Genomic DNA, 54,475 nt, shown 5'->3' with positions numbered 1-54,475 from the left:
AAGAGGTTTCCGCAATCGGGAGCGCTTCCGCAATGCGATTTATTTCCATCTCGGCGGCCTTGACCTATACCCCGCTCAGGTGGGAAAGCGGTGATTCAACCCACTCGAATGAGTGATGACCCATTTTAGTTTTATGCGTCACGCCCACGCCGTGTGGTGCGCTGGAGCAACGCGCACGGGCAGCAGCGAGTCGCGGCGCCCCCGTCGAAGGAAGTCTACGTTACGGTACACCACGACGCAATGAAATGGCGCCGTGACCGCAAGCACACGGGAGATATCTTGATCTATGCAGGATTTTTGCAGGACTAATCAGCCGAAATAGTCCGGCTCGTTGCCCGGCCGCCATTTGATGTTGCAGCCCATGCTGGGACGCTGGTCATCCGGCACCGACAACCCTGCCAGCACCGCCTTGACTGCATCGCGCAAATCGCTGCCCGTTACCGGCAGCTTGTTGCCGGGGCGGCTGTCATCGAATTGGCCGCGATAAACCAGGCGATGATCGGCGTCAAAAAGAAAGAAGTCCGGTGTGCAGGCCGCACGGTAGGCCTTGGCAACGGCCTGTGTTTCGTCATACAGATAAGGAAATGGATTACCTCGGGCCCGAGCCTCTTCCGCCATGAACTCCGGCCCGTCTTCGGCACGATGCGCCGGGTCGTTGGCGCTGATGGCCACCACCGCCAGTCCGTGCTCTTGATACTCGCGCGCAAAGTCGCTAAACGCATCGGCGATGTGCTTTACATAAGGACAATGATTGCAGGTAAACACCACCAGCAACGGCTTACCGGTGAAGTCGTCACGCCTGACGACGGCACCGGTGGCTGGCTCGGGCAGCGCAAAATCGGGGGCCGGAGTACCCAGTTCAAGCATGGTGGAAGGGGTCAGTGCCATGGTAAGTCTCCTGCTGCCGCAGTAACGCGGTATGTGTCGAACTGATTAAGGAAGGTCTGAATAAGTCCGTCCTGGACTTCTCAGGTCGCCCCGCCCATCCATGGGCTCCGCGACATAAGTCCATCCATGGACAAAACCACGCGAATCGAACCGTGTGATTTTCGATTCGCTTCATTTCCCAACGACTTATCGTCGTTGGGAAATGGCGGCACATCCCTGTGCCGCGGAAGCTCTAAACTTATTCAGAGCTTCCTTAAAGTGTGATGCCGCTGAAATCTGCTTCCTGCCGGTGACGCGCAGTACTACTGATGCCACCGCCGCGTACCAGCTGTCGGGTTTGCATGCCTATAGTATGTGCAGCATCCAGTTCTTCGACAATGTCAGACAGAAACAATATGTCCGTTGCCGGCAATCCGATGGCGGCGGCAATCGTACGGTAGGCCGCAGGATCGCGCTTGTTGCCGCTGCTGGTGTCGAAATAACCGCTAAACAGTGGCGTCAGGTCGCCCTGATCGCTGTGGGAAAACAGCAATTTCTGGGCCTGCACCGAACCGGACGAAAACACATACAGGCGCACCCTGGCCGCATACCAGGCCCGCAGACGCTGCGCCGCATCGGCATAGACATGACCGGTATAATCACCGTTGCGGTAGCCCTGTTCCCAGATCATACCCTGTAGCGCCTTCAGTGGCGTGATCTTGCGGTCCTCGTCGATCCACTGCTGCAGCTGCGCCACGGCCTCGGTCAAACTGAGTTCACGCCCGACAACGGCATTGACGGCCGCCAACTGCTCCACCACCGCCGGCGCTGCGACATGCTGATGCAGAAACGCCGCCATGTTCTGCCGCGCATAGGGAAACAGCACATCCTTGACGAAGGATAGCGATGAGGTGGTGCCTTCGATATCGGTAAGAATGGCGCGGATCATGCCGTAGCCACAAATTGATCAAAACTGGGGAAGCGCTCGGCGATGCTGCTGCCCGTGAATTGCGCCACCCAGCCATCGGCCACGGTGAACAGGCGGATGCATTTGAAATCGGGCCGCTCACCCATATCGAACCAGTGCGGCGTATTGGCGGGCACGCTGATCAAGTCGCCCTGCTCGCACAGCACCAGATAAATATGATCGCCGACGTGCAGGTAGAACAGGCCGCTGCCGTCGACGAAGAAACGCACCTCGAAATCGCTGTGCACATGCTCGGCGAGGAACTTGCTGCGCAACTCGGCGCGTTGCGGGTGGTCCGGCCGCAGGCTGACCACGTCTACCGACTGGAAGCCGTACTCGCCGGTCAGGCGCCGCACCTGCTCACCATAGGCGGCCAATACATCATCCTGAGTGGCATCGGCGGAAAGCGGCTGCGTAGCCTCCCAACGCTCAAAACGCACACCGAGAGTGGACAGTTGGGCGGCAATGGCCGCGTGATCGGTATACACGGTGATAACCGCACCGTCGCCCGCGCAACGAATCTCCAGCCGGCTCATGCAATCATCCTCGCAGTTGGTGCAGTGCGCATTGAAACAGAAACTCGAACGCCTCCAGATGGCGCAGGGCCTCCGCCACATCCCGCCCCCAGGTATACAGTCCGTGGCCACGAATCAGATACCCATATACATCGGGATGAGCATCCAGATACTGCTCTACCTGTGCCGCCAGGCGGGGAATGTCCTGGTCGTTGTCGAATACCGGCACGGCGATACGGGTATTGTGGGTCGTCACACCATGGAACGCCTTGAGCAGTTCATAACCCTCCAGCAGCACTTCCTTGCTGCTGTAACGCGACAACAGCGTGGCATTGACCGAATGGGTATGCAACACGGAACCGGCAGCGGAAAAGCGACGGTACAAGGTGGTGTGCAGCAGGGTCTCCGCTGAAGGGCACCGCGCGTCGTTGTAAGGCCGTCCGTCCAGATCGACCACCATGATGTCCTGTTCACCCAGTAGCCCCTTGTGACGGCCGGACGCGGTGATGGCCGCGTAATCACCCGCCAAGCGGGCAGAAAAATTGCCGCTGGTGGCAGGTACCCAGCCGCGACTGTGCAGAAAGCGGCCGGCCTCCGCCAACTCGAGGGCCCGCAACTGCAAGGTTGCCGGTTCGAATGCGGTGGAATGAATGACTGCGCCCACGGCAGCGTCTCCCTACTCAGCGGAAAACTGATTTTAGTCAAATCGTTTCCGTTGAAACAAGCAAACACCTCAAAGCATCAACCGTAGGCTTCGTCTTGCCGTGTCGCCTCCAGCAGCAGACTGCCGCCTTCCAGGTCGCCGACGCGATACAGGTTATGGGCCAAAAGCTGCGGCGCGCCCTGTAACACCAGACGCCGGCCGCGTGCCAAGCGGCGCATGGCGTCGACCGCCGCCACCGCGGCCAAACCGTCGCTGACATCGAAGCCGCTCAGATCCAGCCGCAACGGATCAGGCAAGGGCGGCAAGGCGGCTATCTCCGCCTCGAACCGCATGATGCCGGACACATCCAGGTCGCCACTGATGATCAGTGCGGCATCAATAAGTCGGCACCACGGCTCAGGCTGGGCCATCCAACCGCCTCCGCAACGCCGTGATGATGTGAGCCACCTCACCATGGTGTCCCAACGCATTGGCCAGACGCACGTGTTCTGCCGCTGCCCTGTGATCACCGGTCTGCAGGGCCAACTCCGCCAACAGGCATTGCACCAGGCTGCGATCATTCTCGGTACGCAGCGCGCCGGTTGCCGCCACCAACAGATGCACGCGCGCCGCCTGCAAGCGGCCATCGGCGGAATCCAGCACCCCGCGCAACCAGTGGTAATAGGCCAGGCTGCGGTGCGACAACAACCGGGGCCAGCGTACGCTGGCCAGGGTACGACGCGTGCGCGGCAGATTCCCCTGACGGAAGGCGCGAAACGCAATCCACACCCCGCTATTGCGCAGATAGTCCCACAGCAACAACAGGCCGCACAGCAAGGGCAAGACGGTCCATGGCGAGGCGTGGGAGGCAAACATGAGCGCCAAGGCGGCGCACAGCAGCGCCAGGATCAGACGCAGGTGGGGAGTGAAGAAATCGCTGATTTTATACAGTCGATCCATGAAAGTGCGAATACGTGCCGTAAATGAGTGAGTGTCCAGCACCAAACAAAAGGGGCCTTGCGGCCCCTTCTGCACAACAGCTGCGGCGATGTGAGTTATTCCGCCAGCGCCTTCATGGACAAACGGATACGGCCTTGCTTGTCCACTTCCAGCACCTTCACCTTGATCAGGTCACCCTCGGCCAGTTTGTCGCTCACCTTCTCGACACGCTCGTCGGATATCTGGGAGATGTGCACCAGACCATCTTTGCCCGGCAGAATGGTGACGAAGGCGCCGAAGTCCATCAGCTTGGCCACACGGCCTTCGTAGACCATGCCCACTTCCACGTCGGCGGTAAGCTGCTCGATGCGGCGGCGCGCCTCCTTGGCGGCGGCACCGTCCACCGAGGCGATCTTGACAGTGCCGTCATCGCTGATGTCGATACTGGTGCCGGTCTCTTCGGTGAGAGCACGGATGGTAGCGCCACCCTTGCCGATAACATCACGGATCTTGTCCGGGTTGATCTTGAAGGTCTCATAGCGCGGGGCGAAATCGGACATCTGCTCACGCGGCTTGGCGAGGGCCTTGTTCATCTCACCGAGGATATGCAGACGGCCTTCACGGGCCTGCTTCAGGGCGGCATCCATGATCTCGCGGGTGATGCCGTCGATCTTGATGTCCATCTGCAGCGCGGTGACACCGCTTTCAGTCCCGGCCACCTTGAAGTCCATATCGCCGAGGTGATCTTCGTCACCCATGATGTCGGTGAGAATGGCGAACTTGCTGCCTTCCTTGATCAGGCCCATGGCCACGCCGGCCACCGGTGCCTTGACCGGCACACCGGCATCCATCAGGGCCAGGCTGGAGCCGCACACGGAGGCCATGGAACTGGAACCATTAGACTCGGTGATCTCCGACACCACGCGCACGCTGTAAGGGAAGGTGTCCATGGTTGGCATCACGGCCTGTACGCCGCGCTTGGCCAGACGCCCGTGACCGATCTCGCGGCGCTTCGGGCTACCCACCATACCGGTCTCGCCGACGCAGTACGGCGGGAAGTTGTAGTGCAGCATGAAAGATTCTTTGCGCTCGCCTTCGATGGCATCGATGACCTGCGCATCACGGGCGGTGCCGAGAGTGGCGACCACCAGGGCCTGGGTCTCGCCGCGGGTGAACAGGGCGGAACCATGGGTACGCGGCAGCACACCCGTACGGATGGTGATCGGACGCACAGTGCGGGTGTCGCGGCCGTCGATACGCGGCTTGCCAGCGAGGATGCTGCCGCGCACGGTGTTGTATTCCAGCGTCTCGATGGCGACGCGCACCTTCTCTGCCGGGAAGCAGGGATCAGCGCCTTCGCCGGCGAGCTTGCTCATGATATTGCTGCGAATCTCGTTCAGGCGCGCATAACGGGCCTGCTTTTCCTTGATGGTATATGCCTCGCTGAACGCAGCCTCACCCAGTTCAGCAACGCGGGATTTCAAAGAGGTATCCGCTGCCGGCGCCTGCCAGTTCCAGGGCACGACCTTGGCCTCTACCACCAGTTCATTGATCGCCTTGATCACCGTCTGCATCTGGTCGTGGCCGAAGATCACCGCCCCTAGCATCACTTCTTCCGGCAGCTCACGCGCCTCCGATTCCACCATCAGCACGGCATTGGCAGTACCGGCGACCACCAGGTCCAACTCGGAGGTCTGCAGGGCAGTCATGCTCGGGTTGAGCAGGTATTGGCCATCCTTGTAACCGACGCGGGCGCCACCAATGGGCCCCTTGAACGGCACGCCGGCCAGACACAGGGCGGCGGAGGCACCAATCATCGACGGGATGTCCGGATCGATTTCGGGGTCGAGGGAAACGACCGTGGCGATGACCTGGACTTCGTTGGTGAAACCTTCCGGGAACAGGGGACGCAACGGGCGATCAATCAGGCGGGAGGTCAGCGTTTCCTTCTCGGTGGGACGGCCCTCGCGGCGGAAGAAGCCGCCGGGGATCTTACCCGCCGCGTAGGTACGCTCCTGGTAGTTGACCGTGAGCGGGAAGAAGTCACGGCCTTCCACGGCCTCCGCAATGGCCACCGCAGTCACCAGCACCACCGTATCGCCCATGCTCACCATAACGGCGCCAGAGGCCTGACGTGCTATCTCACCGGTTTCCAGACGAACGGTTTGATCGCCGTATTTGAATTCTTTTACAACTGGAGTCACGTCGTATTCCCTTCTGGTGGCGGGGCCGGTACGGCCGTGGATTACTTGCGCAGACCGAGGCGGGCAACAATGGCGCGGTAGCGCTCGATGTCCTTACCCTTCAGGTAGTCGAGCAGCTTGCGGCGCTTGCTCACCATGCGCAGCAGGCCCTGGCGCGAGTGGTGATCGTGGGTGTGTTCCTTGAAGTGGCCGGACAGGTCGTCGATGCGGGCGGACAGCAGGGCAATCTGTACTTCGGCGGAACCGGTGTCGGTCGCGGCCTTGCCGTGATCCTTGACGATTTCAGCTTTCTGGGTGGCGTTCAGAGACATCTAACTACAACTCCTAAACTGGGGTGAGGTTTAAGCGCGGTATTTTAACCGGGCGTCGGACAAGTAAACAAGCAGAATTACGGACTTAAGCGGCGTGGAACAGCCGTTTCGGGGCCACCCGGCCGTCGTCCAGGATATGGCCGACGCCGATGAAATCACCCTCCGGGCCGAACAGGCGCACCCAACCCTGGGTGGGCGCCTGGGACACCTGTACCGCTTGCCCCTGGCGCACGTAATAAGCCAGATTGGCTGTGAGATTGATGGCCGGCCAGCCGGCCAAGGCGTCCTCGATGGGCAGCAGCAGCGCGTCGACGGCGGCCTGCCCCCCCTCCAGCAGTAGCTGCTTGAGCTGCTCCATGGTCACCATGCCCGCCTCGTTGAAGGGGCCAGCCATGGTACGGCGCAAGCGGTTGAGGTGGGCGCCACAACCCAGGGCGGCGCCGATATCCTCAGCCAAAGTACGGATATAGGTGCCCTTGGAGCAATGGACATCGATTTCCAGTTCATCACCTTCGAGGCGGACCAGACTCAACTCATAAATGGTGACGCGGCGCGGCTGGCGCTCTACTTCGAGTCCCTGGTGTGCCAGCTTGTACAGCGGCTGCCCCTGGTGCTTGATGGCCGAGTGCATGGGCGGGATCTGCTCGATCTCGCCGGTAAAGCGCTTCAACACTTCACGTACCTGCGCTTCGCTGAACGCGCCCACCGGCCGGGTCTCGATGGCATCGCCGTCGGCATCGCCGGTATTGGTGCGCACCCCCAGCTTGCAGGTGCCGCGGTAACGCTTGTCGGCGTCGAGCAGAAAGGCCGATACCTTGGTGGCCTCACCCAGGCACAGCGGCAACAGGCCGGTCGCCATGGGATCGAGATTCCCGGTATGACCGGCCTTGCGCGCATCAAACAGACGTTTGACCTGCTGCAGGGCATCGTTGGAGGTAATGCCCAAGGGTTTATCGAGGAGCAGGATACCGTTGACCTCACGGCCCCGCTGGCGCTGGCGACGTGTCATTGTGCCTCAGTCGTCTTTTTTGTGGCCGTCGGCGGCGACAGCCTGGTCGATCAGGGCCGACAGGCGCGTGCCCCGCTCGACGGAGGTGTCATGGGAAAAATGGAGCTCTGGGATGGTACGCAACTGCATACGGCGTCCCAGTTCACGACGCAGGAAGCCAGCGGCATGGCGCAGGCCCTCCAGGGATTGCGCCACCTGCGCCGGATCGTCGGTGAGCACCGTGACGAACACCTTGGCGTGAGCGAAATCGCGCGCCACTTCCACGCCGGACACGGTGATCATACCCAGTCGAGGATCCTTGAGTTCCTGCTGGATGAGCAGCGCCAGCTCACGCTGCATCTGCTCACCCACGCGGCGGCTGCGTGTGGACTGTGCCATCGGTTCAGAGCGTACGCTGCACCTGGACGCGCTCGTAGACCTCGATCTGGTCGCCTGGGCGTACGTCATTGTAGTTCTTCACGCCGATACCGCACTCGAAGCCCTGCTTGACCTCGGCGACATCGTCCTTGAAGCGGCGCAGCGATTCCAGCGCACCTTCGTAGATCACTACATTCTCGCGCAACACGCGGATCGGGTTGCTGCGCTTGATGACGCCGTCCACCACCATGCAGCCGGCGATGGCACCGAACTTGGGTGAACGGAACACATCACGCACCTCGGCCAGGCCGATGATCTGTTCCTTGAATTCCGGCGCCAACATGCCAGTCATGGCGTTCTTCACTTCGTCCAGCAGTTCGTAAATGATGCTGTAGTAGTGCAGATCGACGCCCTGCTCTTCGATCATGCGCTTGGCACTGCCGTCGGCGCGCACATTGAAGCCAATGATGATGGCATTGGAAGCCACCGCCAGATTGACATCGGATTCGCTGATACCGCCCACGCCACTGGCCACGATCTTCACCTTCACTTCGCTGGTGGACAGCTTGACCAAGGCGTCGGAGATCGCCTCCAGCGAACCCTGCACGTCGGCCTTGAGCAGGATGTTGAGGGTGTTCACCTCGCCCTCCTGCATCTGGGTGAACATGTCCTCGAGTTTGGCCTGCTGCTGCTTGGCGAACTTGACGTCGCGGAACTTGCCCTGACGGAACAACGCCACTTCACGCGCCTTGCGTTCGTCGGCCACCACCACAGCTGCTTCACCGGCGGAAGGCGTACCGGATAGACCGAGCACTTCCACCGGAATGGACGGACCGGCCTCCTCGATGGGGTGACCGTTCTCATCCAGCATGGCGCGCACGCGGCCAAATTCGTGACCGGCGAGCAGCACATCACCCTTGCGCAGGGTACCGCTCTGCACCAACACCGTGGCCACCGCGCCGCGTCCCTTATCCAGCCGTGATTCGATCACCACACCGCTGGCGCGGCCGTCCTTCACGGCGGTCAATTCCAGTACTTCCGCCTGCAGCAGAATCGACTCCAGCAACTTGTCGATGCCTTCACCGGTCTTGGCAGAGACATGCACGAACATGGTATCGCCGCCCCATTCCTCCGGGATCACATCCTGCTGGCCCAGTTCGTTCTTCACCCGATCCGGATCGGCTTCGGGTTTGTCGATCTTGTTCACCGCCACCACCAGCGGCACACCGGCCGCCTTGGCATGCTGAATCGCTTCCTTGGTCTGCGGCATCACACCGTCGTCAGCCGCCACCACCAGCACCACGATGTCGGTGGCCTGCGCGCCGCGGGCACGCATGGCGGTAAACGCCGCATGGCCCGGGGTGTCGAGGAAGGTGACGACACCGCGCGGGGTTTCCACGTGATAGGCGCCGATGTGCTGGGTAATGCCGCCCGCCTCGCCGGCGGCGACGCGGGTACGGCGGATGTAGTCGAGCAGGGAGGTCTTGCCGTGATCGACATGGCCCATGATGGTGACCACCGGTGGGCGCGGCACGGCGGCGCCGGCCTCCTCCACCACGGCGATCTCATCTTCCAGGGCGTCAGTCTTCAGTACCTTGGCGGTGTGCCCCATCTCTTCCACCACCAGCACGGCCGTGTCCTGATCCAGCACCTGATTGATGGTCACCATGCTGCCCATCTTCATCATGAACTTGATGACCTCGGCCGCCTTCACTGACATCTTCTGGGCCAGTTCGCCCACGGTGATGGTCTCTGGGATAGCCACCTCACGCACTACCGGTGCAGTAGGCATGGCGAAACCGTGCTGACCGCCACCGGCAGCCGGAGCCGCAACACGGGTCGGGCGCTTCTTGCTGCCGCGGCGTCCACCCTTGCCCGGCGCCACATGCAATTCCTCACGGGCGGAGCCTTCGTCCTCGCCACCGCGACGGCGGCCGGCGCCTCCCTTCTTGCCACCCTTGGGTACCTCGCGCTCCATTTTGGGGGCCGCGGCAGGGCGGGCCGGCTTGGCCGGCTTTTCCACCGCCTTGGCCGGAGCCGGGACGGGCTCCGCCGGACGCTCCACCACCAGGGCCGCGCTGCGGCGTGCCTCTTCCTCCGCCTGACGGCGGGCCTCGGACTCGGCCTGTAGACGAGCCGCTTCTTCAGCCTGACGCCGGGCGTCTTCTTCGGCCTGACGACGTGCGTCATCCGCCGCACGCTCGACGTCGGCACGAACGTGCTGCTCCAGCCGTTCGACCACCTCGCTATCGACGCGCTTGGTCTCATCCTCCGGCGTCTCCGGAGCCTCAGCCGCATCAACCACCAGACTGCGCTTGACGTAGGTGCGCTTCTTGCGCACCTGCACCGTAACGGTCTTGGCCTTGCCACCGGTGCTGGGCACCCGCAGTTCGGAGGTAGTGCGACGACTCAGGGTGATCTTGGTGGGGCCGCTGTCCGCAGCTTCCTCTTCTTCCGGCGCGGCTGCACCATGCTTGTCGCGCAGATACCCCAGCAGCTTTGCCTTATCCTGATCGGTAAGGGCCCCCTCGGCGTCGTGCACAGGCACACCGGCCTCCTGCAACTGGACCAACAACCGATCGACAGCGATGCCGATGGTTTCTGCGAAATGCTTGACGGTCACTTCTGACATGCAACGATACTCCTGCCTCAACCCTGGGAGTCGTCCTCGAACCAGGGCTTGCGTGCGGTCATAATCAGGTGGGCGGCGCGCTCCTCATCCATGCCTTCGATCTGCATGAGGTCATCCACCGCCTGTTCGGCCAGGTCTTCCATGGTCTGCACGCCGATGTCGGCCAGCGCAAAGGCCAGTTGCTGGTCCATGCCTTCCATGCCCAGCAGATCGGCGGCCGGCTCCTTACCACCGTGCTCTTCGCTGCTGATCTCACGCGTCACCAGGATGTCCTTGGCGCGAGCGCGCAGCTCCTCGACGATGGCCTCGTCGAATTCTTCGATCTCCAGCATTTCATGCACCGGAACATAGGCCACTTCCTCGATGCTGGAAAAACCTTCCTGCACCAGGATGACTGCCACTTCCTCGTCCACGTCGAGCTGTTCCATGAACAGCTTGACCAGTGCCTGCGCCTCTTCCTCGCTCTTCTCTTCGGCCTGGGTCTCGCTCATTACGTTGAGGTTCCAGCCAGTGAGTTCGGTGGCGAGGCGCACGTTCTGACCGTTGCGGCCGATGGCCTGGGCCAGCTGTGCCTCTTCCACGGCGATATCCATGCTGTGGCTCTCTTCGTCCATGACGATGGATACCACTTCCGCCGGCGACATGGCGTTGATGACAAACTGCGCCGGATTGTCGTTCCACAGAATGATGTCGATACGCTCGCCGTTCAGCTCGTTGGTCACGGTCTGCACACGCGAACCGCGCATGCCGACGCAAGCACCGACCGGATCGATGCGCTGGTCGTTGGACTTGACGGCGATCTTGGCGCGGGAACCGGGGTCGCGGGCCGCTGCCTTGATCTCGATGAGACCCTCGCCCACTTCCGGCACCTCCAGCTTGAACAGTTCCACCAGGAACTGCGGCATGGTGCGGCTGACGAACAGCTGCGGGCCGCGCGGCTCGGAGTGCACATCATACAGATAGCCGCGCACGCGATCCCCCGGGCGAATGGCCTCGCGCGGGATCAGATGCTCGCGGCTGATCAGGGCCTCGATGTTGTTGCCCATATCGAGGATCACGCTGCCGCGCTCCAGGCGCTTGACCACACCATTGAGCAGCTCACCGACACGGCCCTTGTACTGTTCCACCACCTGGGCACGCTCCGCCTCCCGCACCTTCTGCACGATGACCTGCTTGGCGGTCTGTGCGGCGATGCGGCCGAAGGAGACCGACTCGACCTGCTCCTCGATGTAGTCGCCGGGCTGAATGTTGGCATCCTCTTCGCGCGCGGCGCTGAGGGTGTATTCGCGGGTGGGATGCTCCAGCGGCAGACCTTCGCTGTCGTCGACCACCAGCCAGCGGCGGAAGGTTTCGTAGTCGCCGGTCTGGCGGTCGATGCTCACGCGCACCTCGACCTCGCCACCGTAACGCTTCTTGGTGGCGGTGGCCAACGCGGCCTCCAGGGCCTCGAAGATGATTTCCTTGGCCACGCCCTTTTCGTTCGACACCGCGTCGACAACCATCAGGATTTCTTTGTTCATATCCAGCCTCTATAGAGCCCGCATTTTCCAATACAAAAACTCGGCCGACGGCCGGTTTACCACTGCGGCACCAGATGCGCCTTGTCGATATCTTCCAGCGGTATCACCACTTCAACACCGTCCTGCTCAACCACCACCGCGTCCTCACGCAGCGCCAGCAGTCGCCCCTTGAACTTGCGCCGTTCACCCAGCGGGCGCACCAAGCGCAGCGACACGACCTCGCCTATGAAGCGCGCGTAGTGCTCCAGTTTGAACAGCGGGCGATCCAGGCCCGGCGACGACACCTCCAGGGTGTACTGCCCCTTGATGGGGTCCTCCACCTCCAGCACACCGCTGACCTGGTGGCTGACCCGCTCGCAATCTTCCACGGTGATGCCGTCGGGGCTGTCGATGTACAGGCGCAACAGCGAATGGCGCCCCTGCGCCAGGTGTTCGATACCCAGCAGCTCGTAGCCCAGGGCAGCCACCCCCGGCTCCAACAACTGCTGTAACTGCTTCGCTGCCTGCGTCACCCAGCTAACCCCGGAAATAAAAAATGGGCCCAAGGCCCACTCTGTTACCCAAACTATGGCCCGGCATTCTAGCGTTTTTCCATGAAAAACGCCAGGTTATGACCGGTACGGCCGGCACCCTGCCGACCATAACAAAAAGCCCCGAAACCGGGGCCTTTGCGACAAATCGAGTGGTAGCGGGGGCAGGATTTGAACCTACGACCTTCGGGTTATGAGCCCGACGAGCTACCGGACTGCTCCACCCCGCATTCGATGGAGGCGCATTTTACATAGCGTGCCCCCGCATGGCAAGGGAAGCCTTGGAAAAACGTCAAAAAATCAACGCCTCTCCAGCAAGTGCTTGAATTCGTAGCGATAGATGAACCCGGGCAGGGCGAACACCAGGAACAGGCAAAGGGTGACAGCGTAGAACTCCCAACCCTGCGGATAGATGCCACCGTTGAGCTTGTTCTCCAGGCCCAGGGCCAGGCCGCCCACCACGAAGTACAGCAGCAACCACTCCAGCCAGCGCCACCAGGCGCCCTTGCCGCCCTCCCCCGCCCGGCGTACCAGCAGGATGCGCTCGCTCACCCAGGGCAGGTTGGCGGCAATGACGGCGATGAGGATCAGGGACAGGGCTGGAAGCATGGGGGCAATATCGAATTCGAGGTTGCGGAGGTGGCAGTTTCGGCCATCCCCTCGGCGCGGTCAAGCGGACCGCTCACAACAGAAAGTCCGAACCCGAAACTGCGCGCAACCCGCTTAGGCCAGCGCCGCGACGCACAACGCCAGCAGGCCACCGGGGAACAGGCCCAGGCCGAGCACGGCCAGGCTGTTGGCGCTCAACACCACGCGCAGGTCGAGACCGGCGCTCACCGCGGGCGCGGCCGCGTCGGCCTTGTCGAAGTACATCACCTTGACCACGCGCAGGTAGTAGAAGGCGCCGATGACCGAGAACACCACCGCCACGGCGGCCAGCCACACCAGGTCGGCGCCGAGGGCGGCCTGGATCACCGCCAGCTTGGACCAGAAGCCGAGGAACGGCGGCACGCCGGCCATGGAGAACATCAGGATCAGCATCATCAGCGCAAACCACGGGCTGCGCTCGTTGAGGCCCTTGAAGTCTTCGATGCTGTCCGCCTCGAAACCGGCGCGGCTCATCAGCACGATCATGCCGAAACCGCCCAGGCCCATGATCACGTAGACGATGGCGTAGAACATGGCAGCGGCATAGCCGGCCTGGGTGCCGGCCAGCACACCAAGCAACAGGAAGCCGACATGGGAGATGGCGGAATAGGCCAGCATGCGCTTCAGATTGGTCTGGGCGATGGCGATGATGTTACCGGCGGCCAGCGACAGCACGGCGAGCAGGATCAGCATGCCCTCCCACTGGTCCTGCAGCCCACCCAGGCCGTCCACCAGCAGGCGCATCAGCATGGCAAAGGCGGCCAGTTTGGGGGCGGAACTCAGATACAGCGTTACTGCGGTGGGCGCGCCGTGGTAGACGTCAGGCAGCCACATATGGAACGGCACCGCACCCAGCTTGAAGGCCACACCGATGACGATGAACACCAGGGCGAAGGCCAGCAGCATGGAATCGTTGTCCATGGCCGCCGTGTTGTTGTTGATCTGGCCGAGGTCCAGGCTGCCGGTAATGCCGTACAACATGGACATGCCGTACAGTAGCATGGCCGAGGCCATGGCACCGAGCACGAAGTACTTCATCGCCGCCTCGGAGGCCTGCACAGAATCGCGCTGCAAGGCCACCATGGCATACATGGACAGCGACAGCAGTTCCAGGCCCAGGTAGATGGTGAGCAGGCTGTGCGCCGACACCAGCACGTTCATGCCCAACACACCGAACAGGCCGAGGACATAGAACTCACCCTTGAACATGTTGCGCGCGCGCAAATAGTCCTTGGCGTAGAGGAACACGAAGAAGGTCGCCAGATAAATGAATGCCTTCAGCACGGAGCCCATGGGATCGTGGACGAAGGTATCGCTGAAGGTCAGCGCCCTGCCCTCTTCATACAGGCTCACCGTCAGCAGCAGTGCGCCGAGCAGAGTGGACTGTGCCAGCAGGTAGGTGACCACGCGGTTGCGCTCGCTGAGAAACAGGTCCAGCAGCAGGATGAAGCAGATCATCCCGAGCAGGAACATCTCGGGCAGGGCGGGCATGAAATCGGGCATCGTGAAACTCATCAAGCGTCTCTCCGCTTACAGCTTGGATACGGCCATGTGCTGCACCAGGTGCTCCACCGTCGGACGCATCACGTCCAGCAGCGGCGCCGGCCACAGGCCCAGCAGCAGCACCATCAGCGCCAGCACGCCGAGGATCAGGAATTCACGGCCATTGATGTCCTTGAGTGCCGCCACCTTGTCGCTGGCCACCTCGCCATACACCACGCGCCGCACCATCCACAGGGTGTAGGCGGCGCCCAGGATCAGGGTGGTGGCGGCCAGGAAGGCGAACCAGAAGTTGGCCTTGAAGCTGGCCAGGATCACCATGAACTCGCCGACAAAACCGGAGGTGCCGGGCAGGCCGGCATTGGCCATGGCGAACAACACCATGAAACCGGCGAAACGCGGCATGGTGTGGGCCACACCGCCGTAGTCGGCGATCTCGCGGCTGTGCAGGCGGTCGTACAGCACACCGACGCAGAGGAACATGGCGCCGGAGACAAAACCGTGGGAGATCATCTGCACCATGGCGCCTTCGATGCCCATGCCGGCGCCCTGCATGCTGCCGGTGTTGTCGGCGATGCGCCAGGCGATGAACATGCCGAGGGTGACGAAGCCCATGTGCGAAATGGACGAATAGGCGATCAGCTTCTTCATGTCCTGCTGCACCAGGGCGACGAAACCGATGTACACCACGGCAATGAGCGACAGGGTGATCATCAGCCAGTCCAGCTGCTGGCTGGCATCGGGGGTGATGGGCAGGGAGAAGCGCAGGAAACCGTAGGCGCCCAGCTTCAGCATGATTGCCGCCAGGATCACCGAGCCGCCGGTGGGCGCCTCGACGTGGGCATCCGGCAACCAGGTATGTACCGGCCACATGGGCACCTTCACCGCGAAGGCAAGCAGGAAGGCCAGGAAGATCAGCACCTGCGCCTGCAGGCTGAGCGGCATGGCATGTAGGTCGAGAATGGCGAAGCTGCCTGATTGCAGATACATCCAGATCAGCGCCACCAGCATGAACACCGAGCCGAGGAAGGTGTAGAGGAAGAACTTCAGCGTGGCATAGATACGGCGCGGCCCGCCCCAGACGCCGATGACGATGAACATCGGGATCAGCATCGCCTCCCAGAACACGTAGAACAGCATCGCGTCCAGGGCGGCGAACACACCGTTCATCAGACCGGCCATGATCAGGAAGGAGGCCATGTACTGCGCCGGCTTGTTCTGAATCACCTCCCAGCCGGCGATCACCACCAGCACCGTGGTGAAGGTGGTAAGCAGGATCAGCGGCATGGAGATACCGTCGACGCCGAGGTGATAGTTGATGGACCAGGTGGCAATCCACGGGCGGAACTCGGTGAACTGCATCGCCGCCGTGGCCGTATCGAAACCACTGTACAGCGGCAGCGACAGCAGGAAGGTCGCCAACGCTACCAGCAGCGCCAACACCTTGGCCTCCAGGGCGTTGCGGCTACCCGCGGCCAGAACCAACAGACCGCCGATGATGGGGGTCCAGATAACCAGACTGAGCAGTGGCAAATCAGCAAACATGCAGCCGTACCTTTCTTGTTATCCGGCGACGACGAACAGGGCGAACATCAACAACAGCCCCAGGATCATGGCGAAGGCATAGTGGAACAGATAGCCGGACTGGATGTGGCGCACCACCGCCGCCAGCCAGCCCACGGTGCGCGCGCTGCCGTTGACCAGCAGGCCGTCGATGAGACGCACATCGCCCCACTGCCACAGCAGGCGGCCGATGCCGCGGCTGCCGCCGGCAAAGAACCAGTCGTTGAAACGATCGGCATAGTATTTCTGGTCCAGCAGCGTGTGCAGGAACTGCAGCCGCGCCTGGATCAGGGCCGGCACATGGGTGTACTTCATGTACAACAGCCAGGCGGTGGCGACACCAGCCAGCGCCAGCCAGAACGGCGCGGTGAGGAAGCCGTGCAGCACCATACCCCAGGCGCCGTGATAGTCCTGCGCCAGTTGGCCCAGCACGTCATGCTGCGGCAGCACCTGGATGGCCGAGCCGAAGAAATTGCCGAAGCCCATATCCGTGATGTACATGCCGCCCGCCAGCACCGAAGGGATGGCCAGCGCAATGAGCGGCAAGGTCACCACCCACGGCGTTTCATGCGGCTCGTGCACAGCGTGATGACCATGGCCGTGGCCATGATGGGCGTCGCGGAAGCGCTCCTTGCCGTGGAACACCAGGAAGTACATGCGGAAGGAGTAGAAGGCGGTGACGAACACGCCGGCCAGCACACAGAAATAGGCGAAACCGGCGCCGGGCAGCTGCGAGGCATGCACCGCCTCGATGATCAGATCCTTGGAGAAGAAGCCGGCGAAGCCCGGCGTGCCGATCAGGGCCAGTGAGCCAATGAGCGAGGTGATCCAGGTGATGGGCATGTATTTGCGCAGGCCACCCATGCGGCGCATATCCTGCTCGTGGTGCATGGCGATGATCACCGAACCGGCGGCGAGGAACAGCAAGGCCTTGAAGAAGGCGTGGGTCATCAGGTGGAACACGCCGGCGGCATAGGCCGAAGCACCCAGGGCCACGGTCATGTAGCCGAGCTGCGACAGGGTCGAATAGGCCACCACGCGCTTGATGTCGTTCTGGATGATGCCGAGGAAGCCCATGAACAGCGCGGTGATGGCGCCGATGATCAGGATGAAGGACAGCGCCGTCTCCGACAGTTCGAATAGCGGCGACATGCGCGCCACCATGAAGATACCGGCGGTGACCATGGTGGCGGCGTGGATCAGGGCGGAGATCGGGGTCGGGCCTTCCATGGAGTCCGGCAGCCACACATGCAGCGGCACCTGCGCCGATTTGCCCATGGCGCCGATGAACAACAGGATGCAGATCACGGTCATCACGCTCCACTCGGCACCGGGCCACAGCGACATGGTGAGGTCCTTGTGCAGTTCGGCGGCGTTGAATACCGCGGCATAATCCAGCGTGTTGAAGTACATCAGCACGGCGGCGATACCGAGCAGGAAGCCAAAGTCGCCGACGCGGTTGACCAGGAAGGCCTTGAGATTGGCATAGGTGGCGCTGGAACGCTTGAGCCAGAAGCCGATCAGCAGGTAGGACACCAGGCCCACCGCCTCCCAGCCGAAGAACAGCTGCATGAAGTTGTTGGCCATCACCAGCATCAGCATGGAGAAGGTAAACAGCGAGATGTAGCTGAAGAAGCGCTGGTAGCTGTTCTTGCCGGCGCCACTGCCCTCCGGCCAGTTCTCCTCGTCATGAGCCATGTAACCGATGGTGTAGACGTGCACCATCAATGAAACGAAGGTGACCACCACCATCATCATCACCGACAGCTTATCCACCAGGAAACCCACCTCGAAGGTGATGCCGTCGGATACCAGCCAGGTGTAGACGCTGTGCGTGACGATGCCGGCATCCTGGATCACCACGTGGTTGAACATCACCAGCGACAGCAGAAAGGCGATGGCCACGCCGATGATGGTCACGGTGTGCGCGCCGGCACGGCCGACGGCGCCGCCAAACAGCCCGGCAATGATGGCACCGAGCAGCGGCGCGGCGACGATGGCGATGTTTACATTGTGCAGATTGTCGAGCACGGGCCTACCCCTTCAGGCTATCCAGATCGGCGACGTTGATGCTGCGCCGGTTGCGGAACAGGACCACCAGTATGGCGAGGCCGATGGCGGCCTCCGCCGCGGCCACCGTGAGAATGAAGAACACGAAGATCTGGCCGGCGGTATCGCCCAGGTAATGGGAGAAGGCTATGAAGTTCATATTCACCGCCAGCAACATCAGTTCCACGCACATCAGCAGGATGATCAGGTTCTTGCGGTTGATGAACACGCCGGCCATGCTGATGCAGAACAGGATGGCGCCCAGAATCAGATAATTGGAAAGTGGGATCATTCTTCTCGGGCCTCGCTTACTTGCGCTGTTCCGCGTCCATCTGCACCAGACGCACACGGTCATCGCGGCGCACCGCCACCTGCTCGGCAATGTTCTGGGTCTTGGTGCCACCGCGCTGGCGCAGTGTCAGGGCGATGGCGGCGACAATGGCCACCAGTAGGATCACCGCGGCAATCTCGAACGGGTAGACGTAGGTGGTGTAGAGCAACAGGCCCAGTTCACGGGTATTGGAGTAATCGGCGCCGTGCGGCACCGGCACCGGCATCTGCTCCAGGCCGAAGTGGCGCTGGCCCACCGCCATGGCCATCACTGCGATGACCAGCAGCGCCACCACGATACCCACCGGTAGATAGCGCGCAAAGCCCTCGCGCATGGGCGCGGTATTGAGGTCCAGCATCATCACCACGAACAGGAACAGCACCATCACCGCGCCGACGTAGACCAGCACCAGGGTGATGGCGAGGAACTCCGCCTCCAGCAGCAGCCACAGCGCGGCGCTGGTGAAGAAGGCCAGCACCATGAACAGCGCCGCATGCACCGCATTGCGTACCGTGATCACCATGCCGGCGGCAAACACCAGGATGGCGGCGAAGGCGTAAAACAGAATCTGCTCGAAGGTCATGCCAGGGATCTCTTTACGGTGTAGGTGGCCTGCATGATTAACGGTAGGGGGCGTCCGCCGCCCGGTCCGCCGCGATTTGCTGCTCGTACTTGTCGCCCACCGCCAGCAGCTTGTCCTTGGTCATCAGGAGGTCGCCGCGCTGCTCGCCGTGATACTCGTAGATATTGGTCTCGACGATGGCGTCCACCGGGCAGGCTTCCTCGCAGTAGCCACAGAAGATGCACTTGGTCAGGTCGATGTCGTAGCGCGTGGTGCGGCGGCTGCCGTCCTCACGCTGGGCCGATTCGATGGTGATGGCCAGGGCCGGGCACACCACTTCGCACAGCTTGCAGGCAATGCAGCGCTCTTCGCCATTGGGATAGCGGCGCTGGGCGTGCAGCCCGCGGAAGCGCGGTGACAGCGGCGCCTTCTCCTCCGGATACTGCACGGTGATCTTGCGCTCGAACATGTAGCGCCCGGTGAGGCGCATGCCCTGAAGCAGTTCCAGCAGGAACAGACTCTTGAAGAAACGTGTCAGTGCTTTCATGGCCGTCCCCTCACGCCTTGCCGAACCAGGGTTCCAGCCCGACCATGATGGCCGCGCCGACCAGCACCAGCCAGACGATGGTGAGCGGGATGAACACCTTCCAGCCCAGGCGCATCAGCTGGTCATAGCGATAGCGCGGGAAGGTGGCGCGGAACCACAGGAACAGGAACAGGAAGATGGATGCCTTGGCCAACAGCCAGAACAGGCTGGGCTGGCCCAGCCAGGAATCGGTCCAGCCCTGGAACGGCGACAGCCAGCCGCCCATGAACAGCAGGGCCGACAGCATACCAACGATGATCATGTTGGCGTACTCGGCCAGGAAAAACACCGCGAAGGTGGTGCCGGAATAATCGACGTGGAAGCCGGCCACGATCTCCGACTCGCCTTCCGCCAGGTCGAAGGGCGCGCGGTTGGTCTCTGCCACACCGGAGATGAAGTACACCACCATCATCGGCAGCAGCGGCAGCCAGTACCAGCTGAACAGGCCATAGTCGCCCTGCTGAGCGCGTACGATATCGCCCAGATTGAGGCTGCCGGCCGCCATCAGCACCACCACCAGAGCAAAGCCCATGGCGATCTCGTAGGACACCATCTGCGCCGCCGAACGCATGGCGCCGAGGAAGGCATACTTGGAGTTGGAGGCCCAGCCGGCCAGGATGATGCCGTACACACCCATGGAACCGATGGCCAGCACGTACAGCAGACTGGCGTTGATGTCGGCCAGCACCATCGTGTCATTGAACGGAATCACCGCCCACATGGCCAGGGCCGGGGCCATGGCCAGCACCGGTGCGATGAGGAACACCTTCTTGTCTGCACCGCTCGGAATGACGATTTCCTTGAACATCAGCTTGACCGCATCGGCGATGGGTTGCAGCCAGCCGCGCGGGCCGACGCGGTTGGGGCCGATGCGCACGTGCATGTAGCCGATGACCTTGCGCTCGAAGTAGGTGTAGTAGGCCACCGCCACCATCAACGGGCCGAGGATCGCCACGATCTTCAGCATGATCACGACCAGCGTCTGCAAGCCGGCCGGCCAAGCGTCCCACATTATCAATGTCTGCAGCATCTCGATCATGCGTCTATTCCGCTCGCCTTGGCTTTCACTCGGCCGCCTTCAGTTCCACTGCCGCATCCACCGCGCCCAGCGCAGCGGTTGCCGTCAGTCCCGCCGGCACGTACACGCAGCCGTCGGGCACCCGTTCATCCAGCGCCAGCGGCAACACGCAATTGCCGCCGCCCTGCGCTATCTGCACCCGTGCCGCCGCCGCCACGCCGTACTGCGTTGCGGTAGCCGCATTGCAGCGGGCCACACCGCTGGTGGCGTCCGGGGTCTGTTGCAGGGCCGTGCTGCGCCGCACCATGCCATCCACCGCGTAGATCGGATAGTCGGCGATACGGCACAGGCCGTTGCCAGCGGGCGCCGGCACTGGCGCCTGCCATTCCAGCTTGCTACTGGGCAGCACGGCGCTGCACGCCGCCTCCAGTTCGCGGCGCACCTCGTCGGAGGACTCGTACTCGAAACCTTCCAGATTGCACAGATTGCCCAGAACACGCAGCACCTTCCAGCCCGGCCGCGTCTCCCCCGGCGCCGTGGTGCAACCGGTGAAGCTCTGCCAGCGGCCTTCGGCATTCACCAACGTACCCGACGTCTCCGCGAACAGCGCCAGCGGCAGCAGCACATCGGCATAGGCGCGCATGGTGTCGGTGACATAGGGTGTCAGCGCCACCACACACTCGGCCTGCTCCAGTGCGGCACGCGCGGCGGCACCGTCGATGCAGTCCAGCTCCGGTTCGGCATGGAGCACCACATAGGCTTTCAATTTGGCGGCCAGCATGGCGCGGGCATCCAAACCGGCCGCACCGACCGCACCACCGGCACGGCGATGGGGCACGGCACCGGCCAGCCAGGCGCCGGCGCTGTTGCCGCCTTCGCTGAGGAAACCGAAACGGGAACCGGACAGGCGCGCCACCAAAGCGGCCAATTGCTGCAACGCACCCTGCTGGGCGTGGTGGGCGACTGCGTTGCCCACCAGCACCGTAGACTGCGCAGCGTCCTTCAACTGGCGCGCCATGGCACGGTGCTCGTCCTGCACCTTGACGCCCGCGGCCAGCGCGGCAAAACCGGCCGGCGCCGCGCCGCCCAGTTCGATCAGGGCCTGGGCGATGGCGATGAGTTCCTGCGCCATCTGCGCCGGCGCCACGGTGCGGCGCGCGGCCAAGGGGAAGTTGAGATCGTAAGCAACGGGATTCACCGCCATCAGGCACGCACCGCCGCGGGCCGCCTTGCGCAGGCGCAGTGCCACCAGCGGCTGCTCCTTGCGCACGTTGGAGCCGACCAGCAGCGCTGCATCCAGATTGTCCAGGTCGGCCAGGGCCTGACCCAGCCAGGGGAAGGCCGGCAGGGCGCCCTGCGCGGAAAAATCGATCTGGTGCAGACGGTGATCGATGTTGTCGCTGCCGAGGCCGCGCAGCAGCTTCTGCAACAGATAGAACTCTTCGGTGGTGGCACCGTAACCGGCCAGCGCGCCGAGCTGCGCCGCCCCGTGTTTTTCCACCACACTGCGCAGGCCGCGCGCCGCGGCGGTGAGCGCGGTATTCCAGTCCACCGTCTGCCACACCCCATCCTGCTTCACCTGCGGCGCGGTAAGACGATCGGCATGGTTCAAAGCGAGATAGCTGAAGCGATCACGATCGGCCAGCCACACCTCGTTGACCTCGTCGTTCTCGCGCGGACGCACGCGCATCACCTGGCGGCCGCGTACGTCGACGCGCAGGTTGGCGCCGACGCAGTCGTGCGGCGACACCGAATCGCGGCTGGTCAGTTCCCACGGCCGCGCGCTGTAGCGGTACGGCTTGGAGGTGAGCGCCCCCACCGGACACAAGTCGATGACGTTGCCGACGACCTCCGACGACAAAGACTTCTCCACGTAGGTGCCAATGTGCATGTGCTCGCCGCGTCCCGGTGCACCCAGTTCCATCACGCCGGCGATCTCATCACCGAAGCGCACACAGCGGGTGCAGTGGATGCAGCGGGTCATGTCGGTGGCAACCAGCGGGCCGATATCGGGCGAGGCCACCACCCGCTTGCCCTCGCTGAAATGCGACACATCCCTGCCGTAGCCCATGGCCATTTCCTGCAGGTCGCACTCGCCGCCCTGATCGCAGATGGGGCAGTCGAGCGGATGGTTGATGAGCAGGAACTCCATAACGTTGCGCTGGGCGGAGATGGCCTTGGGCGAACGGGTCCAAACCTTCATGCCTTCGGTCACCGGCGTGGCGCAGGCGGGCAGCGGCTTGGCCACCTTCTCCACCTCCACCAGACACATGCGGCAACTGGCCGCCACCGACAGCTTCTTGTGGTAGCAGAAACGCGGAATGACGATGCCGGCTTCGTCGGCGGCCTCGATCAGCATCGCGCCGGGGCGGGCCTGTACCGGCTTGCCGTTGATCTCAATCGTTACCATAGGGCTTCCGCTCATGCTGGTGTCACACCATGCACTTCTTGTGATCGATGTGGTACTGGAACTCGTCGCGGTAATGCTTGAGGAAACTCTTCACCGGCATCGCCGCCGCATCACCCAGGGCGCAAATGGTGTGGCCTTCGATCTGGCTGGCGGCACGCACCAGTTGGTCCAGGTCTTCCTGGCGGCCCGCGCCGTGCTCGATACGGTGCACCATGCGCGCCAGCCAGCCGGTGCCCTCACGGCACGGCGTGCACTGGCCACAGGACTCTTCGTAATAGAAGTGCGACAGACGCGCCAGCACCTTCACCATGCAGGTGGTCTCGTCCATCACGATCACCGAGCCGGCACCGAGCATCGAACCTGCCTTGGAGATGGAGTCGTAGTCCATGGTCATGCCCATGGCGATCTCCGCCGGCAGCACCGGGGTAGAACTGCCGCCCGGGATCACCGCCTTCAGCTTGCGGCCCTTCCACACGCCGCCGGCCATCGCCAGCAGGTCGGCGAAGGGCGTGCCCATGGGCACCTCGAAATTGCCCGGCTTGTTGACGTGGCCGGAGACGGAGAACAGCTTGGTACCGCCATTGTTGGGCTTGCCCAATTCGAGGAACCACTGGCCGCCGTGTTGCAGGATCACCGGCACCGAGGCCAGCGACTCGGTGTTGTTGATGGTGGTGGGCCGGCCATACAGGCCGAAGCTGGCCGGGAACGGCGGCTTGAAGCGCGGCTGCCCCTTCTTGCCCTCCAGCGATTCCAGCAGCGCGGTCTCCTCGCCGCACACATAGGCGCCGGCGCCCAGGTGCACGTCGATGTCGAAGTCGATGCCAGAACCTAAGATGTTCTTGCCGAGGAGGCCCGCCGCGCGTGCCTCCTCGATAGCGGCCTGGAAGCGTTCATAGGGCTCCCAGAACTCGCCGCGGATGTAGTTGTAACCCTTGGTCGCACCGATGGTGTAACCGGCGATGGCCATGCCCTCCACCAGCTGGTGCGGGTTGTAGCGCAGGATATCGCGGTCCTTGCAGGTACCCGGCTCACCTTCGTCGGAGTTGCACACCACGTACTTCTGCCCCTCGACGTTGCGCGGCATGAAACTCCACTTCAGGCCGGTGGGGAAGCCGGCCCCGCCGCGGCCGCGCAGGGCCGAGGTCTTCAGCTCGGCGATGATGCTGTCGGGAGAGGTCTTCTCCTTGAGGATCTTCTCCCACACCGAATAACCGCCCACGCTGCGGTAATTCTCCAGCGTCCAGGGCTGGTCCAGGTGCAGGGTACGGAAACAAACGTCGTTGGCCATGTGCAGTACGCCCCCTTATTCCAGGCCGTCGATGATGCGATCGATAAGCTCAGGGGTGAGCTGCTCGTAGTACTGCCGCGCGATCTGCGCCACTGGCGCGTTGACACAGGCGCCCAGGCACTCCACTTCTTTCAGCGTGAAGCGCCCATCAGCAGTAGTCTCGCCCAGCTTGATGCCAAGACGTTTTTGCAGATGCGCCACCACCTCATCGGAACCGCGCAACAGACATGAGATGTTGGTGCAGACGTTGATCTTGTGGCGACCCACCGGCTCCAGCTGGTACATGGAGTAGAAGGTGGCCACCTCATAAACGGCGATGGGCGCCATCTCCAGATAGCCGGCCACGGCATCCATCAGCTCGGTGGTGAGCCAGCCGCCGTTCTGGTCCTGCGCGATGCGCAGGGCCGCCATCACCGCCGACTGCTTGCGCTCGGGCGGATATTTGGCGATCCACGTGTCGATCTCGGCACGCGAGGCCGGCGTCAGCAATGCGATATTTGCCTGTGCCATCAGCGGTCAATCTCTCCGAATACGATATCCTGCGTACCGATCACGGTGACCACGTCGGCCAGCATGTGGCCGCGTACCATCTCGTCAAGGCCGGACAGATGGGCGAAACCGGGGGCGCGGATTTTCATGCGATAGGGTTTGTTGGCGCCGTCGGACACCAGGTAGATGCCAAACTCGCCCTTGGGATGCTCCACTGCGGCATAGGCCTCCCCGGCCGGCAGGCTGATGCCTTCGGAAACCAGCTTGAAGTGGTGGATCAGCGCTTCCATGTCCTGCTTCATTTCCGCGCGCGGCGGCGGGGCGACCTTGTGGTCATCCACCATCACCGGGCCGGGATTCTTGCGCAGCCAATCCACGCACTGCCGGATGATGCGGTTGGACTGGCGGAACTCCTCGATGCGCACCAGATAGCGGTCGTAGCTGTCGCCGTTGGTGCCCACCGGGATGTCGAAGGCCAGCTTGTCGTACACCTCGTAGGGCTGCTTCTTGCGCAGGTCCCAGGCCACGCCGGAACCGCGCAACATCGGGCCGGTGAAGCCCATCTGCAGGGCCCGCTCCGGCGATACCACACCGATGCCGACGGTACGCTGCTTCCAGATGCGGTTGTCGGTGAGCAGGGTTTCGTACTCGTCCACATAACCGGGGAAGCGGTTGGTGAAGTCCTCGATAAAATCGAGCAGCGAACCCTGGCGGTTTTCGTTGGATGCCTTGAGCGAAGCTTCAGAATGCCACTTGGTAGCCTTGGTGTCGTACTGCGGCATGCGCTCGGGCAGGTCGCGGTAGACACCACCCGGACGGTAATAGGCCGCGTGCAGACGGGCGCCGGACACCGCCTCGTAGCAATCCATCAAATCCTCGCGTTCACGGAAGGCATAGAGGAACATGGCCATGGCGCCCACGTCGAGGGCATGCGAACCGACCCACAGCAGGTGATTGAGGATGCGGGTAATCTCGTCGAACATGACGCGGATGTACTGCGCGCGTTCCGGCACCTCCACGCCGAGCATCTTCTCGACCGCCAGGCAGTAGGCATGTTCGTTGGACATCATCGACACATAGTCGAGGCGGTCCATATAGGGCAGGTTCTGCACGTAGTGGCGCTGTTCGGCCAGCTTCTCGGTGGCGCGATGCAGCAGGCCGATGTGCGGGTCGGCGCGCTCAATCACCTCGCCGTCCATCTCCAGAATCAGGCGCAGCACGCCGTGGGCCGCCGGGTGCTGCGGACCGAAGTTGAGAGTGAAGTTGCGAATCTCGGCCACGTTACTTGTCTCCCTGCGCTGCCGGCCCTTCCGGCGTCACATAGCGATGGTCGTGGCGGATGACGCGCGGCACCAGATTGCGCGGATCGATGCTCACCGGCTGGTACACCACACGCCCCTTCTCCGGGTCGTAGCGCATCTCCACATTGCCGCTGATGGGGAAATCCTTGCGGAACGGGTGGCCGACGAAACCATAGTCGGTGAGGATGCGGCGCAGGTCGGGATGGCCCTCGAACACGATGCCGAACAGGTCGAAGGCCTCGCGCTCATACCAGTTGGCCGAACTCCAGATCGACACCACCGAGTCCACCAGCGGCACCTCACCGTCGGTGAACACCTTGAGACGGATGCGATGGTTGTTACGCACCGACAACAGGTGATAGGCCACCGCATAGCGCGGACCGCTCCAGCCGCCGTTGCCGTACTCCAAATAGTCCAGTCCGCACAGATCGATGAGCTGATCGCAGCCGAACTCCGCCTCGTCGCGCAGCACGCGGGCCACCTCCAGCAGATGCACCTTGGGTACTTCGACGGTCAGTTCGCCCAGCGCCACCGTGCAGGGGCCGACCCGCCCCTGGAGACGTTGCTGCACGCGCGTTGAAAGATGCTGATAGTAATCAGACATGCCGCAGGACTCTCGCTGTTAACGGGCTATGGTGCTGGTGCGCCGGATCTTGTTCTGCAATTGCAGAATGCCGTACAGCAGCGCCTCCGCCGTTGGCGGGCAGCCGGGCACATAGATGTCGACCGGTACGATGCGGTCGCAGCCGCGCACCACGGAATAGGAATAGTGGTAATAACCGCCGCCGTTGGCGCAGGAACCCATGGAAATCACCCAGCGCGGCTCCGGCATCTGGTCGTAGACCTTGCGCAGCGGCGCGGCCATCTTGTTGCACAGGGTGCCGGCGACGATCATCACGTCGGACTGGCGCGGGCTGGGACGGAAGATGATGCCGAAGCGATCCAGGTCATAGCGCGAGGCGCCGGCGTGCATCATCTCCACGGCGCAGCAGGCCAGACCAAAGGTCATCGGCCACATGGAGCCGGTACGGGCCCAGTTGATCAGCTTGTCGGCGGAGGTGGTGACGAATCCCTTCTCGAGAATACCTTCTATTCCCACTGCAGGGCCCCCTTCTTCCATTCGTAGATGAAACCGATGACCAGCAGGCCGAGGAACAGCATCATGGCCATGAAACCGAACATGCCGATTTCACGCAGGGCCACGGCCCAGGGAAACAGAAAGGCAATTTCCAGATCGAAGATGATGAACAGGATGGCGACGAGGTAGTAACGCACGTCGAATTTCATGCGGGCGTCTTCGAAAGCCTCGAAGCCGCACTCATAGGCGGAGAGCTTTTCCGCGTCCGGCTTGCGCGGCGCGAGAACAAAACCGAGGATGATGAAGAAGGCACCGAACAGCAGGCCGACGATCACGAAAATGAGGATCGGCAGGTAGTTTTCCAGCATGCTTGCCTACGCTCCCAGAAGCGGTATCCACGTTACTGCATGCGGTGGATTCCGATGAAATTATTATGTTGTTTTACTGTTTTCGAAGTCCGGGCAGTCTAGGCTAGCGGGTGATCAGGTGTCAAGTTTGAATCATGACATTTCTCTTTTCCTTTCATGAAGTTATGGATGCCATTAATTTTTTTATGGAATAGAGTTCTCTAATATTCCTCGCACAACAAATGCTAGGTACGCGCATCAGCCTCGCACAATAGTTTTGTGTAACAGCGCCTCACAGCCATAATTTCATGGACGAAAAAAAACCCGGTTCAGTCTAAACCGGGTTTTCTGTTTGGTGCGGACGGCGGGACTCGAACCCGCACAGCTTGCGCCACCACCACCTCAAGATGGCGTGTCTACCAATTCCACCACGTCCGCAAAACTTGAAGTGTTACTGCTTGGGTGCCGGCAGATCGGGGCGATCCTGCGCGGCAGGCACATCGGCGGCGGGGGGTGCCGGTGCCACGATGGCCGTCACGCTGGAGGGCACTGCGCTGCGGCCGGAGAAATAGGCCAGCGACAGGCTGGTCAGGAAGAACACCGTGGCCAGGATCGCCGTGGTGCGGGTAAGGAATGAACCCGAGCCGCGTGCGCCGAACACCGTGGCCGACGCACCGCTGCCAAAGGCCGCGCCGGCATCGGCGCCCTTGCCCTGCTGCAACAACACCAGGCCAACCACGCCCAGTGCCGCCAATACATGAACAATCAGAATTACAGTCTGCATTTGGTCTCTATTCCGGCGCCCTAGTTGGCGGCGCGGCAAATGGTCAAAAAGTCTTCCGCCTTGAGCGAGGCGCCGCCGATGAGGCCGCCATCGATGTCAGGCTGGGCCAGCAAGGTCGCGGCGTTGGCCGCATTCATGCTGCCGCCGTACAGGATCCGCACTTTGTCGGCCACGGCGGCATCGCTTCCGGCGATACTGCGGCGGATGAAGGCATGCACCTCCTGCGCCTGCTCGGGACTGGCGGTCTTGCCGGTACCGATGGCCCAGACCGGCTCATAGGCGATGACGCCGGCGGTCAGGGCGGACACGCCCTCCAGGTCGAGCACCGCCTGCAACTGGCGCGCGACGACCTGCTCGGTAATCCCCTGCTCCCGTTCGGCCAGGGTCTCACCCACACACAGGATGGGCACCAGGCCGGCGGCGCGGGCCACCGCATATTTCTTCGCCACCACCGCATCGGTCTCACCGTACAGCGAACGGCGCTCGGAGTGGCCGACGATCACGTAGCGGCAGTGGAAATCCAGCAGCATCGAGGCGGCGATCTCGCCGGTAAAGGCGCCGGAGGCCTCGGTGCTCAGATTCTGCGCACCCCAGGCAATAGGGCTGCCGCTCAACTGGGATTCCACCTCGGGCAGGTAGATATAGGGGGCACACACCACGACTTCCGCCTTGGTCACCGCGCCGATCCCCTGTTTGATGCCGTCCAGCAGCGCCTTGATACTGGCCCTGGAGCCGTTCATCTTCCAGTTACCGGCCACGAGCGGTCGTCGCATCAGCCCTACCTCCCCAAATCGGTGCAAAAACAGCGCGGAAGCTTACCCGCTGACGGTGGATAAATCAATTGGCGCCGGTCATCGCCCGGCGCACCGCCGCGGCCAACTCGGCCACGATGCGCTCCACCAGGACCGCATCCTCGCCCTCGGCCATCACGCGCACCACCGGCTCGGTGCCGGAGGGGCGCAGCAGGACACGGCCGCTGCGTGCGAAGGCGGCCTCCGCCGCGCGCACCGCCTCCTGCACCCGGCTGGAGGCCATGACATCAAAAGGCTGGTCCAGACGCACGTTGACCATCTTCTGCGGATACTTGCTCATGCCGCTCTTGAGGGCATGCAGGCTGTTGCCGCTACGCGCCAGTGCAGTCAGCACCTGCAGGGCGGAGACGATGCCGTCGCCGGTGGTGGTGCAGTCGCGGCAGATGATGTGGCCGGAGGACTCGCCGCCCAGCGGCCAGCCCAGGTTCTGCATCTGTTCCAGCACGTAGCGGTCGCCCACCTTGGCACGCTGGAAGCCGATACCGGCGGCGGCCAGCGCATGTTCCATGCCCAGGTTGCTCATCAGCGTGCCCACCACACCGGCCAGGCCGCCCTGGCGGTGGCGCTCCATGGCAATGATGAACAGCAGTTCGTCGCCATCGACGATGGCACCGGTGTGGTCGACCATGATCACGCGGTCTCCGTCGCCGTCGAAGGCGATACCCAAATCCGCCTTGTGCTCCAGCACCGCGCGCTGCAACAGGGCCGGGTGGGTGGAACCGCAGTCGACATTGATGTTGAGGCCGTCCGGCTCGGCGCCGATCTTGATCACCTCGGCACCCAGTTCGCGGAACACCCGCGGCGCGACGAAATAGGTGGCGCCGTTGGCGCAGTCCACCACGATCTTCTGGCCCGCGAGACTCAGGGTATTGGGAAAGGTGCTCTTGCAGAATTCGATGTAGCGGCCACCGGCGTCGACCACCCGCTCGGCCTTGCCGAGGTGCGCCGACGGCGCCATGGTCATGGGCTCGTCCAGCGCCGCCTCGATGGCCAGTTCCACTTCGTCGGGCAGCTTGGTGCCGGCGGCGGAGAAGAACTTGATGCCGTTGTCCTCATAAGGGTTGTGCGAGGCGCTGATGACGATGCCAGCGGTGGCGCGCAGGGTGCGCGTCAGATAGGCGATGGCCGGCGTCGGCATCGGCCCGAGCAGGCGGATGTCGAGTCCGGCCGCCGACAGGCCAGCTTCCAGGGCCGACTCGAACATATAGCCGGAGATGCGCGTGTCCTTGCCGATGATCACCTTGCCGCCATGATTGCCCTGCGACAACACGCGGCCGGCGGCCCAGCCCAGCTTGAGCATGAACTCCGGGGTGATGGGAAATTCGCCCACCTTGCCGCGGATGCCGTCGGTACCGAAATACTTGCGTGCCATGGTTTCCTTCCTTCCGTATATCCCTGAAATAAAGTCTTTGCGGTAGATATCGCTATTCCGCCGCCTGCACCGCCGCCACCATCCTGAGGGCGTCCGCCGTGGCCTTGACGTCGTGCACGCGCACGATGGCGGCACCGAGCCAGGCGCCCAGAGTGGCGACGGCCACACTGCCGTACAGCCGATCTTCCAGCGGCGCATCCAGCACCGCACCGATCATGCGCTTGCGCGACATACCCACCAGCAGTGGCAATCCCAGCGCGTGCAGCGCAGGCAGGTGCTTGAGCAGGCTCAGGTTGTGGTCCAGGCTTTTGCCGAAACCGAAGCCGGGGTCGAGCAGGATCCGCTCGCGCGCGATACCGGCGGCGACGCACGCCGCCACCCGTTCCTGCAGAAACGCAGACACCTCGGCTACTACGTCCGCATAGTGTGGTGCCTGCTGCATGGTGCGCGGCTCGCCCTGCATGTGCATCAGGCACACCGGCACCCGCAACTCCGCCGCGGCCTGCAACGCACCCGGCTGGCGCAGCGCACACACATCGTTAATCAGGCCGGCACCGGCCGCCACCGCAGCGCGCATCACCTCGGGCTTGCTGGTATCCACCGAAACCGGCACCGACAGTTCCGCAGTCAGCGCCTGGATCACCGGCACCACCCGCGCGATCTCGTCCTCTGCGGCGACCGCTGCGGCGCCCGGCCGGGTGGACTCGCCGCCCACATCGATGATCGCCGCCCCCTCCGCCACCATCTGCCGCGCCCGCGCCACCGCCACGGCAGGGTCAAGGTAACGGCCGCCATCGGAAAAGGAGTCGGGCGTGACGTTCAGTATCCCCATCACGCGGGGGACGGACAGGTCGAGGGGTTTGCCGGCGCAGTCGAGCAACATAGGCGGCGGATTATCCCAGAATCCGCCTAGAGCGCCTACCGGGGGCAGGAGGAGTCCCCTGCTATTTCATCCGCACCAGACGCACGCGGGCGGCATAGGTCTTGGCATCGGCGCCATCGTAGCCGTTTTGGAAATTGATGAGCCAGGCGATGTCACGGTTGCTGGAACTGGGCGTGGCCGACCAATACCAGTGGGATGGGGTATCTGGAAAGAAGGTGGCGTTGATGGCCGGCGCATGACAGCCTTCCTCGATAATCGACTCCAGTTGCATCTTGTCGGGCAGGCGCCAGTCGGTGCGGCCGGCATACCCCGCCCGGCCATCGCCGTCGTCGTCGGCCGCGCCGCTGTTGATGTCCACCGCCGCTTGCACGGCCTGTTGCCAGGTGTATTGCCTGACCGCGCCGGTGCAGCCACGGCCGTTCCAACTCTGCCCCAGGCTACAACGCATCCACATCAGCCCGGTGCCGGTGTGGCTCACGGTACCGTCGCCGTTATCGACAAACACGCTGTCAGGGGTGGTCTGCGGCATATCGGTCTTTTCCTGCGCACAGGCCGCGGCGGCGGACGGTGCAGCGACGGCCAGATACAGTACGAGCAGCGGGGTCAGGACTCTTGCTTTCACGGTGAGACTCCTTGCAGAAAAGGCATACGACAGTGACGACCGCCCCTACTCTAGCCAGTACCCGCCACACTTACCCTGATCGGCGTCAAGCGGCTGGATGAGGCGACGGCTGCTGCGTCCCCATTACGCCGGATGAAAAAAAACCGGCAGCTTGCGCTGCCGGTCTTCATCCTGCGGCAAGGCCGCGTGTTTAATGCTGGCTGGCCGGATCGCCCAGCGTGCCGCCGGCGGTATCGTCCTTGTCTGCGGTACTGCCAGCGCCGGACTTGGGCTCCTGATCGCTCCAGTCCACTGGCGGGCGCGGCGTCTTGCCCGCCATGATGTCGTTGATCTGCTCCAGGTCGATGGTCTCGTACTTCATCAGGGCATCGGCCATGGTGTGCAGCTTATCCATGTTTTCGATCAGAATGCGCTTGGAGCGCTCGTAATTGCGATCGATGAACAGGCGTACTTCCTCGTCGATGATATGCGCGGTCTCGTCGGAGACATTTTTGTGCTGGGTCACCGAGCGGCCGAGGAACACCTCGCCCTCCTCCTCGGTATAGGTCAGCGGCCCCAGCTTCTCCGACAAGCCCCACTTGGTCACCATGTTGCGGGCCAGCTCGGTGGCACGCTGGATGTCGTTGGAGGCGCCGGTGGTCACCTTGTCGGCACCGAAGATCAGCTCCTCGGCGATGCGGCCGCCGAACAGGCTGGAAATCTGGCTCTCCAGACGCTGCTTGCTGTAGCTGTAGCGATCCTGTTCCGGCAGGAACAGCGTGACACCCAGGGCGCGGCCGCGCGGAATGATGGACACCTTGTGTACCGGATCGTGATCCGGCACCAGACGGCCGACGATGGCGTGTCCCGCCTCGTGGTAGGCGGTGAGCTTCTTTTCATCCTCGCTCATCACCATGGACTTGCGCTCGGCGCCCATCATGATCTTGTCCTTGGCGCGCTCGAACTCGCCCATGCCCACCAGGGTCTTGCCGGCGCGGGCGGCGAACAGCGCCGCCTCGTTGACCAGGTTGGCCAGGTCGGCGCCGGAGAAACCGGGCGTGCCGCGGGCGATGATGGACGGATTGACGTCGCTGGCCGCCGGCACCTTGCGCATGTGCACCTTGAGGATCTGTTCGCGGCCGCGCACGTCGGGCAGCGGCACCACCACCTGGCGGTCGAAGCGGCCGGGACGCAGCAGGGCCGGGTCGAGCACATCGGGGCGGTTGGTGGCGGCGATGACGATGACGCCCTCGTTGCCCTCGAAACCGTCCATCTCCACCAGCAACTGATTCAGGGTCTGCTCGCGCTCATCGTGACCGCCACCGAGGCCCGCGCCGCGGTGACGACCCACGGCATCGATTTCATCGATGAAGATGATGCACGGCGCGTGCTTCTTGGCCTGCTCGAACATGTCGCGCACGCGCGAGGCGCCGACGCCGACGAACATTTCCACGAAGTCGGAACCGGAGATGGTGAAGAACGGTACCCGCGCCTCGCCGGCGATGGCCTTGGCCAGCAGGGTCTTGCCGGTGCCCGGCGCACCGACCATCAGCACGCCGCGCGGGATCTTGCCGCCGAGCTTGGTGAACTTGGAGGGGTCGCGCAGGAACTCCACCAGCTCGCTCACCTCCTCCTTGGCCTCTTCCACGCCGGCCACATCGGCGAAGGTCACCTTGACCTGATCCTCGCCCAGCAGACGGGCGCGGCTCTTGCCGAAGGACATGGCGCCGCGGCCGCCGCCGCCGCCCTGCATCTGGCGCATGAAGAAGATCCACACGCCGATGAGCAGCAGCATGGGGAACCAGGAAATGAATATCTGGGTGAGCAGGCCCTGACTCTCGGGCGGCTTGGCCACCACGCGCACGTTGCTGTTGAGCAGGTCGGCCATCAGGCCCGGGTCATCCGGGCTGTAGGTCATGAAACGCTCGCCGTCCTGCCGGGTGCCGACGATGGTGCGGCCCTCGATCTCCACGCTCTTGATACGGCCGGCGCGGATATCGGAAATGAACTGGGAGTATTCCAGGGGCTGGCTGACCTGGCGCTGCTGGCCAAAATTATTGAACACCGTCATGAGGATAACGGCGATAACCACCCACAGAATGATGTTTTTTGCGATGTCGTTCAAAATGCGTCTCCAGCTGGCCGCAGGCGAATCTTACCCGCCGCGTTTAGAGTACGTTACTACACGGAATAGTTCCTGGCCACCATATACACCTCGCGCGACCGTGGCCGCGAGGCCGCGGGTTTGCGGACCACCACCTTGGCGAAATGCTGGCGCAGGGCCTTCACAAACTCATCGGAACCGGGCCCCTGAAACACCTTGACCACGAAGTCACCGCCCGGTTTCAGCACCGTGCGGCACAGATCCAGCGCCAGCTCCACCAGATACATGGCGCGCGGCAGGTCCACCGAAGTCATGCCACTGATATTGGGGGCTATATCGGACAATACAACGTCCACCGGGCGCTCGCCGATGACCGCCAGCAGCTGCTGCAGCACCGTCTCCTCGCGAAAATCGCCCTCGATGATCTCCACCCCGGGCAACGGGTCCATGGGCAGGATGTCCAGCGCCACCACCCGGCCATGCTTGCCGACGATGTCGGCGGCCAGCTGTGACCAGCTGCCCGGCGCCGCCCCCAGGTCAACCACCGTCATGCCCGGTTTGAGCAGGCGCTCCTTTTCGTTCAGCTCCAGCAGCTTGTAGACCGCGCGCGAGCGATAGCCTTCCTGCTGGGCACGCTTCACATAGATGTCGTCGAAGTGCTCCTTGAGCCAACGGGTACTGCTTTTACTACGTTTCATCTGTCCGTCCGTTACCCCAGAACCGGTCCGGGGCCATGCCGCCCCGGCCTGTGCCATGAGCCCCCCGTGGTGACGGAGGGATATTACAGTTAAACTACGCGTCCTTTCCCGAAAATATCGTTCATCATGGCCCTGACCCAAGCGCAAAAGCGCCACCTGCGCAAGCTCGCCCACAGCCTCAAACCGGTGATCATCGTCGGCAACGCCGGGCTGAGTGAAGCCCTGTTGAAGGAACTGGACTCCACCCTGGAACATCATGAGCTGATCAAGGTGCGGGTCAACGGCGAGGATCGCGACGCGCGCCAGGCACTGACCGTGGAATTGTGCGCGAAGAGCGGCGGAGAACTGGTGCAGACCATCGGCCATATCGTGGTGTTGTACCGCCGGGCCGAGAAACCGCGCCTGCAACTAGCCTGATTTCTCACCCAGGCCGACCAGCAACAGGCCACATACGCTGTTGATGAGATAGAGCACGGAGGCAACCCCGTGCAGGCGGGCAAATTGCGCGGCCTGTGCGCTGCCCTCCGCCAATCCCTGCGCCTTCAGTTGCGCCATCAACGGCTGCAGGCCGAACTCCCCGACCGCCACCAGCAGCAGCATCACCACCAGCAGCCAGACACGCACACTGCGCAGTGCCGACCGGCCCTGGCGCAACAGACTCCCCAGCAGCAACACGCCGCCGCAGAACAGACCGAGGAAACTGACCAGGGTGAACATGCGCCCGGCCAGCATGCCGGCCAGCGTCCGATCAGCCAGCAGGGCAAACAACGTGGGCACCGCCAGATAGCCGACGGCCCACAGGGCGCCGACCCAGAGGGTGAGAAGAATGCGTTCGCCGATCGTAAACACAGTTCCGAGTTTCTAGTTTCGAGTTTCGGAGGCACCGGCTCCGCCAGCGGAACTCGAAACCCGAAACTCGAAACTATTATTCATACCGTACTTCGACGATTTCGTACTCGCGCAGACCACCAGGGGCCTGCACCTGGGCGATGTCACCCTCTTCCTTGCCGATGAGGGCACGAGCCACCGGCGAGGTGACGGAGATACGGCCCTGCTTGATGTCGGCCTCGTCCTCGCCGACGATCTGGTAGGTCACTTCATCCTCGGTATCCATCTCCACCAGCACCACGGTGGCACCGAACACCACCTTGCCACCGGCATTGAGGGCGGCGGGGTCGATGATCTGGGCGTTGGACAGCTTGCCCTCGATCTCCTGGATGCGGCCTTCGATGAAACCCTGCTGCTCGCGTGCGGCGTGATACTCCGCGTTTTCCTTCAGGTCGCCGTGGGCGCGTGCCTCGGCAATGGCGGCGATCACGCGCGGCCGCGCCACGCTCTTCAGTTCGTTCAATTCCTCACGCAGGCGCTCGGCGCCGCGGATGGTCATCGGGGTCTTGCTCATGACTGCAACTCCAGATGCAGATCCTGGATGCGGTTGACTCCGCCGATATCACGCTGCATCAGCGCCTTGGCGGTGGCAAGGGCGCCGGCCAGGGTGGTGGTGTAGGTCACCTTGTGCTGCAGGGCCTCGCGCCGGATCAGGAAGGAGTCGGCCACGGCCTGCTTGTCCTCGGTGGTGTTGACGATGAAACTGACCTCGTCGTTCTTGATCATGTCGACGATGTGCGGCCGATCCTCGGTCACCTTGTTGACGCGGGTATAGGGGATGCCCACCTCGTCCAGCACGCGGCCCGTGCCGCGGGTGACCAGGATTTCGAAGCCCAGCTCCTGCAGATAGCGGCACACCTGCACGATGCCCTGCTTGTCGGCATCGCGCACGCTGACGAAGGCCTTGCCGCCCTTGGGCAGCAGCACGCCGGCGCCGATCTGTGACTTGTAATAGGCCTCGGCAAAGCTGCGTCCCACGCCCATCACCTCGCCGGTGGATTTCATCTCGGGGCCGAGGATCGGGTCAACGCCAGGGAACTTGATGAAGGGGAACACCGCCTCCTTCACCGAGTAATATCCTGGCACCACTTCCTTGGTCGCGTTCTGGCTTGCCAGCGTCTGGCCCACCATGCAGCGCGCCGCGATCTTGGCCAGCTGCATGCCGGTGGCCTTGGACACGAAGGGCACGGTACGCGAGGCACGCGGATTGACCTCCAGCACGTACACCGTATCGCCCTTGATGGCGAACTGGGTGTTCATCAGGCCGACCACCTTCAGTTCCTTGGCCATGGCGCGCGTCTGCACGCGCAACTCATCCTGCACCTCGGCGCTGAGGTTATAGGGTGGCAGCGAGCAGGCAGAATCGCCGGAGTGCACGCCGGCCTGCTCAATGTGTTCCATGATGCCGCCGATGAGCACATCCTGGCCGTCGCAAATGGCGTCCACATCCACCTCCACCGCATCGTCGAGGAAGCGGTCCAGCAGCACTGGCGACTCATTGGACACCTTCACCGCATCGCGCATGTAGGTGCGCAGCTCGGCCTCGTTGTAGACGATCTCCATGGCACGGCCACCCAGCACGTAGGACGGGCGCACCACCAGCGGATAACCGATCTCTTCCGCCAGGCGCACGGCATCTTCCGGATTGCGCGCGGTGCGGTTGGGCGGCTGGCGCAGGCCCAGCTTGTCGATCATCTTCTGGAAGCGCTCGCGGTCTTCGGCGAGGTCGATGGAGTCCGGCGTGGTGCCGATAATCGGCGCACCGGCGGCTTCCAGATCACGCGCCAGCTTGAGCGGAGTCTGGCCGCCGTACTGCACGATGACGCCCTTGGGCTGTTCCAGGTGGATCACTTCCAGCACGTCTTCCAGAGTCAGTGGCTCGAAGTACAGGCGATCGGAGGTGTCGTAATCAGTAGACACGGTCTCCGGGTTGCAGTTGACCATGATGGTCTCGTAGCCGTCCTCGCGCATGGCGAGCGCGGCGTGCACGCAGCAGTAGTCGAATTCGATGCCCTGGCCGATGCGATTCGGTCCGCCACCCAGCACCATGATCTTGTCGCGCTGCGTCGGCTGCGCTTCGCACTCCTCCTCGTAGGTGGAGTACATGTAGGCGGTGGAGGTGGAGAACTCCGCGGCGCAGGTATCGACGCGCTTGTACACCGGACGCACGCCGAGCTGGTGGCGCCGGTTGCGCAACACACCCTCGCGCACGCCGACCAGATGAGCCAGACGGCGATCGGAGAAACCCTTGCGCTTGAGCTGGAACATCGTGGCCTTGTCCAGGCCATCGATGCCCTTGGCGCGCACCTCTTTCTCCAGCGCGATCAACTCTTCGATCTGTACCAGGAACCAGGGATCGATCTTGCTCAGGCTGTGCACCTCGGCCACGCTCATGCCGGTGCGGAAGGCATCGCCCACGTACCACAGGCGCTCGGCGCTCGGCACGCGCAGCTCCTGGCGCAGGCGATCCATGGCGTTCTCGGCGGTGGGATCGAGAATTTCGTCGAAACCGTCCTTGCCGGTTTCCAGACCACGCAGGGCCTTTTGCAGCGATTCCTGGAAGGTACGGCCGATGGCCATCACCTCGCCCACCGACTTCATCTGGGTGGTGAGGCGCGCATCGGCCTTGGGGAATTTTTCGAAGGTGAAACGCGGCACCTTGGTGACCACGTAGTCGATGGACGGCTCGAACGAGGCCGGGGTGGCACCGCCGGTGATGTCATTCTGCAATTCGTCCAGCGTATAGCCCACGGCCAGCTTGGCCGCCACCTTGGCGATGGGGAAACCGGTGGCCTTGGAGGCCAGGGCGGAGGAACGCGACACGCGCGGATTCATCTCGATGATGATCATGCGGCCGTCTTCCGGATTGATGGCGAACTGCACGTTGGAACCGCCGGTATCGACACCGATCTCGCGCAGCACCGCCAGCGAGGCGTCGCGCATGATCTGGTATTCCTTGTCGGTCAGGGTCTGCGCCGGGGCGACGGTGATGGAGTCGCCGGTGTGCACACCCATGGGATCCAGATTTTCGATGGAGCAGATGATGATGCAGTTGTCCTTGCGATCGCGCACCACTTCCATCTCGTATTCCTTCCAGCCCAGCGCCGACTCCTCGATGAGCAGCTCGTTGGTGGGCGACAGGTCGAGGCCGCGCTCGCAGATTTCCATGAATTCCTGGCGGTTGTAGGCGATGCCGCCGCCGGAGCCGCCCATGGTGAAGGATGGACGGATGATGGTGGGGAAGCCAATCTGCGCCTGCACCTGCAGCGCCTCTTCCATGCTGTGGGCGATGGCCGAGCGCGGCATGTCGAGACCGATCTTGCGCATCGCCTTGCGGAAGCGATCGCGGTCCTCGGCCTTGTCGATGGCATCGCGGGTGGCGCCGATCATCTCCACGCCGAACTGCTCCAGCACGCCGTGCTTGGCGAGGTCCAGCGCGCAGTTGAGCGCAGTCTGGCCGCCCATGGTGGGCAGCAGCGCATCCGGCCGCTCTTTCTCGATGATCTTGGCCACCGTCGGCCAGACGATGGGCTCGATGTAGGTGGCGTCGGCCATCTCCGGGTCGGTCATGATGGTGGCCGGATTGGAGTTGACCAGGATGACCCGGTAGCCCTCCTCCTTCAGCGCCTTGCACGCCTGCGCGCCGGAGTAGTCGAACTCGCAGGCCTGGCCGATGACGATGGGGCCGGCGCCGATGATGAGGATGCTCTGGATGTCTGTACGTTTCGGCATGATTTAAGTCGCAAGTTGCAAGTTACAAGTTACAAGTCCCAAGAGGTCAGCTCCTGTCACTTGCCACCGGTCACTTGTTACTTTTCATCAGTTCCACAAAGTGGTCGAACAGCGGCGCCACGTCGTGCGGACCGGGGCTGGCCTCGGGGTGGCCCTGGAAGCTGAAGGCCGGCTTGTCGGTACGGTGGATACCCTGCAGCGAGCCATCGAACAGCGAACGGTGGGTGGCGCGCAGGGTGGCCGGCAGCGTGGCCTCGTCCACGGCAAAGCCGTGGTTCTGGCTGGTGATCATCACCTGCCTGCTGTCCAGATCCTGTACCGGATGGTTGGCACCGTGGTGACCGAACTTCATCTTAACCGTCTTGGCGCCGCTGGCCAGGGCCAGCAACTGATGCCCCAGACAGATGCCGTAGGTGGGGATGCCGGCATCGACGATGGTTTTGATAGCCCGGATGGCGTAGTCGCACGGTTCCGGGTCGCCGGGGCCATTGGACAGGAACACGCCATCCGGCTTCAGTTTCATCACCTCTTCGGCCGGTGTCTGCGCCGGCAGTACGGTGATACGGCAGCCGCGGTCCACCAGCATGCGCAGGATGTTGCGCTTCACGCCGTAGTCGAAGGCCACCACATGGTAGGGCAGCTTTTCTTCCAGCGGCTCGGGGTGGGTGGGCAGACCGCCTTCGAGGGTCCAGCTGCCCTGGGCCCATTCATAAGGCATGTGGGTGCTGACCTCCTTGGCCAGGTCCATGCCCTTGAGGCCGGGGAAGGCGCGTGCCGCCGCCAGGGCGGCGTCGGCGTCGATATGGGCACCGGCGACGATGCAGCCGTTCTGGGCGCCCTTCTCGCGCAGGATGCGGGTCAGGCGGCGCGTGTCGATGCCGTGGATGGCCACCACCTTGTGCTTGCGCAGGTATTCGTCCAGCGGCATCTGGCTACGCCAGTTGCTGGCGATGGCGGCCAGCTCGCGGATCACCAGGCCGGCGGCGTAGACGTGGGAAGATTCCTCGTCCTCGTCGTTGGTGCCGACGTTGCCGATGTGGGGATAGGTCAGGGTGACGATCTGGCGGGCGTAGGAGGGGTCGGTGAGGATCTCCTGATAGCCGGTGAGGGCGGTATTGAATACCACCTCGCCGACAGTCTGGCCCTCGCCACCAATCGATTCGCCCCAGAACAGGGAGCCGTCCGCCAGAGCCAGCAGGGCCGGTTGCCGCAAGGTAGCCTCCAAGTACGTCTAGTCTATATGTGCAAAGCGGGAAGGGTCCTGGTGGACCCTTCCCGCTCGGATTCAGAAGAATGGCCGCGGGCGGCGCGCCCGGTCACGTCGGAAAGGTCGCGGACCTTACCGAGGATGACAGGCAGCTAAGGCCGGGCGTTCAGGTGGAAGCGAATTGTACCGGATGGCGCGGGGGCGTGCAATTTATACGCCCGATTGATTTGCTTATGGCTCGGGGCATTACCATCCGCTTCATCGCAGGTCGAGCACATCCTGCATGTCGTACAGGCCCGCATCCTTCTGCATCAGCCACTGGGCGGCACGCACCGCGCCCTTGGCGAAGGTCATGCGGCTGGAGGCCTTGTGGGTGATCTCCACCCGCTCGCCCAGGGCGGCGAACAGCACGGTGTGGTCGCCGACGATGTCGCCGGCACGGATGGTCTCGAAGCCGATGGTCTTGCGGTCGCGCTCGCCGGTATGACCCTGGCGGCCATAGACCGCGCACGCCTTGAGGTCGCGGCCCAGGGCCTTGGCCACCGTCTCGCCCATGGCCAGTGCGGTGCCCGAGGGGGCGTCCACCTTGTGACGGTGGTGGGCCTCGATGATCTCGATGTCCACGTCGTCGCCCAGCACGCGGGCGGCCATGTCCAGCAGCTTGAGGCAGAGGTTGACGCCCACGCTCATATTGGGCGCGAAGACGATGCCCATGGCCTTGCCGGCCTCGGCCAGGGCGGCCTTCTGCGCCGCATCCAAGCCGGTGGTGCCGATCACCATGCGCTTGCCCGCCGCCCGGCACAGCGCCAGGTTGGCCAGGGTCACCTCGGGACGGGTGAAATCGATGAGCACGTCGAAATCGCCGCTCACCGCGGCGAGGTCATCCACCACCGCCACGCCCAGCCGGCCGATACCCGCCAGTTCGCCGGCGTCGACGCCGATGACCGAACTGCCCGGCCGTTCGATGGCGGCGCCCAACCTCACCCCCTCCACTTGGCAGGCCTCGATGAGTACCCGGCCCATGCGTCCGGCGGCGCCGGTGACTGCGACTCGAATCATTTAATTCTTACCTTTCCGTCAATTAGGGAAGCTCTGAATAAGTTCAGAGCTTCCGCGGCACAGGGATGTGCCGCCATTTTTCAACGACGATAAGTCGTTGGAAAATGAAGCGAATCGAAAATCACATTTTTCGATTCGCGTGGGCTGAGAAGTCCAGGATGGACTTATTCAGCCCTTCCTTAGAGACATCACCAGCTGATGTAGGCGTAGCCCTGCTCCTGCAGCTCCATCAGGTCGGCGGCCCCGACCTCCACGTATTTGGCGAAGGGCAGCAGGGCATCCTCGGTCCAGCCCAGGGAGGTGAGGGTGTTGCCGCAGGCATGAAATTCGACGCCGTATTGTGCCAGGCTGGAGACGCGCTGCTTCACCTCGTCGCTCACCGGGCGCCCCGGCGTCTTGGCCAGGATATGGATACCGGGGCCGATGGCAGTGACGACGATCTTGATGTCATCGCCATACTTGCGCAGCATCGCACCGACGGAGAACAGTACCGCATTGTGATATTCCGGCTCCGCCTTGTTGAACTGGTACACCACCTTGTGGGTGGGCTCGTCACCGGGAAAGCGCAACCCGTCATCGGCCTTGGCACTGTCCACGGCCAACAGTCCGGCGCCCGCCAACAATGCGGCCAGCATACGACGCCGCGCGCCATGTGGCCGGTTCACTTGCTTGTTCATGCTCACTCCTCCCACACGGTCATGGCAGCGCTGCCGCTGCGCCCCCACCGGCTGTTCTGGTGCGTTACAGCTTCATATCCTCGAAGAATTTCTTCACCCCGTCCAGCCAGGAGCTGGCCTTGGGGCTGTGCCTGTCGCCGTTCAGGCTGGCCTCGAACTCCTGCAACAGCTCCTTCTGCCGTGCCGTCAGGTTCACCGGTGTCTCCACCACCACGCGGCAGATGAGGTCGCCCACGTCGCCGCCGCGCACCGACTTGACGCCCTTGCCGCGCAGGCGGAACAGTTTGCCGCTCTGCGTCTCGGCCGGGATCTTCAGCTTCACCCGACCACCCAGAGTGGGCACGTCCAGCTCGCCGCCCAGGGCGGCGGTGACGAAGCTGATGGGCACCTCGCAGGCGAGGTTGTTTTCGTCGCGGGTGAAGATGGGATGTTCGCGCACATGGATCTGCACGTACAAGTCGCCCGCCGGACCGCCGTGCAGACCGGCCTCACCTTCGCCGCTGAGGCGGATGCGATCACCGTCGTCGACGCCGGCCGGCACCTTCACCGACAGCGTCTTCTGTTCCTGCACCCGGCCCTGGCCATGACACTTGCCGCAGGGGTCGGTGATGATCTTGCCGCTGCCGTGGCAACGTGGGCAGGTCTGCTGCAGGGAAAAAAAGCCCTGCTGCATGCGCACCTGGCCGTGACCATGGCAGGTGGGACAGGTCTGCGCGCTGGTGCCCTTCTTGGCGCCGGAACCATCGCACTCGTCACACTCCACCAGGGTAGGCACGCGGATCTTCACCGTGGTGCCCATCACCGCCTCTTCCAGCGACAGCTCCAGGTTGTAGCGCAGGTCGCTGCCGCGGTAGGCACGTGAACCCCCGCCGCCGCGCGCCCCTGCGGCGCCGCCGAAGATGTCGCCGAACACATCGCCAAAGATATCGGAGAAGCTGCCACCACCCGGGCCATAGCCGCCACCACCGCCACCGGCAGCGGGGTCGACGCCGGCGTGGCCGAACTGATCATAGGCCGCGCGCTTCTGCGCGTCGGTGAGGATCTCGTAGGCCTCCTTGGCCTCCTTGAATTTCTCCTCGGCCGTCTTGTCGTCTGGGTTGCGGTCGGGATGGTATTTCATCGCCAACCGCTTGAAGGCCTTCTTGATCTCGGCCTCGGTGGCGTTTTTCGCCACGCCCAGCACTTCGTAGTAGTCACGTTTGCTCATGGGGATGCCAGTTCCAAGTTACAAATTTCAAGTTGCAAGAAAAGCAACAAGGGTCGAAGCAGTTGCTTGACCCTTGCGGCTTGTCACTTGTTACCTGCCACTTGTCACTTCTTGTTGTCGTCGACTTCCTCGAACTCGGCATCGACCACGTCGTCCTTGCCGCCGGCGGCGGCCTGCTCGCCGGCACCGCCCTCCGTACCGGCCGCGCCCTGCTGGGCATAGAGGCGCTCGGCCATCTTGCCGGAGGCGGCGGCCAGAGCCTGGGTCTTGGCCTCGATGGCGTCCTTGTCGTCGCCCTTCATGACCTCTTCCAGCGCCTTGATGGCAGACTCGATGCTGCCTTTCTCGCCGGCCTCCAGCTTGTCGCCCAGCTCGGTCATGGACTTCTTGGTGGCATGGATCAGGTTGTCGGCCTGGTTGCGCGCGCTGACCAATTCGTGGAACTTCTTGTCCTCGGCGGCGTGGGCCTCGGCATCCTTCACCATGCGCTGAACCTCATCATCCGACAGACCAGAAGAGGCCTTGATGACGATCTTCTGTTCCTTGCCGGTGCCCTTGTCCTTGGCCGAAACATGCAGGATGCCGTTGGCATCGATGTCGAAGGTCACTTCGATCTGCGGCACACCACGCGGCGCCGGCGGAATGTCGGACAGGTCGAAACGGCCCAGCGACTTATTGGCCGAGGCCATCTCGCGCTCGCCCTGCAGCACATGCACGGTCACCGCAGTCTGGTTGTCGTCAGCGGTGGAGAACACCTGCGAGGCCTTGGTCGGGATGGTGGTGTTCTTTTCGATCAGCTTGGTCATCACGCCACCCAGGGTCTCGATGCCGAGGGACAGCGGGGTGACGTCGAGCAGCAACACGTCTTTGACCTCACCACCCAGTACGCCGCCCTGGATGGCGGCACCGATGGCGACGGCCTCGTCCGGGTTGACGTCCTTGCGCGGCTCCTTGCCGAAGAAATCCTTCACTGCCTCCTGTACCTTGGGCATGCGGGTCTGGCCGCCCACCAGGATCACGTCGCTGATCTCGCTCAGCGACACGCCGGCATCCTTGATGGCAATCTTGCACGGCTCGATGGTGCGGGCGATGAGATCCTCCACCAGCGACTCCAGCTTGGCGCGGGTCAGCTTGATGTTGAGATGCTTCGGGCCGCTGGCATCGGCGGTGATATAGGGCAGGTTGACATCGCTCTGCTGGGAGGACGACAGTTCGATCTTGGCCTTTTCGGCCGATTCCTTCAGGCGCTGCATGGCCAGCGGATCGCCGCGCAGGTCGATGCCGCTGGTCTTCTTGAACTCATCGGCCAGGTAGTCGATGACGCGTTTGTCGAAGTCTTCACCGCCGAGGAAGGTATCGCCGTTGGTGGACAGCACCTCGAACTGGTGTTCGCCGTCGATCTCGGCGATCTCGATGATGGAGATGTCGAAGGTGCCACCACCGAGGTCATACACGGCAATCTTGCGATCGCCCTCCTGCTTGTCCATGCCGAAGGCCAGCGCCGCCGCAGTGGGCTCGTTTATGATGCGCTTCACGTCCAGGCCGGCGATCTTGCCGGCGTCCTTGGTGGCCTGACGCTGGGAGTCGTTGAAGTAGGCCGGCACGGTAATCACCGCCTCGGTGACTGGCTCGCCCAGGTAATCCTCGGCGGTCTTCTTCATCTTCATCAGCACGCGTGCGGAAATCTCCGGCGGTGCCATCTTCTTGCCACGTGCCTCGACCCAGGCGTCGTTGTTGTCGGCCTTGATGATCTTGTAGGGCACCAGCTTGATGTCCTTCTGCACTTCCTTCTCATCGAAGCGGCGGCCGATGAGGCGCTTCACCGCGAACAGGGTGTTCTGCGGGTTGGTGACCGCCTGGCGCTTGGCGGCCTGCCCGACGATGACTTCGCCGTCCTCGGCAAAGGCCACCACCGACGGCGTGGTGCGATCGCCTTCGCTGTTCTCGATGACGCGCGGCTTGCCGCCCTCCATCACCGCCACGCAGGAGTTGGTGGTGCCCAGGTCGATACCAATGATCTTGCCCATTTTCTTTCTCTCCGATTCGCTGCTGGCCCGCGTTCGACGGGCCGGTTCAATATCTAGGTGCTAAATAGGGTCTTTGCCGTGGGATTCAAGGTCTTCAGGCGCTGGCAGGAGCCTTGGCCACCACCACCAGGGCGGGGCGAACCAAGCGATCGTTCAAGGTGTAACCCTTCTGCATCACCGCCAGCACGCTGTTGGGCGCGGCCTCGCTGCTTTCCTGCATGGACATGGCCTGGTGCAGGTCCGGGTTGAACGGCTGGCCCACCGGATTGACCTCCTTGATGCCGTACTTCTCCATGGCCTGGGTCAGCATCTTCAGGGTTAACTCCGTGCCCTCACGCAACTGATCCAGGGCGCTGTCCGGACCGATGGCGGCCAGGGCCAGCTCCAGGCTGTCGCGCACTGGCAGCAGGTCCTGGGCGAAACGATCCAGCGCATACTTGTGGGCGTTCTCCACGTCGCGCTCGGCCCGGCGGCGGCCGTTCTCCAGTTCCGCCTGCAGGCGCAACACCTGGTTCCAATGCTCATCGGCCTTGCTGCGGGCATCCTCCAGCGCCAGGTGCAGCTCCTTCACATCGGGCGCCGCCTGCTCCTGCCCCGCCCCCGCTGCTGTGGTCGTCTCGGTCTCAGGGGTGCTGTTTTCTTCGCTCATATCGGCTCCAGACAAATTCGTTCTTAATCAATACGGTAAGCGCGATCTCCCACCATTGCGGCGGGGCATTGCACCGGTATATATGGGGTTATTGGTTTTGATTCAAGGCGGCGCCAAGCAACTTGGCCGTGACGTCCACCAGCGGGATGAGGCGGTCGTAGGCCATGCGGGTAGGACCGATGACGCCCAGCACGCCAACCACTTCACCGTCGACCGCGTAGGGCGAGGTGACCACGCTGCAGGCATCGAGCACCTCGTAGCCGGACTCCTCGCCGATGAATATCTGTACCCCCTGGGCATGGGCCGCCTGATCCAGCAGGTGCAGTATGTCGCGCTTGCGGTTGAAGGCCTCGAACAACTGGCGCAGGCGGTCGATGTCCGCCATCTCGGCGTAGCCCATCAGGTTGGTCTGGCCGGCCAGCACGTAATCACCGCCGTCCTCGGCACCCTGGAAGGTGCGGTTGGCCATGTCGATGGCGGCCAGCATCAGCTGGTTGATGCTCTCCTGGGTTTCGCGCATTTCCACCAGCAGGGCATCGCGTACCTTGTTGAAATCCTTGCCGGCCAGGGCGTGATTCAGATAATTCGCCGCCTGGGTCAGCTCGGCCGGGGAATAGCGGCGCGAGGTGGTGATCATGCGGTTCTGCACCTGGTTGCCGTTCAGCACCAGCACCACCAGCACACGGTTACCCGACAGCGAGATGAACTCCACCTGACGCACCGTCGGCTGCTCGCGCCGCGGCACCATGATCACCCCGGCCATGGAACTGATCTCCGACAACAGCGACGAGGCCGTCACCAGCACCTGCTGCGGGTCGGCGGCCTGGCTGAACTTGTCCTGCAGGGCCTGCACCTCGCCCTGCCCCAGCGGCTTGACCGTGAGCAGGCTGTCCACGAACAGGCGATAACCCTGCACGGTGGGGATGCGTCCAGCCGAGGTGTGGGGCGCCTTGACCAGGCCCAGGTCTTCCAGATCGGCCATCACATTGCGGATGGAGGCAGGGCTCAGGTCCAGTCCCTGCCCGCGTGCCAGGGTGCGCGATCCGATGGGCTGACCCTCGCGGATATAGCGCTCCACCAGCAGCTTGAGCAGCTGCTGGGCACGATCGGAGACGACGGCTGAAGAAACCTTGCTCATTGCGCCTTACAGTCCGGAAAGGGTTTAGCACTCTTCCTATATGAGTGCTAACGGGGCAAGTTATCAAGGTGGCAAAACGGGTGTCAAGGTCGGTTGGCGCAGGACAGCCACCATGTTAACGTTAGCGCCATTTTTGCGGAGATGACGATGGCGGATACTTTCAGGCGGGCAGGGATTATCGGCAAGTATGGAGACCCCACCGTGGGGGCCTCGCTCAAGGTGCTGGCCGACTACCTCGCCTCCCGCCAGGTGGAGGTGCTGCTGGACGAGGCCACGGCCGAGGTGTGGACCGACCATGGCTTCGCAGTGGCCAGCCGGGAGGAGATCGGCCGCCAGTGCGACGCCGTCATCGTGGTCGGCGGCGACGGCACCCTGCTCAATGCCGCCCGCTCCCTCGCCCCCTTCGGCGTCGCGCTCATCGGCGTCAACCAGGGCCGCCTCGGCTTTCTTACCGACATCTCGCCCAGCGAGATGGAGCAGAAGCTGGATGAAATCCTCGCCGGCCAGTACAACGAGGATGAGCGCTTCCTACTGCACTGCACGGTGCTGCGCGACGGTGAGCATATCAATGAAAGCGTCGCCCTCAACGACGTGGTGGTGCACAAGTGGGACGTGGCGCGCATGCTGGAGACGGAAACCTACGTCAACGGCCACTTCCTCAACCACCTGCATTCCGACGGTCTGATCGTCTCCACGCCCACAGGCTCCACCGCCTACGCCCTGTCCGGCGGCGGCCCGATCCTGCAGCCGTGTCTCAATGCCATCGTGCTGGTGCCCATCTGCCCGCACACCATGAGCAACCGTCCCATCGTGGTGGATGGCAACAACCTGGTCGAGATCGTGGTGCGCGGCTCCGGCCATGCCCATGCCCAGGTCACCTGTGACGGCCAGATCAACTTCGGCCTGATGGCCGGTGACCGCGTGCGGGTGCGCAAGGCCGAACACAAGGTACGGCTGATCCACCCGGTGGAGCACGACCACTTCCAGATCCTGCGCAGCAAGCTGAACTGGGGCTGATTTGGCAAAGAGCTCAGTCCGCAAATGAACGCAAAAAACGCAAACAAATCCCTTGATGCGTGTATGCAGTTTGGCTGCATCTACCGGCTGGAACTACCCATTCGCGTTCATTCGCGTTCATTCGCGGATTCTCTATAAAATGCTCCGGCACCTCGCCATCCGCAATTTCGCCCTGGTCGAACACCTGGAACTGGAGTTCGCCCCAGGCATGACCGTGCTCACCGGCGAGACCGGCGCCGGCAAATCCATCCTGCTCGATGCCCTCGGCCTGGTACTGGGTGATCGCGCCGACAGCGGCACCGTGCGCGCCGGCTGTGAGCGTGCCGACATCAGCGCCACCTTCGATATCCGCGGCCTCGCCCCGGTGCGGGCCTGGCTGGAAGAACACGAGCTGAGCCTGGATGATGAATGCATCCTGCGCCGCACGGTAAGCGCCGATGGCGGCTCGCGCGGCTACATCAACGGCCAGCCGGCGCCGGTGCAGAACCTACGCGACCTGGGCGAGCAACTGGTGGACATCCATGGCCAGCACGCCCACCAATCTCTGCTCAAGCGCGACCTGCAACGCCAACTGCTCGATGCCTACGCCGGCCATGACGCCCTGGTGGAGCAAGTCAGCGCAGCCTGGCGCCGCTGGCGCGACCTGCAACAGGAGCTGGAGCGCCTGAGCCGCGCCGCCGGCGAGCGCGACTCGCGCCTGGAACTACTGCGCTACCAGGTGGGCGAACTGGAGGCCCTGGGCCTCAGCCGCGAGGAGTTGCAGGCCCTGGAAGAGGAGCACGGCCGCCTGGCCAATGCCAGCAGGTTGCAGGAAGGCGCCCAGCGCGCCCTCGACCTGCTCTACGAGGGCGACGAGATGGCGGTGGTCAACCTGCTCGGCCGCACCCTGAATGAACTGCGCGACCTGCAAGCCATCGACAGCGGCCTGGCCAATACCTGCGAACTGCTGGAAGGCGCCGCCATCCAGGCCCGCGAGGCGGCCAGCGAACTGCGCCATTACCTGGATCGCGCCGACCTCGACCCGGCGCGGGTCAATTGGGTGGAACAGCGCCTCGCCGCCGTGCAGGAACTGGCGCGCAAGCATCGCTGCCCGGGGGAGGAACTGCCCGCCCTGCTGGAGCGCCTGCAACAGGAACTGGCCGAACTGGAACAGGCCGGCCAGCGCCTCGACGGCCTGGAGGCCGAGATCAAGCGCTGCCGCGACGACTATCTGAAGCTCGCCAGGCAACTGTCCGCCGGCCGCGGCAAGGCGGCACAGACCCTGGCGACCCAGGTCAGCGCCAACATGGCCGAACTGGGCATGAAGGGCGGCAAGCTCGAAGTGGCACTGGAAAAAATGCAGGACGACGAACCCGCGCCGCACGGTCTGGAGCGGGTGGAGCTGCTGGTCAGCGCCAATCCGGGCCAGCCGCTCAAGCCCCTGGCCAAGGTGGCCTCTGGCGGCGAGCTGTCACGCATCAGCCTGGCGATCCAGGTGATCAGCGCCGGCCAGGGCAGCATCCCGACCCTGATCTTCGACGAGGTGGACGTGGGTGTCGGCGGCGGCGTGGCGGAGATGGTGGGCCGCCAGCTGCACACCCTGGGCAGCAAACGCCAGGTGCTGTGCGTCACCCATCAGGCGCAGGTGGCCGCCCAGGGACATCAACACTTGCAGGTAAGCAAGCAGAGCCAGGGCGACGCCACGCGCAGCGCAGTGAAGCTGCTGGATGCAGAGGCACGGGTGGAAGAAATCGCCCGCATGCTGGGTGGCATGACCATCACCGAGCAGACCTTGTCCCATGCACGGGAGATGCTGGCGCTGGCGCAAGGCCAAGGACACACAACCAAGGACAAGGGGCGCAAGAAAGGCGCCCCGGCCTGAGCGTCAGGCCTTTTCCTTCTTCCGGCACTCCTTGCAGATGCCGTAGATGTACAGACTGTGGTCCGTCATGGCGTAGCCGAACTTGTCGGCGATGGCCTTCTGCCGTTCCTCGATGGTGCTGTCGACAAACTCATCGACACGGCCACACTTGGTACACAGGATGTGGTCATGGTGCTTGCCCTCATCCATCTCGAACACCGACTGGCCACCCTCGAAATGGTGACGGGTGAGGATGCCGGCCTGTTCAAACTGGGTCAGCACGCGGTACACCGTGGCCAGCCCCACATCCTCGCCGTGCTCCAGCAGCGCCTTGTACACGTCTTCAGCACTCATATGCCGCGCCGTACCGGCTGACTCCAGTATCTCCAGTATCTTCAGACGCGGCAGCGTGGCCTTGAGGCCGACCTTTTTCAGAAACTGACTGTCCATCACACTCTCTGGGGCAGGGTCACTTGGGGTATCATGGGGCAACGATAACGCAGCCCTGAACGACAATGCAAAAGATTATCATTTGTTTGATGTTGTGCATCACCCTCGCCGCCTGCGCCTATAAGCCGGACATTCAGCAGGGCAATATGGTGACGCAGGACAAGCTGGATCATCTCAAGATCGGCATGGACAAACGCCAGGTGCTATTCATCATGGGCTCACCCATGCTCACCGACCCCTTCCATCAGAACCGCTGGGATTACTACTACAGCCTGACGCCGGGCCGCGACGCTACCGTGCGTTACGGCGCCACGCTCTACTTCGACGGCGAACGCCTCAGCCGCATCGAAACCCGCGGCGACATCCCGCCCGCCGAGTACCCGGAAAAAGCCGCACAGTAACACCCAAACCCCGCTTGCCGCAGAGGCACGGAGAAAACCTGATCCCTGTGTCTCGGCAGCAAGGGTTCGCCGCCGTTGGCGCGTCCACGTCCTTGCGGCGAAATCAACCCGCCTCTTCGGCGTCGCCGCCGCCCTTCTTCATGCGCTTGCCCTCGGCGGCACGCTGCTTGCGTACCTCTTTCGGGTCGGCGATGAGCGGGCGATAGATCTCCACACGGTCGCGCGCACGCAGCGTCTCGTCCAGCTTGGCCAGGCGGCCGAAGACCCCCACCTTGTTCACGGCGAGATCGATCTCGGGGTAGCGGTTCAACAGGCCGGAACGCTCGATGGCCTGACGCAGCGAGGTCCCCTCCTCCACCTCCACCGGCAGGATCACCTGCATGTCCGGCAAGGCATAGGCCACTTCCACCTGAAAATGCTCACTCTTTTCCATACACTTCCCGCGCGCGTTTACAAAAGGAATCCACCAGGGCGTTGACGATCTGGGTAAAGATCGGCCCCAGCGCCAGCCCCATCAGCCGATTGGAAAATTCGAATTCGAGATCCAGCGACACCTTACAGGCCTTTTCGCCCAGCACATCGAAGCGCCAGTAGCCCTCCAGATGACGGAACGGCCCCTCCACCAGACGCATCTCCATCATCTTGTCCTGCTGCAAACGGTTCAACGTGGTAAAGGACTTGTGCAATCCACCGTGGGCGATCTCGATGGTCGCGCGCACCTCATCCGGGGTACGCACCAACACGTGGCTGGAACGGCACCAGGGCAGAAAGCTGGCGTAGGCATCGATATCGTTCACCAGGGCAAACATCTGGCCGCTACTGTAGGGCACCAGGGCACTTTTATGTATGGTCGTCACGTTAGCGTGTCAGCAAGGGTTGGAGCGCGCCGATGGCATGCAGGAAGATCAGCACTACGGCCACCGGCGTGACATAGCGGGTGATAAAACGCCAGGCTCGGAACAACACTCCATCGCCGAGCCCCAGCTCGCTCGCGGCAGACTCGCGCCGCATCGCCCACACCGCAAAAATGGCGATCAGCAGGCCGCCCAGCGGCAGCATGATGTTCACCGTCAGATAATCCAGCACGTCGAAAAAGGTCATACTAAACAGCTTGTAGCGATCGCCCGACCAGACATTGAACGAGAAGATGGTGCCAAGACCGAGCAGCCAGGTGGCGCCGCCGGCCAGGGCCGAGGCCAGCACCCGGCTCATGCGCAGGTTCTCCACCATATAGGCCACCAGCGGCTCGATGAGGGAAATGGCCGAGGTCCAGGCGGCGAAGATCAACAGCAGGAAGAACAGCGCCCCAAAGAACTCGCCGCCCGGCATGCGCCCGAAGGCGATGGGCAGGGTTTGGAAGATGAGGCCCGGCCCCGCCCCCGGTGTCAGACCATTGGCAAAGACGATGGGAAAGATGGCCATGCCCGCGAGCAGCGCCACCAGGGTATCGGCCCCGGCGATAGTAAAGGTGGCGTGGGTAATGGATACATTGCGCGGCAGATAGGAGCCGTACACCATGATGGCGCCCATGCCCAGGCTCAGGGTAAAGAAGGCATGGCCCATGGCGATGAGTACGCTGTTGGGTGTCAACTTGCTGAAGTCGGGGTTGAACAGGAAGACCAGCGCCTGCTGGAAGGCGCCGGTGTTCATGGCATAGCCCACCAGTACCAGCAGCAGCACCAGCAGCAGCGGCATCAGATAGCGCACCGCCCGCTCCAGGCCGCTGCGCACGCCGCGCGCCACCACCGCCATGGTCATCACCATGAAGATGGTGTGCCACGCGAGCAGGCGCTCCGGGTCCGCCACCAGGTTGTAGAAGATGTTGTTGACCCCGTCGGGGGTCAGTCCGGTGAATACACCGCTGCCGGTGCGCACCAGATAGGCCAGCGCCCAGCCGGCGATGACGCTGTAATAGGACAGGATCAGAAACCCGGCCAGAATGCCCAGCCAGCCCAGATAACGCCAGATACCGTGGCGCCCCTCTTCCTGGGCCAGGTGGCGCATGGTGTTGATGGGACTGCGCCGGCCGCGGCGGCCGAGCATGATCTCGGCCATCATGATGGGAATGCCGATGAGGACGATGCACACCAAGTACACCAGCACGAAGGCACCACCGCCGTGCTCGCCGGTGATATAGGGGAACTTCCAGATATTGCCCAAACCCACGGCCGAGCCGGTGGCGGCGAGAATGAAGGCCCAGCGCGACGACCACTGGCCATGGATGGCTTCCCGCGATGGCTTCATGACGCTCCCCAATTGCCGTAAACAGGCGCAATTGTCGGTGAATTTGCCACGCGCCTCAACACATATACTCTGGACCGGCCACGCCCGTATAATGCCGCCCCATGGCAAAACAGAGCTCAACCACCAAAGGCGAAGGCACCAGCACCATCGCCGCCAATAAAAAGGCCCGCCACGACTTCTTTATCGAAGATCGCATGGAGGCCGGCATTGCGCTAGAAGGCTGGGAAGTGAAGAGCCTGCGTGCCGGCCGCGTCCAGCTGGTGGACAGCTACGTCATCCTCAAGGGCAACGAGGCCTGGCTGCTGGGTGCCCTGATCACCCCGCTGCAGACGGTCTCCACCCATTACGTCCCCGACCCCAAACGCACCCGCAAGCTGCTGCTGCACCGCCAGGAACTGGACAAGCTCATCGGCGCCGTGGAGCGCAAGGGCTATACCCTCATCGCCCTGTCGCTGTACTGGAAGCGCGGCAAGTGCAAGGTCGAACTGGGGCTGGCCAAGGGCAAGCAGGCCCACGACAAACGCGATGTCGAGCGCGACCGCGACTGGCAACGCGAGAAACAACGCCTGATGAAGAGCTCGCGCTGAAAACAGCCCTTGTTTCTCCGTGACAGGGAACTTTCCTGTCGCTATCATCTCCAATGTTTCAACATCAATGGGGGCGACCTGGCTTCGACGTGGGTTGCGAAACCGGAGGTGCATGCCGAGGCGCAGATAACCTCGTAAATCCAGCTGCAAACCATATAGTTGCCAACGACGACAACTACGCACTCGCTGCTTAAAACCCAGTAGGGTGCCCTCTGACCGGATACGTGCCTGTGCGTCCGCAATCAGGGGTCGACTCTCACAGGATCGCGACAAGGTTTGTTCGGGGCCGCGTCGTTAAAACCTTACCGGGCTCGCCGTCTGTCTTCCCTGCCCGTCGGGTAGCAGCCGGTTAAACCAATAGGCGTGGATAAGCATGTAGAGCCAATGGCAGAGGACTTGCGGACGCGGGTTCGATTCCCGCCGCCTCCACCAAT

54 protein-coding genes, 2 tRNA genes and 1 other RNA gene are annotated in these 54,475 nt (G+C 63.1%); 6 read left to right on the top strand and 51 right to left on the bottom strand.

Annotation, left to right across the window (positions count from 1 at the left end; translation table 11 throughout):
* Nucleotides 1-309: 309 nt before the first annotated feature.
* The 37 genes from ACMV8A_RS13235 to rlmE all read right to left on the bottom strand — a co-directional run bounded on the left by ACMV8A_RS13235 (nt 310) and on the right by rlmE (nt 34,918).
* The gene (locus tag ACMV8A_RS13235) at nt 310-888 is read right to left on the bottom strand and encodes a thioredoxin family protein (RefSeq protein ID WP_495326344.1); all 579 of its coding nucleotides are present in this window, start codon (nt 886-888) and stop codon (nt 310-312) included.
* Between the two features lie 253 nt (nt 889-1,141).
* On the bottom strand, nt 1,142-1,816 hold the full coding sequence (gene mtnC / locus ACMV8A_RS13230; protein WP_495326343.1) for an acireductone synthase: 675 nt from the start codon (nt 1,814-1,816) through the stop codon (nt 1,142-1,144).
* On the bottom strand, nt 1,813-2,370 hold the full coding sequence (locus ACMV8A_RS13225; protein WP_495326342.1) for a 1,2-dihydroxy-3-keto-5-methylthiopentene dioxygenase: 558 nt from the start codon (nt 2,368-2,370) through the stop codon (nt 1,813-1,815). Before ACMV8A_RS13225 ends, mtnC begins: the two co-directional genes overlap by 4 nt.
* Nucleotides 2,371-2,374: 4 nt before the next feature.
* Complete coding sequence (locus ACMV8A_RS13220; protein WP_495326341.1) at nt 2,375-3,013, bottom strand: methylthioribulose 1-phosphate dehydratase; 639 nt, start codon at nt 3,011-3,013, stop codon at nt 2,375-2,377.
* A gap of 77 nt (nt 3,014-3,090) precedes the next feature.
* A complete protein-coding gene (locus tag ACMV8A_RS13215) occupies nt 3,091-3,423 on the bottom strand; it encodes an STAS domain-containing protein (RefSeq protein ID WP_495326340.1) in 333 nt (110 codons plus the stop codon).
* Entirely contained in the window at nt 3,410-3,952 is a 543-nt protein-coding gene (locus ACMV8A_RS13210) for a hypothetical protein (RefSeq protein ID WP_495326339.1), read from the bottom strand. The genes ACMV8A_RS13215 and ACMV8A_RS13210 overlap by 14 nt, the downstream gene beginning before the upstream one ends.
* Before the next feature lie 95 nt (nt 3,953-4,047).
* Nucleotides 4,048-6,135: a polyribonucleotide nucleotidyltransferase gene (gene pnp, locus ACMV8A_RS13205; protein WP_495326338.1), complete on the bottom strand. Its 2,088-nt coding sequence runs from the start codon at nt 6,133-6,135 to the stop codon at nt 4,048-4,050.
* Between the two features lie 41 nt (nt 6,136-6,176).
* Nucleotides 6,177-6,446 (bottom strand): 30S ribosomal protein S15, encoded by a 270-nt coding sequence (gene rpsO / locus ACMV8A_RS13200; protein ID WP_495326337.1) that lies wholly within the window; start codon nt 6,444-6,446, stop codon nt 6,177-6,179.
* An 85-nt stretch (nt 6,447-6,531) separates the two neighbouring features.
* Nucleotides 6,532-7,455 carry a tRNA pseudouridine(55) synthase TruB gene (gene truB, locus ACMV8A_RS13195; RefSeq protein ID WP_495326336.1) on the bottom strand — a complete coding sequence of 308 codons (924 nt, stop codon included), beginning with the start codon at nt 7,453-7,455 and terminating at the stop codon, nt 6,532-6,534.
* 6 nt (nt 7,456-7,461) lie between these two features.
* Nucleotides 7,462-7,833, bottom strand: coding sequence for a 30S ribosome-binding factor RbfA (gene rbfA, locus ACMV8A_RS13190; protein ID WP_495326335.1), 372 nt, complete (start codon nt 7,831-7,833; stop codon nt 7,462-7,464).
* A gap of 4 nt (nt 7,834-7,837) precedes the next feature.
* Nucleotides 7,838-10,444, bottom strand: coding sequence for a translation initiation factor IF-2 (gene infB / locus ACMV8A_RS13185; protein ID WP_495326334.1), 2,607 nt, complete (start codon nt 10,442-10,444; stop codon nt 7,838-7,840).
* Nucleotides 10,445-10,461: 17 nt separating this feature from the next.
* The gene (gene nusA, locus ACMV8A_RS13180) at nt 10,462-11,964 is read right to left on the bottom strand and encodes a transcription termination factor NusA (protein WP_495326333.1); all 1,503 of its coding nucleotides are present in this window, start codon (nt 11,962-11,964) and stop codon (nt 10,462-10,464) included.
* A 56-nt stretch (nt 11,965-12,020) separates the two neighbouring features.
* A complete protein-coding gene (gene rimP, locus ACMV8A_RS13175) occupies nt 12,021-12,476 on the bottom strand; it encodes a ribosome maturation factor RimP (RefSeq protein ID WP_495326332.1) in 456 nt (151 codons plus the stop codon).
* A 171-nt stretch (nt 12,477-12,647) separates the two neighbouring features.
* Nucleotides 12,648-12,724: transfer RNA gene (locus ACMV8A_RS13170), tRNA-Met, on the bottom strand.
* 70 nt (nt 12,725-12,794) lie between these two features.
* Nucleotides 12,795-13,103, bottom strand: a complete 309-nt coding sequence (locus ACMV8A_RS13165; protein ID WP_495326331.1) for a DUF2818 family protein — start codon at nt 13,101-13,103, stop codon at nt 12,795-12,797.
* Between the two features lie 114 nt (nt 13,104-13,217).
* Nucleotides 13,218-14,657 carry an NADH-quinone oxidoreductase subunit NuoN gene (gene nuoN, locus ACMV8A_RS13160; RefSeq protein ID WP_495326330.1) on the bottom strand — a complete coding sequence of 480 codons (1,440 nt, stop codon included), beginning with the start codon at nt 14,655-14,657 and terminating at the stop codon, nt 13,218-13,220.
* A 15-nt stretch (nt 14,658-14,672) separates the two neighbouring features.
* A complete protein-coding gene (locus ACMV8A_RS13155; RefSeq protein ID WP_495326329.1) occupies nt 14,673-16,187 on the bottom strand; it encodes an NADH-quinone oxidoreductase subunit M in 1,515 nt (504 codons plus the stop codon).
* Between the two features lie 18 nt (nt 16,188-16,205).
* Entirely contained in the window at nt 16,206-18,224 is a 2,019-nt protein-coding gene (gene nuoL / locus ACMV8A_RS13150) for an NADH-quinone oxidoreductase subunit L (protein WP_495326346.1), read from the bottom strand.
* Between the two features lie 16 nt (nt 18,225-18,240).
* Nucleotides 18,241-18,546, bottom strand: a complete 306-nt coding sequence (gene nuoK / locus ACMV8A_RS13145; protein ID WP_495326328.1) for an NADH-quinone oxidoreductase subunit NuoK — start codon at nt 18,544-18,546, stop codon at nt 18,241-18,243.
* A gap of 16 nt (nt 18,547-18,562) precedes the next feature.
* Nucleotides 18,563-19,168 (bottom strand): NADH-quinone oxidoreductase subunit J, encoded by a 606-nt coding sequence (locus ACMV8A_RS13140; RefSeq protein ID WP_495326327.1) that lies wholly within the window; start codon nt 19,166-19,168, stop codon nt 18,563-18,565.
* A gap of 37 nt (nt 19,169-19,205) precedes the next feature.
* On the bottom strand, nt 19,206-19,694 hold the full coding sequence (gene nuoI, locus ACMV8A_RS13135) for an NADH-quinone oxidoreductase subunit NuoI (protein ID WP_495326326.1): 489 nt from the start codon (nt 19,692-19,694) through the stop codon (nt 19,206-19,208).
* Between the two features lie 10 nt (nt 19,695-19,704).
* On the bottom strand, nt 19,705-20,763 hold the full coding sequence (nuoH, locus tag ACMV8A_RS13130) for an NADH-quinone oxidoreductase subunit NuoH (RefSeq protein WP_495326345.1): 1,059 nt from the start codon (nt 20,761-20,763) through the stop codon (nt 19,705-19,707).
* Nucleotides 20,764-20,797: 34 nt separating this feature from the next.
* On the bottom strand, nt 20,798-23,176 hold the full coding sequence (nuoG, locus tag ACMV8A_RS13125; RefSeq protein WP_495326325.1) for an NADH-quinone oxidoreductase subunit NuoG: 2,379 nt from the start codon (nt 23,174-23,176) through the stop codon (nt 20,798-20,800).
* A gap of 7 nt (nt 23,177-23,183) precedes the next feature.
* Nucleotides 23,184-24,449 (bottom strand): NADH-quinone oxidoreductase subunit NuoF, encoded by a 1,266-nt coding sequence (gene nuoF / locus ACMV8A_RS13120; protein WP_495326324.1) that lies wholly within the window; start codon nt 24,447-24,449, stop codon nt 23,184-23,186.
* A gap of 15 nt (nt 24,450-24,464) precedes the next feature.
* The gene (nuoE, locus tag ACMV8A_RS13115) at nt 24,465-24,959 is read right to left on the bottom strand and encodes an NADH-quinone oxidoreductase subunit NuoE (protein WP_495326323.1); all 495 of its coding nucleotides are present in this window, start codon (nt 24,957-24,959) and stop codon (nt 24,465-24,467) included.
* Nucleotides 24,959-26,218 carry an NADH-quinone oxidoreductase subunit D gene (locus tag ACMV8A_RS13110; RefSeq protein WP_495326322.1) on the bottom strand — a complete coding sequence of 420 codons (1,260 nt, stop codon included), beginning with the start codon at nt 26,216-26,218 and terminating at the stop codon, nt 24,959-24,961. The genes nuoE and ACMV8A_RS13110 overlap by 1 nt, the downstream gene beginning before the upstream one ends.
* Before the next feature lies 1 nt (nt 26,219).
* Nucleotides 26,220-26,843 (bottom strand): NADH-quinone oxidoreductase subunit C, encoded by a 624-nt coding sequence (locus ACMV8A_RS13105; RefSeq protein WP_495326321.1) that lies wholly within the window; start codon nt 26,841-26,843, stop codon nt 26,220-26,222.
* 18 nt (nt 26,844-26,861) lie between these two features.
* Nucleotides 26,862-27,338: a NuoB/complex I 20 kDa subunit family protein gene (locus ACMV8A_RS13100; RefSeq protein ID WP_127476798.1), complete on the bottom strand. Its 477-nt coding sequence runs from the start codon at nt 27,336-27,338 to the stop codon at nt 26,862-26,864.
* The gene (locus ACMV8A_RS13095; RefSeq protein ID WP_495326320.1) at nt 27,329-27,685 is read right to left on the bottom strand and encodes an NADH-quinone oxidoreductase subunit A; all 357 of its coding nucleotides are present in this window, start codon (nt 27,683-27,685) and stop codon (nt 27,329-27,331) included. The genes ACMV8A_RS13100 and ACMV8A_RS13095 overlap by 10 nt, the downstream gene beginning before the upstream one ends.
* A 332-nt stretch (nt 27,686-28,017) precedes the next feature.
* Nucleotides 28,018-28,102 (bottom strand) — tRNA-Leu (locus tag ACMV8A_RS13090).
* 13 nt (nt 28,103-28,115) lie between these two features.
* Complete coding sequence (gene secG / locus ACMV8A_RS13085) at nt 28,116-28,448, bottom strand: preprotein translocase subunit SecG (protein WP_495326319.1); 333 nt, start codon at nt 28,446-28,448, stop codon at nt 28,116-28,118.
* A gap of 20 nt (nt 28,449-28,468) precedes the next feature.
* Nucleotides 28,469-29,221: a triose-phosphate isomerase gene (gene tpiA / locus ACMV8A_RS13080; protein WP_495326318.1), complete on the bottom strand. Its 753-nt coding sequence runs from the start codon at nt 29,219-29,221 to the stop codon at nt 28,469-28,471.
* 64 nt (nt 29,222-29,285) lie between these two features.
* Entirely contained in the window at nt 29,286-30,632 is a 1,347-nt protein-coding gene (glmM, locus tag ACMV8A_RS13075) for a phosphoglucosamine mutase (protein WP_495326317.1), read from the bottom strand.
* Between the two features lie 52 nt (nt 30,633-30,684).
* Nucleotides 30,685-31,515, bottom strand: coding sequence for a dihydropteroate synthase (gene folP, locus ACMV8A_RS13070; RefSeq protein WP_495326316.1), 831 nt, complete (start codon nt 31,513-31,515; stop codon nt 30,685-30,687).
* A gap of 61 nt (nt 31,516-31,576) precedes the next feature.
* Nucleotides 31,577-32,137 carry an Lcl C-terminal domain-containing protein gene (locus ACMV8A_RS13065; RefSeq protein WP_495326315.1) on the bottom strand — a complete coding sequence of 187 codons (561 nt, stop codon included), beginning with the start codon at nt 32,135-32,137 and terminating at the stop codon, nt 31,577-31,579.
* 190 nt (nt 32,138-32,327) lie between these two features.
* The gene (gene ftsH / locus ACMV8A_RS13060) at nt 32,328-34,241 is read right to left on the bottom strand and encodes an ATP-dependent zinc metalloprotease FtsH (RefSeq protein WP_495326314.1); all 1,914 of its coding nucleotides are present in this window, start codon (nt 34,239-34,241) and stop codon (nt 32,328-32,330) included.
* A 56-nt stretch (nt 34,242-34,297) separates the two neighbouring features.
* On the bottom strand, nt 34,298-34,918 hold the full coding sequence (gene rlmE, locus ACMV8A_RS13055; RefSeq protein ID WP_495326313.1) for a 23S rRNA (uridine(2552)-2'-O)-methyltransferase RlmE: 621 nt from the start codon (nt 34,916-34,918) through the stop codon (nt 34,298-34,300).
* A gap of 126 nt (nt 34,919-35,044) precedes the next feature.
* On the opposite strand from rlmE, the gene yhbY reads away from it, so the two are divergent.
* Entirely contained in the window at nt 35,045-35,335 is a 291-nt protein-coding gene (yhbY, locus tag ACMV8A_RS13050; protein WP_495326312.1) for a ribosome assembly RNA-binding protein YhbY, read from the top strand.
* Here yhbY and ACMV8A_RS13045 read toward each other — a convergent pair.
* The 10 genes from ACMV8A_RS13045 to hrcA form a co-directional block, all read right to left on the bottom strand.
* The gene (locus tag ACMV8A_RS13045; protein ID WP_495326311.1) at nt 35,327-35,767 is read right to left on the bottom strand and encodes a DUF4149 domain-containing protein; all 441 of its coding nucleotides are present in this window, start codon (nt 35,765-35,767) and stop codon (nt 35,327-35,329) included. The genes yhbY and ACMV8A_RS13045 overlap by 9 nt on opposite strands.
* A gap of 76 nt (nt 35,768-35,843) precedes the next feature.
* On the bottom strand, nt 35,844-36,320 hold the full coding sequence (gene greA / locus ACMV8A_RS13040; protein WP_495326310.1) for a transcription elongation factor GreA: 477 nt from the start codon (nt 36,318-36,320) through the stop codon (nt 35,844-35,846).
* The gene (carB, locus tag ACMV8A_RS13035; protein ID WP_495326308.1) at nt 36,317-39,538 is read right to left on the bottom strand and encodes a carbamoyl-phosphate synthase large subunit; all 3,222 of its coding nucleotides are present in this window, start codon (nt 39,536-39,538) and stop codon (nt 36,317-36,319) included. The genes greA and carB overlap by 4 nt, the downstream gene beginning before the upstream one ends.
* A 70-nt stretch (nt 39,539-39,608) precedes the next feature.
* Nucleotides 39,609-40,751 carry a glutamine-hydrolyzing carbamoyl-phosphate synthase small subunit gene (gene carA, locus ACMV8A_RS13030; RefSeq protein ID WP_495326307.1) on the bottom strand — a complete coding sequence of 381 codons (1,143 nt, stop codon included), beginning with the start codon at nt 40,749-40,751 and terminating at the stop codon, nt 39,609-39,611.
* A 252-nt stretch (nt 40,752-41,003) separates the two neighbouring features.
* The gene (gene dapB / locus ACMV8A_RS13025; RefSeq protein ID WP_495326306.1) at nt 41,004-41,804 is read right to left on the bottom strand and encodes a 4-hydroxy-tetrahydrodipicolinate reductase; all 801 of its coding nucleotides are present in this window, start codon (nt 41,802-41,804) and stop codon (nt 41,004-41,006) included.
* A gap of 188 nt (nt 41,805-41,992) precedes the next feature.
* Nucleotides 41,993-42,481, bottom strand: a complete 489-nt coding sequence (locus ACMV8A_RS13020; RefSeq protein ID WP_495326305.1) for a DsrE family protein — start codon at nt 42,479-42,481, stop codon at nt 41,993-41,995.
* Nucleotides 42,482-42,545: 64 nt separating this feature from the next.
* Nucleotides 42,546-43,688 (bottom strand): molecular chaperone DnaJ, encoded by a 1,143-nt coding sequence (gene dnaJ, locus ACMV8A_RS13015; RefSeq protein WP_495326304.1) that lies wholly within the window; start codon nt 43,686-43,688, stop codon nt 42,546-42,548.
* A gap of 104 nt (nt 43,689-43,792) precedes the next feature.
* Nucleotides 43,793-45,715, bottom strand: coding sequence for a molecular chaperone DnaK (gene dnaK, locus ACMV8A_RS13010; protein WP_495326303.1), 1,923 nt, complete (start codon nt 45,713-45,715; stop codon nt 43,793-43,795).
* A 94-nt stretch (nt 45,716-45,809) separates the two neighbouring features.
* Nucleotides 45,810-46,364: a nucleotide exchange factor GrpE gene (gene grpE / locus ACMV8A_RS13005; RefSeq protein ID WP_495326301.1), complete on the bottom strand. Its 555-nt coding sequence runs from the start codon at nt 46,362-46,364 to the stop codon at nt 45,810-45,812.
* 88 nt (nt 46,365-46,452) lie between these two features.
* A complete protein-coding gene (hrcA, locus tag ACMV8A_RS13000) occupies nt 46,453-47,502 on the bottom strand; it encodes a heat-inducible transcriptional repressor HrcA (RefSeq protein ID WP_495326300.1) in 1,050 nt (349 codons plus the stop codon).
* A 147-nt stretch (nt 47,503-47,649) separates the two neighbouring features.
* Here hrcA and ACMV8A_RS12995 point away from each other — a divergent pair, with 147 nt between their 5' ends.
* Both ACMV8A_RS12995 and recN read left to right on the top strand, forming a co-directional pair.
* Nucleotides 47,650-48,519, top strand: coding sequence for an NAD(+) kinase (locus ACMV8A_RS12995; protein ID WP_495326299.1), 870 nt, complete (start codon nt 47,650-47,652; stop codon nt 48,517-48,519).
* Between the two features lie 139 nt (nt 48,520-48,658).
* Nucleotides 48,659-50,380: a DNA repair protein RecN gene (gene recN, locus ACMV8A_RS12990; RefSeq protein WP_495326298.1), complete on the top strand. Its 1,722-nt coding sequence runs from the start codon at nt 48,659-48,661 to the stop codon at nt 50,378-50,380.
* Nucleotides 50,381-50,383: 3 nt separating this feature from the next.
* On the opposite strand, the gene fur is transcribed toward recN, so the two are convergent.
* Nucleotides 50,384-50,809 (bottom strand): ferric iron uptake transcriptional regulator, encoded by a 426-nt coding sequence (gene fur / locus ACMV8A_RS12985; protein WP_495326296.1) that lies wholly within the window; start codon nt 50,807-50,809, stop codon nt 50,384-50,386.
* A gap of 65 nt (nt 50,810-50,874) precedes the next feature.
* Here fur and ACMV8A_RS12980 point away from each other — a divergent pair, with 65 nt between their 5' ends.
* Complete coding sequence (locus ACMV8A_RS12980; protein WP_495326295.1) at nt 50,875-51,210, top strand: outer membrane protein assembly factor BamE; 336 nt, start codon at nt 50,875-50,877, stop codon at nt 51,208-51,210.
* Nucleotides 51,211-51,313: 103 nt separating this feature from the next.
* Here the strand turns inward: ACMV8A_RS12980 and ACMV8A_RS12975 are convergent, their stop codons facing one another.
* From ACMV8A_RS12975 to ACMV8A_RS12965, 3 genes are read right to left on the bottom strand one after another with little or no spacing between them, the layout of a single operon-like run.
* Nucleotides 51,314-51,643 (bottom strand): RnfH family protein, encoded by a 330-nt coding sequence (locus ACMV8A_RS12975; protein ID WP_495326294.1) that lies wholly within the window; start codon nt 51,641-51,643, stop codon nt 51,314-51,316.
* Nucleotides 51,630-52,067: a type II toxin-antitoxin system RatA family toxin gene (locus tag ACMV8A_RS12970; RefSeq protein ID WP_495326293.1), complete on the bottom strand. Its 438-nt coding sequence runs from the start codon at nt 52,065-52,067 to the stop codon at nt 51,630-51,632. Before ACMV8A_RS12970 ends, ACMV8A_RS12975 begins: the two co-directional genes overlap by 14 nt.
* A 1-nt stretch (nt 52,068) precedes the next feature.
* The gene (locus ACMV8A_RS12965; RefSeq protein ID WP_495326292.1) at nt 52,069-53,454 is read right to left on the bottom strand and encodes a sodium-dependent transporter; all 1,386 of its coding nucleotides are present in this window, start codon (nt 53,452-53,454) and stop codon (nt 52,069-52,071) included.
* Between the two features lie 101 nt (nt 53,455-53,555).
* Between ACMV8A_RS12965 and smpB the strand changes: the two genes are divergently transcribed.
* Both smpB and ssrA read left to right on the top strand, forming a co-directional pair.
* Nucleotides 53,556-54,041, top strand: coding sequence for an SsrA-binding protein SmpB (gene smpB / locus ACMV8A_RS12960; RefSeq protein ID WP_495326291.1), 486 nt, complete (start codon nt 53,556-53,558; stop codon nt 54,039-54,041).
* A gap of 69 nt (nt 54,042-54,110) precedes the next feature.
* Nucleotides 54,111-54,473, top strand: a transfer-messenger RNA (tmRNA) gene (gene ssrA, locus ACMV8A_RS12955).
* The last annotated feature ends 2 nt before the right edge of the window (nt 54,474-54,475 follow it).

Source organism: Sulfurivermis sp., assembly GCF_059410345.1.
This window is presented reverse-complemented; position numbering and strand designations above follow the sequence as displayed.

Coding starts and splice junctions, on each gene's coding strand:
- ACMV8A_RS13235 (WP_495326344.1), bottom strand. CDS start 888: ATGGCACTGACCCCTTCCACCATGCTTGAACTGGGTACTCCGGCCCCC.
- mtnC (WP_495326343.1), bottom strand. CDS start 1,816: ATGATCCGCGCCATTCTTACCGATATCGAAGGCACCACCTCATCGCTA.
- ACMV8A_RS13225 (WP_495326342.1), bottom strand. CDS start 2,370: ATGAGCCGGCTGGAGATTCGTTGCGCGGGCGACGGTGCGGTTATCACC.
- ACMV8A_RS13215 (WP_495326340.1), bottom strand. CDS start 3,423: ATGGCCCAGCCTGAGCCGTGGTGCCGACTTATTGATGCCGCACTGATC.
- ACMV8A_RS13210 (WP_495326339.1), bottom strand. CDS start 3,952: ATGGATCGACTGTATAAAATCAGCGATTTCTTCACTCCCCACCTGCGT.
- rpsO (WP_495326337.1), bottom strand. CDS start 6,446: ATGTCTCTGAACGCCACCCAGAAAGCTGAAATCGTCAAGGATCACGGC.
- truB (WP_495326336.1), bottom strand. CDS start 7,455: ATGACACGTCGCCAGCGCCAGCGGGGCCGTGAGGTCAACGGTATCCTG.
- rbfA (WP_495326335.1), bottom strand. CDS start 7,833: ATGGCACAGTCCACACGCAGCCGCCGCGTGGGTGAGCAGATGCAGCGT.
- infB (WP_495326334.1), bottom strand. CDS start 10,444: ATGTCAGAAGTGACCGTCAAGCATTTCGCAGAAACCATCGGCATCGCT.
- nusA (WP_495326333.1), bottom strand. CDS start 11,964: ATGAACAAAGAAATCCTGATGGTTGTCGACGCGGTGTCGAACGAAAAG.
- ACMV8A_RS13165 (WP_495326331.1), bottom strand. CDS start 13,103: ATGCTTCCAGCCCTGTCCCTGATCCTCATCGCCGTCATTGCCGCCAAC.
- nuoN (WP_495326330.1), bottom strand. CDS start 14,657: ATGAGTTTCACGATGCCCGATTTCATGCCCGCCCTGCCCGAGATGTTC.
- ACMV8A_RS13155 (WP_495326329.1), bottom strand. CDS start 16,187: ATGTTTGCTGATTTGCCACTGCTCAGTCTGGTTATCTGGACCCCCATC.
- nuoK (WP_495326328.1), bottom strand. CDS start 18,546: ATGATCCCACTTTCCAATTATCTGATTCTGGGCGCCATCCTGTTCTGC.
- ACMV8A_RS13140 (WP_495326327.1), bottom strand. CDS start 19,168: ATGACCTTCGAGCAGATTCTGTTTTACGCCTTCGCCGCCATCCTGGTG.
- nuoI (WP_495326326.1), bottom strand. CDS start 19,694: ATGAAAGCACTGACACGTTTCTTCAAGAGTCTGTTCCTGCTGGAACTG.
- nuoH (WP_495326345.1), bottom strand. CDS start 20,763: ATGCTGCAGACATTGATAATGTGGGACGCTTGGCCGGCCGGCTTGCAG.
- nuoG (WP_495326325.1), bottom strand. CDS start 23,176: ATGAGCGGAAGCCCTATGGTAACGATTGAGATCAACGGCAAGCCGGTA.
- nuoF (WP_495326324.1), bottom strand. CDS start 24,449: ATGGCCAACGACGTTTGTTTCCGTACCCTGCACCTGGACCAGCCCTGG.
- nuoE (WP_495326323.1), bottom strand. CDS start 24,959: ATGGCACAGGCAAATATCGCATTGCTGACGCCGGCCTCGCGTGCCGAG.
- ACMV8A_RS13105 (WP_495326321.1), bottom strand. CDS start 26,843: ATGTCTGATTACTATCAGCATCTTTCAACGCGCGTGCAGCAACGTCTC.
- ACMV8A_RS13095 (WP_495326320.1), bottom strand. CDS start 27,685: ATGCTGGAAAACTACCTGCCGATCCTCATTTTCGTGATCGTCGGCCTG.
- secG (WP_495326319.1), bottom strand. CDS start 28,448: ATGCAGACTGTAATTCTGATTGTTCATGTATTGGCGGCACTGGGCGTG.
- tpiA (WP_495326318.1), bottom strand. CDS start 29,221: ATGCGACGACCGCTCGTGGCCGGTAACTGGAAGATGAACGGCTCCAGG.
- glmM (WP_495326317.1), bottom strand. CDS start 30,632: ATGGCACGCAAGTATTTCGGTACCGACGGCATCCGCGGCAAGGTGGGC.
- folP (WP_495326316.1), bottom strand. CDS start 31,515: ATGTTGCTCGACTGCGCCGGCAAACCCCTCGACCTGTCCGTCCCCCGC.
- rlmE (WP_495326313.1), bottom strand. CDS start 34,918: ATGAAACGTAGTAAAAGCAGTACCCGTTGGCTCAAGGAGCACTTCGAC.
- yhbY (WP_495326312.1), top strand. CDS start 35,045: ATGGCCCTGACCCAAGCGCAAAAGCGCCACCTGCGCAAGCTCGCCCAC.
- greA (WP_495326310.1), bottom strand. CDS start 36,320: ATGAGCAAGACCCCGATGACCATCCGCGGCGCCGAGCGCCTGCGTGAG.
- carB (WP_495326308.1), bottom strand. CDS start 39,538: ATGCCGAAACGTACAGACATCCAGAGCATCCTCATCATCGGCGCCGGC.
- dapB (WP_495326306.1), bottom strand. CDS start 41,804: ATGATTCGAGTCGCAGTCACCGGCGCCGCCGGACGCATGGGCCGGGTA.
- ACMV8A_RS13020 (WP_495326305.1), bottom strand. CDS start 42,481: ATGAACAAGCAAGTGAACCGGCCACATGGCGCGCGGCGTCGTATGCTG.
- dnaJ (WP_495326304.1), bottom strand. CDS start 43,688: ATGAGCAAACGTGACTACTACGAAGTGCTGGGCGTGGCGAAAAACGCC.
- dnaK (WP_495326303.1), bottom strand. CDS start 45,715: ATGGGCAAGATCATTGGTATCGACCTGGGCACCACCAACTCCTGCGTG.
- grpE (WP_495326301.1), bottom strand. CDS start 46,364: ATGAGCGAAGAAAACAGCACCCCTGAGACCGAGACGACCACAGCAGCG.
- hrcA (WP_495326300.1), bottom strand. CDS start 47,502: ATGAGCAAGGTTTCTTCAGCCGTCGTCTCCGATCGTGCCCAGCAGCTG.
- ACMV8A_RS12995 (WP_495326299.1), top strand. CDS start 47,650: ATGGCGGATACTTTCAGGCGGGCAGGGATTATCGGCAAGTATGGAGAC.
- recN (WP_495326298.1), top strand. CDS start 48,659: ATGCTCCGGCACCTCGCCATCCGCAATTTCGCCCTGGTCGAACACCTG.
- fur (WP_495326296.1), bottom strand. CDS start 50,809: ATGGACAGTCAGTTTCTGAAAAAGGTCGGCCTCAAGGCCACGCTGCCG.
- ACMV8A_RS12980 (WP_495326295.1), top strand. CDS start 50,875: ATGCAAAAGATTATCATTTGTTTGATGTTGTGCATCACCCTCGCCGCC.
- ACMV8A_RS12975 (WP_495326294.1), bottom strand. CDS start 51,643: ATGGAAAAGAGTGAGCATTTTCAGGTGGAAGTGGCCTATGCCTTGCCG.
- ACMV8A_RS12965 (WP_495326292.1), bottom strand. CDS start 53,454: ATGAAGCCATCGCGGGAAGCCATCCATGGCCAGTGGTCGTCGCGCTGG.
- smpB (WP_495326291.1), top strand. CDS start 53,556: ATGGCAAAACAGAGCTCAACCACCAAAGGCGAAGGCACCAGCACCATC.